Genomic DNA, 57,671 nt, shown 5'->3' with positions numbered 1-57,671 from the left:
GTGACCGCCGCGCCGGTGCCGGCCGGTGCGGGCGACCACGATCTGCGGGCCGGTCTGCGGCTGGCCGCCGACGATCCGGCGGCCCTGCTGGAGCCGCGGCACACCGACGCCGCGCTGGCGCTGTTCGGCGCCGACGGCCCGGCCCTGGACGAGCTGTGCCGGATCGCCGACGAGGTGCGCCGCGCGGCGGTCGGCGACGACGTCACCTACGTTGTCAACCGCAACATAAACTTCTCCAACGTCTGCTATGTGGGCTGCCGGTTCTGCGCGTTCGCGCAACGCGAGCGGGACGCGGACGCCTACCGCCTCTCGGTCGACCAGGTCGCCGACCGGGCCGAGGAGGCGTGGGCGGCCGGCGCGACCGAGGTCTGCCTGCAGGGCGGTATCGACCCGAAGATGCCCGTGACCGGGTACGCCGACATCGTCCGGGCGATCAAGGCGCGGGTGCCGGAGATGCACGTGCACGCCTTCTCGCCCATGGAGATCGTCACCGCGGCCGCGAAGGCCGGCGTGCCGGTGCGGGAGTGGCTGACGCAACTGCGGGAAGCCGGGCTGGACACCATCCCGGGTACGGCCGCCGAGATCCTCGACGACGAGGTCCGCTGGGTGCTGACCAAGGGCAAGCTGCCCGCGGCCGCCTGGGTGGAGGTGGTCTCCACCGCACACGAGCTGGGCATCCGGTCCAGTTCGACCATGATGTACGGACACGTCGACCACCCGGCGCAGTGGCTCGGCCACTTCCGGGTACTCGCCGGGGTGCAGGACCGTACGAACGGCTTCACCGAGTTCGTGGCGCTGCCCTTCGTGCACACCAACGCCCCGATCTACCTGGCCGGGATCGCCCGGCCCGGTCCGACGTGGCGGGAGAACCGGGTGGTGCACGCGATGGCGCGGCTGCTGCTGCACGGCCGGATCGACAACATCCAGTGCTCCTGGGTGAAGCTCGGCGACGCCGGCACGGTCGCCATGCTCCAGGGCGGCTGCAACGACCTGGGCGGCACCCTCATGGAGGAGACCATCTCCCGGATGGCGGGTTCGGCCAATGGGTCGGCCCGGACGGAGGAGCAGTTGCGGGCGATCGCGGCGGCGGCCGGGCGTCCGGCGCGTCGGCGGAGCACCGCGTACGGCACCGTGGGGTCCTGAGGCCGGACCTTTCCGGGCGTTGTCGGCCCGGTTCGGGCCGGGCCGGGCCGGCGGCGGTGAGCGTGAGAACCGTCGCCGGCGTCCCGGGGCGGCGCCGGCGACGGCTCGCGAGCTCACCGCCGGGAACCGTCGGCCGGCGCGGCCTGTGCCCGTTCGGCTGCTGCCGTGCCGAATGGTCGCTGAGGTATGTCGTGCGATTCCGTGGACCCGTACGGCTGGTCGCCGCGACCGGTGCCCGTGGTTGATCGACAATTGGGTTCCGGTGCGAATTCGGCTGGGTGCGGTCGGGCAACCAGTTGTTCAAGATGCCGAGCGTGTTCGACGTTCGTCGTTGGTCGGGATCGTCTCGCCGGACCGGCCGGACGGCACCTCGTGCGGACCCGGTCGCGCCGGTGTGCGCCGAGCCCTCCACCGTGCCCACGTCGGCACGCGCGCCGGGGGCTCGTACCGTGTATTGGGAATTTCCTCAGCACGAGCTGTCGTCGGGCCGCGGGGGCCGGGCGACCGCTTCGAACAGCCCGAGTCCGGCTCGGACCCATCTTCGTCCACTCTCATCCGTGGCGCCCCGTCCACGATGTGGGCGAGCCGCGATCGTCGGCGGTCGCTCGACGGGCGGTCTGTCGCGAGTCGCGTTAACCTGGTGCCCCACCAAGATCAGCAGTGCTGTCCGGGTGCGCCCCCGTGGCGTTTCGCGACCGCTCCGGCGCGGCCGGCGCCGGTACGCCACGGGGAAAAACTCTGGCAACTCGCCGGAGAGGGCGTTACTCGGCCGGGGTCTGAATCGATAGGGCAGGTTGCGAGGCCGGGTGGTCGGATGGCCGTCCGGGTCATGTCGGGAGGACGACTCCATTATCAAGTTTGGCTTGACGGCGCACGTATTACACACGTGTAATTTGAATGGGGTTGTTCGCGCGGAACGTATCAAACCGGACCGGACGGACACGCACGCCTTTCGCGTGGGGGGTTGCAGCGGCGATGACGCCGGTGCGCGACAAGGAGGCATTTGATGGACGGCCAGCTTGAGGTGGCCGACCTGCTCGGAAACGCGCCGGAGTGGCAGGAGCGGGCGCTGTGCTCGCAGACCGACCCGGAGGCGTTCTTTCCCGAGAAGGGCGGCTCGACCCGTGAGGCGAAGCGGATCTGCTCGCGCTGCGAGGTCAAGACGGAATGCCTCGAATACGCTCTCGGTCACGACGAGCGGTTCGGGATCTGGGGTGGTCTCTCCGAGCGGGAGCGGCGGAAGCTGAAGCGGCGGGCCGCCTGATCGACGCGGAGCCCGGGCGGTGGGGGCCGCCCGGGTCAGGCGTTTGACCAGGGTCTCCGCGCGGGTGAGTCGTGACCGGGTCCGGTGGGGGGGACCGGACCGGTCAGGCCAGCTCGTCCGGATCGACTCCGAGCAGATTCGCCACCTGTTCGATGATCACGTCGTGGACCAGGTCGGCGAGGTCCTCCCGGTCCATCGCCCGGAACTCGAGCGGCCGCCGGTAGAGCACGATCCGGGGCGGCACCTCCTGCCGGCCCGGCCGCCCGGGAAGCAGGCGCGCGAGCGGGACCTCGCCGTCCTCGAGCACGTCGGAGTCGTAGACGTTCAACTCCGGCGGGACGTCCTCCACCGCGAACTCGACCCCGGCCAGCTCCTTCGCGAAGCGCCGCTCCAGCGTCTCGACGGTGTCCAGGACCAGGTCGTCGAAGACCTCGGCCTTCGTCCGGGCCAGCGGTACGGTGGCCGGCACCAGCCGTCCGCGCAGACCACGCCCGTGCCGGTCGCGGTGCGCGCGCCGGCCGGAGCCGGGGCGGCGGTGTTCCGGGCTCGTCATGAGGCAAAGGGTAGCCCCGGGCGACCTCGGCCCGTGGCAGCGCCTCCGTTCGGGCGTGCCGGGGCGGGGCCGACCGCCGAACCCGGGAATTGTGATCACCGCGACGGGCGTGTCGCAACGCGAACCGGTGCGCCGGACCCGGTAATGGAGATACCCTGCCGCCGTGAGGTCACCACGGCGCTGCTCCCGAAACGGCTGCCCCCGGCAAGCGGTCGCCACATTGACCTATGTCTACAACGAGTCGACGGCGGTGGTCGGCCCCCTGGCGGCCTTCGCCGAGCCGCACACGTACGACCTCTGCGAGCCGCACGCCCGCAGCCTGACCGCCCCGCGGGGCTGGGACGTCGTCCGTCACGAAGGCGAGTTCGAGCCGCCCCCGCCCACCACCGACGACCTGGTCGCGCTGGCCGAGGCGGTCCGTGAGGCGGCCCGTCCGGCTCCGCGTCCGCCGGAGGACGACCAGGACAAGCAGTCCCATTCGACCGGCCGCCGAGGTCACCTGCGGGTCATTCCGCCGAGCCTCTGAGGCGGGGCCGGCCGCCGCGTCACCGCCGCTCGGTCAGCCGAGCGGCACCTGCACCGCCACGTCGTGCCTCGGGTAGTAGCTCTCCACCTGCTCCGCGCCGTACTTCTCGCGGAACAGCGACACCACGTGGTCGACCCGATCCGGGTCCTGGATGAGGGTCACCGTCGAGTTCACCGCCGTACCGTTCGCGGCCACCCGGATCACCGGCGTCCGCCGAACGTTCTTGTACCAGTCGCTGTCGGGCCCGGATACCGGCACCAGGAACATGCTCTGCTCCTCCTGCACGAACCAGACAGGGTGGGAGATCTGCCGGCCCGTCCTCCGGCCGGTCACGGTGATCTCGACTTCGCGCTCACGGGCGAACGCGTCCATGGCCTCCATGCTCATGCGAGCCTCCGTCAACGTCGCTGAGCCGCTCCTGCCTGTCAGGCTAGGTACCCGGACGCCCGCCCGGAGCCGGTTTCCGGCAGACCGGTGAGTCGACGCCGGCCGGTCCGTCTGCCGGCCCCGCCCGCCGGTAGGCCAGCTGCGCGGCGCGGGCCGATCATCGGCGGCCGGGCCGAAGCCGTCCGGCAGCGGCACCACCACCTCCCGGACGGGTCGTGATTCCTTGCGACCACCTGGCACAGTGCCCTGTGCGTCGGTGACTCGGAGCGGAGGGCTGCTCGGTGGATATCGCGACGGAGATAGATGCGGAGCACCTCGAGGCGCTCGGCGAGAGCGACCTGCGGCCACTGCGTCGCTGGCTCTCCGGGCGGCTGTGCCGGCCGGGCGGTCTCGCCGTCGAGGAGTTCGACCTGCTGGCGTCGCTCTCCACCTGGGACTCGGCGCGGGTGGAGCAGCCGCAGCTGCGCTCGGCGATCGGACACGCGCTGACGGTGGCCGCACCCCTGCCGGGAGTCGCGCCGGGCCTGCTGCTCTACCTCGAGGCGCTCTTCGAGGAGCACTGGGAAGAGGCGTGGGACATCGAACCGGTGCTGGAGCACATGCGGTTCGTGGGCGAGCGGTGGTCGCGGCTCACGGCACAGGGGCAGGCGGTCGACGCCGCGGTGGCCGGGTTGGTGCTGCAGATGATCGAGCTGCTGGCCGTCGAGATGGTCTGCAACGACGCCGGGTACACCGGCTCCCTTGCCGCCTGGTCGGAGCTGGCCGGACGGGTGGCCGACCGGGCCGAGCGGATGCTGGTGGACGCCGCGTCCTGCCCTCGGTCCCCGTTGTTGTCCTTCCTGATCGAGCAAGCCGATGGCGACGTCCGCTACTACCGCGCACTCTGCCTGGCGACGCGGGCGGTCTTCGACCACTTCACCACCGGCGAGGGCGAGGTGGGCGGCGCGATCCGAGCCCTGCGCGAAGCGGAGGAGAGCATGCCCGACGGCATCGACCGGAGCGAGATGCGGGCGCACCGCTACGCGCTGGAGGCGCTCGCCGCCTCGGTCGAGCAACCCTGGCTCCGGGTGGAGCACGGGCAGGTCGTCTACCTGTACCCCTTCGGCCTGTACGAGGACGTGGCCGCAGACGGAACATCGGCCGGCACGCCACCGAGCGCGGTCAGCCTGCCGAAGGATCTGATCGACACGGCCCGCCGGGCCGCGTACGACTGGACCCTCGCGGGTTGCTCCGTCGGCGAGCACCCGCAGGCGAAGGTGTCGGACGATCTCTCGCTGTGCGACATCTGGAAGGGCGACGACCCGCTCGACCGTCAGTTCCGCGGCATGACCATCACCCTGCCCGACCTGGAGCTCACAGACGTCGACCGGCCGGACGCCGAGCCGCAGGCCCTCACGGTGGAGTTGCGCCTCTCCGAGCTGGGCAATCACTGCCTGCGCATCGGGCTGCAGCTCTCCGGTGCCACCCCGCCGCAGGTGTACGCGGCGATGGTCCGGGTCGCCCCCGAGTCCGGGAACCTCACTCAGCTCGGTACCCCGCTGCGCATGGTCGAGTCGGGACCGGCGGCCCCGCAGTGGCGACGGCTGTCGGACTTCGCCAACCAGGTGATCTTCGATCTAGCCGGGCAGCTCGCCCGGACCATGGACCGGCAGGTTCGGTGCAGCGCTCGTCCGGGCATGTACCACGTGCTGCTCTCCGTCGACCGGGCGAGCGTCGTCTCGCTCTCGACCGGCGCGGTCGAACCCGTCCGTACGGCCGGGGAGCTGCTCTCGGCGTTCGGGGCGCAACCGCTCTGCAACCCCGTACGCGATGGAATCGGCGCCGTGGCGGAGTGGCTGCGCTACCCGGTCGACGCGGCGCGGCTCCCCGTCGTGGACGTGCCCGGCTTCGCCGGTGACCTGCTGATGCGCAGCTGCAACACGACGTTGATGATGACGCCCGGTAGCCCCAGCTACCAGATGCGCTCGCTCGCCGAGACGGCCGAGTTCGTGGCCTCCCTCGAAGGCATGTTCGCCGGCTGGCAGGACCAGCTCGGCGGTTACCACCAGGCCGTGCTCGAACAGTTGGCGGAGATGACCGCACGGCTGGACCGGAGCCGGGCCGAGCCGGACGAGGCCGCGATCTCCTCAGCCGGACACCACCGCGACGTCGAGGGGCTGACCGAGTTGCAGGGGCGGTTGGAGGCCCAGCAGCTTCGGATGCACGCCTTCGTCATGTCGAGCCGTACCGTCCTGATGTTCCTCACCGCACCGTCCCTGGTCACCTCACCGGCGATCCGGGTGACGATCGACCGGCTGCTGGTGGCCGCGCGCTTCGGTGAGCTGCGCGCCGAGTTCGAGGACATGGTCGACAAGGTCCTCGCGGACCGTGCCGGTGCGCTGGTGGAGGCGTCGATGCGTCGTCAGCAGGAATGGGCGCTCGCGGCGGCCCGGGCTGCGCGGGAACGCGAGGAGCGCGAGCTGCGGCTGCGGCTGTCCCGCGAGGACGCGGCGGCGCGGCGGCGCGGCGAACGTGAGCGGATCAACCGCCGCCGGATCGACATCCTGCTGGGCGTGGCCACGGCGGTCGGTCTCTCCGGGGTCATGCAGCTGATCCAGGCGGGTTACGACCTGACCGACCTCTGGGCGTTGTCGCTGGCCATCGGGGTACTGATCACGGCGGCGCTGTTCGGCTTCGCACTGCACTTCATGCTCCGCGACCGGCAGGGGTCGGCGGCGCGTTCAGCGGCCGGTTCGTTGGACGACGCCCGGTAGCGTGACCGGATGAGGATCGAGCGCCTGACCGACGACGCCACTACCGGCCTGTTCTACCGGCAGGTGATAGTGCCCTCGTTCCCCGACGAGCAGCTGGTGACACGGGAGAGCCTCGTCGCCGATCTGCACAGCGGGGTCGGCGAGGTCTTCATCGTCCGTGACGAGGCCGGCACGCTGCTCGGCGGGGCCGTCGGATCCTGGTACGAGGCCCCCAGGGTGATGCTGCTCAGCTACCTCGCCGTGGCCGAGGAGGGCCGGGGCACCGGGGTGGGCACGTTCCTGCTCGGCCACCTCGTCCGCGATTGGGCGCAGCGGTACGACCCGTGCCTGATCGTGGCCGAGGTGGAGCGCCCGGATCGGCACACCGGCAACCCGGCGCACGGCGATCCAGAGGCGCGGCTCCGGTTCTACGCCCGGCTGGGGGCGCGGGCCCTGGACCTGCCGTACTTCCAGCCGGCACTGGAGTCGCAGAAGGCGCGGGTGCACGGCATGTTGTTGCTGCTGCTGCATGCGGCACCCAAGTTTGCCGATGAGCGTGCGCAGAGCGTGGCGGCGGGTCCGCTGCGCGACTTCCTCACCGAATACCTGGTCGCGACGGAACGCGAGGTGGCACAGCAGGACCCGGCCACCAGCGCGCTCTGGCAGGGGCTGGACCGGGCCGGCGGCGTCGCCGTACGGCCCGTCGACCGGTACGAGCAGATCGCCGCCGGCTGACGCGGGTCAAGCGGGGGCATCCGGCCGTTCGACCCCGGCGAGCTGGGAGCGGATCAGGAAGCGGACGCCTTCCGGGGCCTCCAGCGAGAAGCCGCTGCCCCGGCCGGGCACCACGTCCACGGTGAGCCTCGTGTGTTTCCATAGGTCCCACTGCGCGCGGGACATCCAGAACTCCACCGGCTCCGGCACACCGTCGATGTGCAGCGCGGCGAGCATCAGGTCCGAGCCACCGGTGCGGAACTCGCCCGCCGGGTAACACATCGGGGCACTGCCGTCGCAGCAGCCGCCGGACTGGTGGAACATCAGCGGCCCGTGCTGCTCCCGTAGCGACCGGAGCAGCTCCGCCGCGGCCGGCGTCACGGAGACCGGCTCCGCCGGGCGGGGCAGCGAGATCGGCGTCGCCGCCCGAGGAAGTGGAACGGGGCCGGGCGGCGCCGCGGCGCCCGACCGACCGGGAACCGCGGCGCCCGACGGGTCGCTGCCCATCAGAAGAAGCCGAGCTTCTTCGGCGAGTAGCTGACCAGCAGGTTCTTGGTCTGCTGGTAGTGCTCCAGCATCATCTTGTGGTTCTCGCGGCCGATGCCGGACTGCTTGTACCCGCCGAACGCCGCGTGCGCCGGGTACGCGTGGTAGCAGTTGGTCCACACCCGTCCGGCCTGGATCGACCGTCCGGCCCGGTAGGCGGTGTTGATGTCCCGGGTCCAGACGCCGGCGCCCAGCCCGTACAGGGTGTCGTTGGCGATCTTCACGGCTTCGTCGAGGTCGGCGAAGGAGGTCACCGAGACCACCGGACCGAAGATCTCCTCCTGGAAGATCCGCATCGAGTTGTCGCCCTCGAAGATGGTCGGCTCCACGTAGTACCCGCCGGACAGCTCACCGCCCAGGTCGGCCCGCGCCCCGCCGGTCAGCACCTTCGCGCCCTCCTGCCGGCCGATGTCCAGGTAGGACAGGATCTTCTCCAGCTGGTCGTTCGACGCCTGCGCCCCGATCATCGTCTCGGTGTCCAGCGGGTGCCCCTGCTTCACCGCCCTGGTCCGCTCCACCGCCGCCGCCAGGAAGTCCGAGTAGTGGCCCTGCTGGATCAGCGCCCGCGACGGGCAGGTGCAGACCTCACCCTGGTTGAGCGCGAACATGGTGAAGCCCTCCAGCGCCTTGTCCAGGAAGTCGTCGGACGCGGCGCTGACATCGTCGAAGAAGATGTTCGGGCTCTTGCCGCCCAGCTCGAGCGTTACCGGCTTGATGTTCTCGCTGGCGTACTGCATGATCAGCCGCCCGGTGGTGGTCTCGCCGGTGAACGCCACCTTCGCCACCCGCGCCGACGAGGCGAGCGGCTTGCCCGCCTCGACACCGAAGCCGTTGACCACGTTGACGACGCCGGGCGGCAGCAGGTCGGCCACCAGCGAGAGCCAGTGGTGGATCGACGCCGGGGTCTGCTCGGCCGGCTTGAGCACCACGGCGTTGCCGGCGGCGAGAGCCGGGGCGAGCTTCCAGGTGGCCATCAGCAGCGGGAAGTTCCACGGGATGATCTGCCCGACGACACCGAGCGGTTCGTGGAAGTGGTACGCGACCGTGTCGTCGTCCAGCTCGCCGACGCTTCCCTCCTGCGCCCGGATCGCCCCGGCGAAGTAACGGAAGTGGTCGATGGCGAGCGGAATGTCCGCGGCCAGCGTCTCGCGTACCGGCTTGCCGTTCTCCCAGGTCTCGGCGATCGCCAACGACTCGAGGTTCTCCTCCATCCGGTCGGCGATCCGGTTGAGGATGCGGGCCCGCTCGGCCACGGACGTGCGGCCCCACGCGTCGGCGGCGCCGTGCGCCGCGTCGAGGGCCTTCTCGACGTCCTCGCCGGTGCCCCGGGCGACCTCGCAGAAGGCCTCGCCGGTCACGGGGGTGGGGTTCTCGAAGTACCTTCCGCCGTGCGGCTTGACGTACTCGCCGCCGATGAAGTGGTCGTAGCGGGACTGCCAGTGGGTGGGCGCGTCGTAGCGCGTCATGGTTACCTCCGCCGTCGAGGTGCGGTGACGGGGGCGACGCTAGTTGCCGGAACGTTGCAACCACGTTGCGCGCGGCAGGCCGTACTCCCGGGCGAGCTGGTGGATGCGGGCGACCGCGAGCGATCGGCGCGGCGCGCCCGGCGGCAGCGTCCGCGCCAGCGCCTGCCAGGCGGCCAGGTCGTCGGTGCCGGCGGGCGTCGCGGTCCAGGCCGCGAGCAGCGCCGGGTCCGCGGTGGCGAGCACGGCCGCCCGGAGCTGGCCGTCGATGAACCGGCGCAGGCGGGCCACTCCCGGCGCGTCGGAGGCGGGCAGCAGCGGACCTGTGTACGCGTCGAGCGCGCCGGCCGGGTCGCCCCGGTCGAGCAGGGCGGTGACGGAGCGGAAATCCGCGCGTACGGTGCCGCGCAGCCGGTACGGGCGGGAGTCGAGCAGTTCCGGGCCGAGTGCGCGGCGCAGCCGGGACAGCTCGGCGCGCACGGTCACCGGATGCAGCCGGTCGTCGCCGTACAGGTCGAGGCCGAGTTGCTCCCCGGACCGCCCCTCCGGGTGCTCGAGCAGCAGCACGAGCAGTTCGCTGTGCCGGCGTCCGAGCCGGACCCGCCGCCTGTCCACCCGTAGCTCCGCCTCGTCCCGGCCGAGCGCCAGGACAGTCGCCACACCCGGCTCCAACGGTCGATCCGCGGCGAGTTCCGCCTCGGCGGCGCGGGCGGTGGCTCGTACCAGCGCCAGGCTCTGCGGGTTGGCCAGGTGGTCGCCGCCGGTGATGTCGACCGCGCCGAGCAGCCGCCCGGTGCGCGGATCGTGGATCGGCGCGGCGGCGCACGTCCAGCGCTGCACCCGGCGGCTGAAGTGCTCGGTGGCGAAGATCTGCACGCTGTGATCGACGGCCAGCGCGGTGCCGGGGGCGTTCGTGCCCGCGTGCGCCTCGTCCCATCGGGCACCGGGAACGAAGTTCATCGCCTCGGCGCGCCGGAGCACCCCCGGATGGCCCTCGACCCAGAGCAGTCGTCCGTGCGCGTCGCAGATCGCCATGAGGTGCGCGCCGTCGAAGGCGATGCCGCCGAGGAGGTCCCGGAAGAGCGGCAGCACCCGGGCCAGCGGGTGGGCGGCGCGGTAGTCGACCAGCGCGTCGTCGGTGAGGTCGACCGGCGCGGTGGCCTCCGGGTCGAGCAGGGCCGATCGCTGCCAGGACCGCCGGACCACGTCGCGGACCCGGTCGGGGGCCGCGCCGACGGTGAGGAACGCCTCGTGCGCGGCGGCGACCTGCGCGATCCGCTCCGCGGGATCGGCGCCGAGTTCCAGGGCGAGCCACGGGTCAGCCACCGGCGACCTCCTTGCGCCCATGGTGACCCAGGTCACCCCCGCCCGCCAAGGGTGCGATCGACGGAGTCGGAGCGGGGCCTCGGCGTGATCCGGTTCACTCCGTGGCGTCGGCGAGCGCGCGGAGCCAAGACGGATCGCCCCATACTCGTACGCACGAGGCAGCGCCGGTGGGTGCTCGCTTGTCCCTGCCTCCGGGGCGTGGACGATTGCTCAGGCGGGTGTTTACGAAACCCTTATCTCCTGCTTGAGAGCGTATGCCGGACAACGAAGGATCACGGGAGCGGCAAGCGTGCGGGTGCTGGTGGCGGATGACGAGCGGTTGTTGGCGGACATGATCGCCGAGGGGCTGCGCCGCGTCTCCATGGCGGTCGACGTCTGCTACGACGGCGACGGGGCGTTGGAGCGGATCGCTGTGAACCGGTACGACGTGGCCGTGCTCGACCGCGACATGCCCGGGCGGACCGGCGACGAGGTGTGCCGCAGCCTGGCCGGATCGGACGCCGGCACCCGGGTGCTGATGCTCACCGCGGCCGCCGGCATCCGGGACCGGGTGGAGGGCCTCGGCCTGGGCGCCGACGACTACCTGACCAAGCCGTTCGCGTTCGCCGAGCTCGTCGCCCGGGTGCAGGCGCTCGGCCGCCGGTCCGCACCGGCCGTGCCGCCGGTGCTCGAGCAGTACGACATGGCGCTGGACGTCGCCCGGCACACGGTCACCCGCGACGGACGTCCGGTCAGCCTCAGCCCCAAGGAGTTCGCCGTCCTGCACGTGCTGATGCGTGCGAACGGTCGGGTCGTCAGCGCCGAGGAGCTGCTGGAGCAGGCGTGGGACGAGTTCGCCGACCCGTTCACCAACGCGGTGCGGGTGACGGTGATGACCCTGCGCAAGAAGCTCGGGCAGCCGGCGGTCATCCACACGGTGCCCCGGGCCGGTTACCGCATCGGCAGGCCGGAGTGAGTCCGCGCCGCCGCGTCGTGCTCGTGGGCGTGCTCGCGCTGCTCGCCGGGCTGTTCCTGCCCGGCCTCGGCAAATGGGTGCTGGGCATGCTGTGGCTGCCCGCGGAGGAGATCTGCGGTCTGCCGGTCCCCGGACTGCGGGCGGCGTGCGATCCGGCGCGCCAGCTCGACTACGCGATCCCGCAACTGATCGAACTCGTCCTCGCGGTGGTCGCGGTGGTCGGGGTCTGGGGTGCCGCGGTCTGGTGCCTGCGGCCGGTGCGCGACCTCGCCGACCCGATCGCGCACGTCGGTCCGCAGAACCTCGGCTACCGGATCCGGCGGCGCGGCCGAGACGAACTCGCCCAGCTCTCCCAGGCGATCGACCAGATGATGGAGCGTATCGCCGCCGGGTACGACGGCCAGCGACGGTTCGCCGCGAACGCCTCGCACGAGCTGCGTACACCGCTGGCGGTCCAGCGGACCCTGATCGAGGTCGGCATGGCTCAGGCGCTGACCGGCGAGCAGCTCGAATTGCTGACCGCCCAGCTGTTGCAGACCAACGAGCGAAACGAGAGGCTCATCGAGGGGCTGCTCGCGCTCAGCGAGAGCGATCAGGGACTCCGCTCCTCGACCCCGCAGCCGCTGCACGAGATCACCCGCGCGGTCCTGGCCGCGTACCAGGATCGGGCGACGGCGGCCGGGGTGACCGTGGAGAGCCAGCTCGCACCGCGGGTCGTGATGGGGGAGCGGGTGCTGCTGGAACGCCTGGTGACCAACCTTGTGGAGAACGCGATCAAGTACAACCGGCCCGGCGGTCGGCTCGCTGTCACGGTCGGGCGGACACCGGCACTGACCGTGGCCAACACCGGGCAGATCGTGCCGGCGGAGGCTGTCGCCGGACTGTTCGAGCCTTTCCGGCGGCTGGCTCGGGACCGGACCAACCAGAGCGGTGGCGCTGGACTGGGGCTCGCCATCGCCCGCTCGATCACCCAGGCACACGACGGCATCATCGCCGCCCGGCCGCTCGACGGCGGCGGCCTGCGTGTCGACGTCCAACTACCCGTACCGCACTAGATCGGCAGCGCCGCCGACCAGAGACCGAACCGATCGGCCCCGGGATCCGTGTGTACGCGGATCGCCGACTCCGGCCTGCCCGGCAACGCAGGCGGCCCGCGCTCGCGGCCCGCCGGCACCGCCCGGAGCCGGAGAGGAAAGGACGTTGTGACCAACGCAACCGAGACGTCGACCGCGCCCGCGGTGCCAACGAGGGCGGGGCGCGAGGCGTGGGCCGACGTGGCCAAAGGCACCTGCATCATCCTCGTGGTGCTCTGGCACGTGGTGGTGAAGGACTACCTCCAGATCGGCTGGCGGGTCGGCATTCCGGTGCCGGGAGCGTGGGGCCTGCTCGGTGAGCAGTTGCTGCCGCTGCGGATGCCGCTCTTCTTCACCATCTCCGGGATCTTCGCGGCCAACGCGGTCAACCGGTCGTGGCGGACCACCGCCCGCCCCCGGATCGCCGGCAACCTCTACCTGTACGCGATCTGGCTGCTGGTGCACACCGCCCTGCTGGCGCTCTCACCGGGCTTCCCGACCGACCGGGCCACCAGTTTCGGCGGACTGCTGGCCCAGCTCACCATCACGCCGTCCAACCTCTGGTACCTGTACGCGCTGGCGCTCTACTTCGTGGTGGCCAAGGCCCTGCGCCGGGTCCACCCGGCGGTGCTGCTCGGAGTCTCGGGCGTGCTGTCGGCCGTCGCCGCCGCAGGGCTGCTGGACACACCCGGCAATCGGGGCGGCGTGTACCAGAACCTCGTGTTCTTCCTCGCCGGCGTGCACCTGCGGCCGTACCTGACGCGCTGGGCGGCGACCGCGAGCCGTCGACGCCTGCTCTGGACCGCCGCGGTGTACGTGGCCGCGCTGGCCTTCATGGGGCTGGCCGCCGCCGAGCAGTGGTTCGGCGTCTGGCCGGTCGTCTCGGTCACCGCGGTGGCGTTCGGCATCACGGCGGCGGCTATTGTCGCCCAGCGGGCGCGGGCAGCCGGCACGATGCTCGCGACGCTGGGGCGCCAGACGTTGCCGGTCTACGTGATTCACATGCCGGTGCTCGCTCTGCTGCACCGGCTCCTCGCCGGGCCGATCGCAGAGCTGAACGGGCCGGGACGGGAACTGCTGGTGGCCGGATATCCGGTCCTGGTGACCGCGGCGGTGCTGGCGCTGAGCCTGGCCATCCACCGCGGACTGCTGGCGGTCGGCGCGTGGTGGATGTTCCAGCTGCCACCGCGTACCGGCCGGAAGCGCAACCGTGAAGGAGAGATCATGTCGCGCACAGAACGGCCGACCGAGGTGCCAGCTGCAGCTTCGGCGCCGGAAACGGTACCGATCCGGGCCGTACCCGACCGGGCCCGGGTGCAGGAGGCGGCCTGGTGGCTGACCGGCCGCGTGGTGCGTACGCCGGTGCTCAACTCTCCGGCCATCGACCGGCTCGCCGGGGTCCGGATCCTGATGAAGGCGGAGAACCTCCAGACCGGCGGCTCGTACAAGATGCGTGGCGCGATGCTGGCCGTGGGCCGGCTCGCCGCGGCCGGATACACCGGCGTGGTGGCCCAGAGCACCGGCAACCACGGGGTGGCCGTGGCGCTCGCGGCAGGTCGGCACGGGCTGGCGGCGACGGTCGTGCTCCCGGTCGACGCGCCGGCGACCAAGGTGGCCCGGGCGCGGGCGGCGGGAGCGAACATCGTCTTCGCGGGCAGCACCCTGGAGGAGCGGATCGCGACCGCCCGCCAGATCAGCGAAGCCCAGGGTCACCCACTGATCGACGCGTACGACCACCCGGACGTCATCGCCGGGCAGGGCAGCGCGAGCCTGGAACTGATCGAGGACGCGGAGCGCGCCGGCACGCCACTGGACGCGCTGGTGGTGCCGGTCGGCGGTGGCGGCGGCGTGGCCGGTGCCTGCCTGGCCGCCTCGGGCACCCCGATCGAGGTGTACGGGGTGGAGCCGGTGGGCTGCGACTCCCTGGCCCACAGCCTCATGGCGGGCCGGCCGACGGCGGTGTCACCGGCCTCGACGATCGCGGACGGTCTTCGCCCCACCTGCGTTGGTGAGCTACCCTTCGCCGTCGCGCGGGACGCCATCCGAGGCGTCGTACGAGTCAACGACGACCAGATCGCCGAGGCGTTCCAGATGCTCCTGATGGAGCTGAAGGTGCTCATCGAGCCGTCCGGCGCGGCCGGGCTCGCCGGTGCGCTGCGGCTGGCGGCGGACCTCGGCGAAGCGGTCAACCGGCCTGACGCCGTGCAGAGCGGCCAGGGGCGAGAGCGGTACCGCACGGTCGGCGTGGTGCTGACCGGTGGAAATGTCGAAGCGGAGCTGGTCGCCCGGTTGGCGACCCGGCAGTTCGCCGACCTGGCGACTATGGAAGGGGTGGCGGCATGAGCACGCCTGTCCGGATCGGAATTCTGTTCGGTGGCCCGTCCGCCGAGCACGAGGTGTCCTGCGCCTCCGCGCTCGGCGTCGCCCGGGCCCTGGCCGACGCCGGCCACCAGGTGTTCGCCATCGGCGTGACCCGTACCGGCGGTTTCCGGCTCGTGCCGGACGCCACGCTGGCGGAGCTGCGCGCGGCCGTCGGAACCGGGCTGGCCATCGAAGACCGGCTTACGGTGACCGGGCCGGTGGTGGAGCTGCGTGCCGGTGACCGGGCGGGCACGCTCGCGGTGACCGCGGCCGACGCCCCCGGCACCGTCGCGGCCGAGCTGGACGTGGTGTTCCCGGTCCTGCACGGCCCGTACGGCGAGGACGGCGTGGTGCAGGGGCTGCTGGAGTCCCTCGGCGTGCCGTACGTCGGGTGCGGCATCCTCGCCTCCGCGATCGGTATGGACAAGGTCGCCATGAAGCGTGCGCTGCGGGCCGAGGGCGTGCCGGTCACCCCGCAGGCGTCGTTCGACGCGCAGACCTACCGGACCGTGGACGACCCGGAGAAGCTGGTGCTGGGGCTGCGCCGGCCGCTGTTCGTGAAGCCCGCGCGGATGGGGTCCTCCATCGGCATCTCCCGGGTGGCCGAGGGGGACGACCTGGCGGCCGCCATCGAGGAGGCACTGAAGCACGACAACGTCGTCGTGGTCGAGCAGGGCGTGACCGGCCGGGAGCTGGAGGCCGGTGTGCTCGGCGGCTGGCGTCCCGAAGCCTCGGCGGTCGGCGAGGTCCAGGTGAAGGGCGGCTGGTTCGACTACCAGCAGAAGTACTTCGGTGACAGCGACCCGATGATCGTTCCGGCATCGCTGCCGGAGGAGGTCACCGAGCGGATCCGGGAACTCTCCGTACGGGCGTTCGCGGCGATCGGCGGCTGGGGCCTGGCCCGGGTCGACTTCCTCTACGACGAGGCGAACGGTGACCTGTACGTCAACGAGCTGAACACGCTGCCGGGCTTCACCGCGCACTCGATGTACCCGAAGGTGTGGGCGGCGTCCGGCGTCAGCTACCAGGACCTCGTGGACCGCCTGGTCCAGCTGGCCTTCGTCCGGCACGCCGAGCGGCCGGCGAGCGCGCGTTTGGAAGAGCCGCGATGATCCTGCTCTCCGATCCGCGCGTGGCCGCGGTGCGGAGCGAGGACGACGGCGACGAACTGGTCGACCTGCGTGAGGTGCCGGAACTGCGGCTCGACGTCCGCGCCGCCGATGCCGCCGGGTCGTACGCCCGGGTGCGGCGCGGCGTCGCGGACCGGCTGCTCGCCGCGCAGCGTGCCCTCCCGGTGGGCCTGCGCCTGCTGGTCATCGAGGGTTACCGGCCGTACCAGGCACAGCTGGAGATCTTCACCGGCTACCGGGACGAGCTGCGCCGGCGGTACCCCGAGTGGTCGCCGGAGCGGCTACACGTGGAGACCACCAAGTTCGTCTCCCCGGTCGAGGTGGCGCCGCACAGCACCGGCGGGGCCGTCGACCTGACCCTCTGCGACGCGGACGGTATCGAGCTGGACATGGGCACGGTCGTCGACGCCACCCCGGAGGCGAGCGCGAACGCCTGCTTCACCGCGGCCGAGAACATCCCGGCGGCGGCGCGGCGGAACCGGGAGATCCTGGTGGCCGCGCTCAGCGGGGCGGGAATGGTGAACTATCCGACGGAGTGGTGGCACTGGTCGTACGGGGACCGCTACTGGGCCCTGATGACTGATGCCCCACACACCCGGTACGGCCCGTTGTGATTCCGGCGCGCCGCTGAACGTCTCGCCCGCCGGTGCTGAACTGACCGGGCCGGCGGGAACGCCGTGGCGGCCACCCCGCGAGGGGGCCGCCACGACGTTCCCGTCCGCTCGCATCCCGCCGCCGGTCGGGGCGGTCTAGGCGACACGGCGGATCCGTCGCACGGCGAGGTAGAGCAGCACGGCGGCCAGCGCGACGAAGATGCCGGACTCGATGCCCTGGAACAGCCAGAACCGGTCGGCCGGCTGGTAGAGCTGCCAGTTGTAGGCGCCCTCGCCGAACTCGGCGATGGGTGGGCACTTCCCGCCCGCAGGGCCCGTGGCGGCCGAGCACGCGGCCTGGGCATCGGACAGCACCATCCTGCCGCCGGCGTTCCGGATGCCCTTCTCGAGGATCCAGTCGCCCAGTGCGCCACCCGGCTCCCCGATCGTGCCCTGGATCGGGATGGCCCGGGTCTCCGGCGGCAGGTAGTGCGGCCTGGCCAGGACGGTCAGCAGGATCCGCAGGCCGACGAACCCGCCGAGCGTCACCGCCATCGCGGGCATCATCCTCGGCCAGAAGACCCCGGCGCAGACACCCAGGGCGATCGCGAAGAGGGTGTACCCGATCGGGGCGACCCCCTGCATGTCGAAGAAGAAGACGTCGAAACGGCTCTGTTGCGCGGCCCCGGTCAGCGGCGTGGCCCACCAGGACATGCCGAGCCCGTAGACCACGGCGACCACCACCGCGACGATCGCGACGAACCCGAACTTCACCAGCGCCCACTGCCGACGGCCGACACCCTGTGTCCAGGCGAACCGGTGGGTGCCCTGCTCGACCTCGCGGGCGACGAGCGGCGCTCCCCAGAACAGCCCGACGATCAGCGGCAGGACGAGGAAGAGCACGCCGATCAGGGACATCGAGCTGAACTGGTCGGCGAACTGGCTCAGGGCCCGGCTGCACGACCGGGCGCGCTCCGGGTCCGGCTGGACGGCGTTCAACACCCGTAGGCACTCGGCCAGGCCCTTGTCGGCGTACGAGGCACGCATCATCAGCCCGGTCGGGATCATGAGGGCGGCGAGCACGACCAGGCCCACCAGGGTGAACAACGCCTGCCGGCGGTGCTGGCGCCAGGTCAGCCAGATCATGCGGGCACCTCCCAATCGGTGCGGGCGACGGTCGTCTCGCCATCGGCGAGGTAGGCGAGGATCACGTCCTCCAGCGTCACGTCGTGCACCGTCCACTCCGGATCGACGACGCCGTCGACCCGGGCCAGCAGGGTGGACTGACGTTCCGTGTGCCGTGCCCGTACCACTGTGCCGACCCCGGCGATCGACTCACCGACGTGCCGCGGCCCCACCAGCTGCCGGTGTGCGTCGACCAGGTCGTCGACCGCGCCGGCGAGCCGGACCCGGGAGGAGTGCAGGACGACCAGGTGGTCGCAGGCGCGTTCCAGGTCGGCGAGCAGGTGGGAGGAGAGCAGCACCGTCGTTCCGGAGTCGGTGACGCTGCCCATCAGCGACTGGAGGAACTCGCGGCGGGCGAGTGGGTCGAGGCTGGCGACCGGTTCGTCCAGCAGCAGCAGCCGCGGCCGCTTGGCCAGGGCGAGTGCGAGCGCGACCTGCGCGCGTTGGCCGCCGGAGAGCCTGCCGACCGGCAGCTTCGGCGGGATGCCGAGCTGGGCAAGCCGTTCCCGGGCCAACGCGGCGTCCCAGCGCACGTTCATCCGGCCGCCGAGTTGCACCAGCTCCGCCGCGGTGAAGTCGCGGTAGAGCGGGGTGTCCTGCGCGACGAAGCCGATGTCGGGCAGGGCGGCGGGGTTGTCGTACGGCGAACGACCGAAGATCCGCACCTCACCCGCGTCAGGCCGGAGCAGGCCGACGGCGAGGTGCAGGAGAGTGCTCTTGCCGGCGCCGTTGGGGCCGACGAGGCCGACGATCCGACCGGCCGGCAGGCGGAACGAGCAGTCCTGCAACGCCCACCGTCTTCCGTATCGCTTGCCGAGCTGCTCGGTCTCCAGTGCGATGTCCATGTGCTCTCCTCTCAGCCGGCTGAGGCGGCGGGTTGCGTGCGGGCCGCCTCAGCGGCGAGTGTGGCCCGCAGAGTGGTCTCGACCAGGGCGATGACGTCCTCAGGAGTGAGGCCTGCAGTGCGGGCGCGGCGGAGCCAGGCCACCAGGTCTTCGCGCAGCTCGGCCTGGTCGGCGAGCGGCGGCCCGCCGAGCGTGCGGCGGACGAAGGTGCCGACGCCGGGACGTCCCTCGACGAGACCCTCGATCTCCAGCTCGCGGTACGCCTTCAGCACCGTGTTGGGGTTGATCGCCAGCGACTGAGCCACGTCGCGCACCTTGGGCAGCTGGTCGCCGGGCACCAGCAACCCCACGCGTAGGGCCTGCTTCACCTGCTGGATCAGCTGCACGTACGTGTTCACCTTGGACCGGGCGTCCAGTACGAACTCGATCACCTGAGCCCTCTCTATAGTCCTACGACACTAGGACTATAGGATAGAAGGGAATGTCGTGGGTGCCCGTCCGTGACGCGCACGCCGTCGAGCAGCCGGATCAGTCAGTCCAAGGGCCGGTCTAGGCTTCGATGGTGGAGTCGAGAGCCTTCTACGTAGCCGGTCGCCCCGTTCACGGCGAGGGTGAACTGACCGTCCACCATCCGTACGACGGTCGGGTCGTGGGGCGTACCACCGTGGCCACGCCGGACCAGGTCGAAGCGGCCGTGTCGGCCGCGGCCGATGTGGCGGCGGAGGCCGCGGCGCTCCCCGCGCACGTGCGCGCGGGCGCCCTCGACCACGTGTCACGCCGGCTCACCGAGCGTGGCGACGACGTCGCCCGGCTCATCACCGCCGAGAACGGCAAGCCGCTGAAGTGGGCTCGGGCGGAGGTGACGCGCGCCATCGCCACCTTCCGCTGGGCCGCCGAGGAGGCCCGGCGCTTCTCCGGCGACCTGCAACGCCTCGACACCGATCCGGCCGCCACCGGCCGGATCGCGCTCGTACGCCGGGTGCCCCGCGGCCCGGTGCTGGGCATCACGCCGTTCAACTTCCCGCTCAACCTGGTCGCGCACAAGGTCGCCCCAGCCGTCGCGGTCGGTGCGCCGATCGTCGTCAAGCCGGCACCGGCCACCCCGCTCACCGCGCTGCTCCTCGGCGAGCTGCTCGCCGAGACCGCCCTGCCGGCAGGCATGTTGTCGGTGCTGCCGCTGCCCAACGAGCGCGCCGCCGGGCTGGTCGCCGACCCGCGGTTGCCGGTCGTGTCGTTCACCGGCTCCGGACCGGTCGGTGCCGAGATCCGCCGCTCGGTGCCGGAGAAGCACGTGACATTGGAGCTGGGCGGCAACGCGGCGGCCGTTATCTGCGCGGACTGGGCGGCCGACGAGGACCTGACCTTCGCCGCGCAGCGGATCGCCACGTTCTCGAACTACCAGGCCGGGCAGTCCTGCATCGCGGTTCAACGGGTCTACGTGCACGAATGGCTCTACGACGGCTTCCTGCCCCGGCTGCTCGCCGCGGTGCAGGAGCTGCGCACCGGAGACCCGAGCGACGAACGGACCGACGTCGGACCGCTGATCTCCGCCGACGCGGCCCGCCGGGTCGAGGCGTGGGTCGACGAGGCGGTCGTGGCCGGCGCGACGATCGAGGTCGGCGGCCGGCGCGAGGATGCCACCTATCCGCCGACCGTGCTGTCCGGAGTGCCCGCGGACGCCAAGGTCAACGCCGAGGAGATCTTCGGGCCGGTGCTGGTGGTCACCCGCGTACAGGACGACGAGGCCGCGTTCGCCGCGGTGAACGACTCGGCGTACGGATTGCAGGCGGGCGTCTTCACCCACGACGTACGCACCGCGTTCCTGGCCGCCCGCGTGCTGGAGGTGGGCGGGGTGATCGTCGGGGACGTGCCCTCGTACCGCGCCGACCAGATGCCGTACGGCGGGGTGAAGGGCAGCGGCGCGGGCCGGGAGGGGCTGCGCAGCGCCATGGAGGACTACACCGAGCCCCGCGTGCTCGTGCTCACCGGCGTGCGCCTCTAGAGGGACCGCCGCCGGTCGCTCACCATGTGCCGTCGTCCCGGACGCGGGACGCGCCCCGCCCGAGCAGCAACGTGGTCAGCGCGGCGTCGACGTCCGAGCCGAGGAACCACTCGCCCGCCTGGTCCAGCGCGAACACCCGGCCCTGCTCGTCGACGGCGAAGATGCTGTCCCCGTGCTCGGAGCCGAACGGGAACAACCGGCTGCCGAGCACGGCCGCGAAGTCGGCGAGGCTGTCGGCGCTGTGCGCGCCGCGCAGCGGGTTGGTGGTGAACCGGCTCACCCACACCTGCTCACCAGGGCCCCGCCGCCGGCTGAGGATCGCCGGGAAGTCGGTCAACGCGCGTACGGCTGCCGGAAACGGAACGTGGCGGTGCCGCTGGCCCCGCACCTGGACGGTCTCCCGGATCGCGCCGGAGCAGAGCACCTCGTTGAGCGGGCCGTCCTCCCAGCCGCCGTCCATGAGGGAGTCCGACACCTCCCGGGGAAACCGGTCGGGCTCGTGCGAGGGCTGGTGGTCGGGCCGCCACTCCTGTGTGTACGCAAGCATCGACCAGGGGAGGACGTTGAAGTGCACGAGGAAGTTCAGGCAGGAGTCGCAGGGGCGCTCGGCGAGCCCACCGGCCGGGTCGCCCGGCTCGCGTACGCGGAACACCTCGAAGCGGGCCGCGGCGAGCAGCATCTCGGCGTCACCCAGGCCCATCGGCGCGATGCCCTCGGCATCGCGGCGGTGGTCGTACTCGTGCAGCACGTCGGAGACCACGACCAGCTCGGCGTGTCGGTCGCCACCACGGGCGAGGTGGCCGGCGGGTAGTTCGTCGAGGTAGCGGCGGACCAGCGGGTGATGCCGTAGCTCCACGTCGCCCTTGGCGCCCCGCGCCTGGAACAACCGGCCGTCGAGGGTCAGGTGGGCGACGGCGCCCGGGGTGGGTAGCCGGCGGATCTCCCGCAGGAGTTGGCCCGCCGTATCGACCGTACGCGGAGCCCTCGGGCCGACCGGCCGGTTACGCCGGTAGAGCTCCTCGACGACGTTCGGCGGGACCCTCGGCCAGGTGCTCACCTCGCCGGTCTCGCGGTCGACCACCGTCGTCGGCAGGTCTCCCGGAAGCGCCCGGGCGCCGGCGGACACAGTGGACGTGATGACGAACCCCAGGTCGAACTCGTCGACGGTCGGCACGCACTCGTAGCCGAGGCGTTGCGAGTGGCGGTGGGCCCACACGGCGGCGAGTTGCTCGGCCTGATGACGGTCGATCACCCCACAAAAACTACCGGACCCCACAGGTTTCGTGGCGCCCGGTATGGTTCGGCCTACACACGGTGACGGGGAGGCGGCGTGGTGCAGGAGGCGGACCGGTCGGCGAATCACCCGCTACGGGTCAGGTTCGACGAGGTCTACGGTCAATACCAGCGGCTCCGGTCCGGTTTGGACGAACTGCGCGACCGCCTCGCCGGCCTGCGCGTGACCGAACGCTCGGCCGACGGCCGGGTGACCGCCACGGTGGGAGCCCGTGGCGAGCTGATCGCCGTCGAGCTGACCCCCGCCATCTACGGGGAGCGGGACGCCGCCGCGCTGAGCCGGACGATAACCGAGACGGTTCGGCGGGCGACCACCCACGCGGTCACGGCCACGCAGGAGATGGTCGCCGACCACCTGCCCGCCGGTTCCGGTTCGATGGAGTTCCTGCGTACGGGTGACTTCGGTGCGCTGTTCGAGCGGGCCGACACGGCGCTGGGCGGCGGCAGATGACCGGCGTGGTCGACGGCGGGCAGCTGTGGCTGGACGCCACCCGGGCCCGGCGCGGCGGCGCAGACCTCGGTGCCGCCGGCGCGGCGGTGACCGCCCGGCGGGTCGAGGTCGGCGACGGGATCGTTTCGGCGAGCGCCCAGCGGCCCTGGGGCCGGGACGACATCGGGGCGGCCTTCGAGCGCAGCTACCGCGAGTGCGAGCAGATCGTCCTGCGTGCCTGGGAGGGGGTCGGCAACCACCTCAGCGCGCTCGGCGCCGACGTGGTGCGCTCGGTCGACGCCAACATGGCCACGGACGCGGCCGCCGCGGGCCGCCTCTCCCGCGTCACCGATCAGCGCTGACCGCGGGGCGTCCCGATGACCCTGCTGCCGAGCCCGGTGCCGCACCCGCTCGATTACGCACCGTGGGACCTGCCCGGCTGGATCCACGAGGCCCTCGACTGGGTGGTCGGTGTCGAATGGCCGGAAGGGAACGAGCGCGCCGTCTGGGACCTCGCCGACCAGTGGTACGCGGTGGCCGCCGCGCTCGCCGCCCCGCGGGCCGACGCGATCGAAGCCGCCGCCGACGTGCAGAGTGGCTACGGCGCCGTCGGCGCGGTCCCCGAAGCATTCGAGGCGGCCTGGCGGCGGTTGGCCGAGGGCGACGAGGCGCCGCTGCCGGTCCTGCTCGCCGTCAGCACCGACCTGGGCCGGATGGTCGAGGAGTGCGGCTGCGACATCGAGGCCGCGAAACTCGAAGTCTGGATCGAGCTCGGCATCCTGGTCGTCGAGCTGCTGTCGCTGGCCGTCGCGGCCGTCCTCACCGCCGGCGCCGCCTCGCCTGCGGCGGGCGCGGCGATCGCCACGAGCCGGGTGATCGTGCAGCAGATCTTCAGGCGACTCGCTGGGCAACTCGCCCGCAAGTCGCTGCGCCACGGGTTGAAGGAGGCCGGCGAGCGGGCCGGCCGGCGGGTCGCCGAGGGTGGCGTACGGGGACTGGCCCGACGTTCGGCGCTCGGCGGACTCGCCGAAGCGGGCGAGGAGGCTGGGATCAGCCTCGCCACCCAGGCGTACCAGAACTCCACGGGCCGGCGCGACGGGCTGGACCTCACCGACCTCGGCACCTCGGCGCTCGGCGGCCTCGCCGGGGGCGCCGCCGCACCGCTGGCCGGGCTGGGCCGGCACGCGACCGGGCACGGGGCGGGCATCGGTGAGCAGGTCGCCCGGGAGATGGCCGGCGAGGTGATCGCGGAGAACGCCGCCGGCCTGGCCACCGGAGCGGGTCTGAGCTCGGTGGAGGACGCCGCTCGGGCCGCGGTCTCGGGCGGCACGGGGGCGGCCACGGCGCGGGCGGACGCGGCCCTCCAGGCCCGACTGGACGGCCGGCTGACCGCGCTGGCCTCGATGAACCTGGGGCTGCCACCCGGCCCCGGGCTGCCGGGCCTGACCGAGCCGGTGCTGCCCGCGCCCCGCCCACCGGCCGAGGAAGCGTTCGCAACCGTCACACCGGCCGGGGCGGTGTCCACGGGCGCCGCCGGCCATCCACTCACCGCGTCGACCGTGCCGGCGGAATCGGGGCCGCCGGTGCAGTCCTCCGCTGTGGCCGCGCCGCCGCCGATCCCGGCGACGAACACCGGCAGCCCGACGTCGAGCACGGAGCCCGTGCTGCCGGTGGGGCCTCCGACCGTGGCGGCGCAGCCCGTCACCGGGACGATCGCCGACAGCCTGACATTGAGCACGGCCGGAGCGACGTCCCCTTCGGTCCTGGCCGGGCCTCCGCCGCCACTTTCGGGTGCTGTCGAGAAAGCCGCAGCGACGGCCGGCCCGACCACGACGGGCGGGACGGTACCGCCGGCGATCACCCCGCTCGCTCCGTCCACAGTCGCCACGGCGCCAGGGCCGACCGTCGCCACCTCGAACGGCTGGCCGGCTCAGCCGGCGCCGGCCGCACCTCTGCCGCCGGCGCCCACGCCCGCTGAACCCGCGCCGGCGGCACCGGCACCTGCCACCCGGGTGCCCGAGCCCGTCCCGCCGCACCGGTCGACCGTGCCGTCGGTGGATGGCGGGGGACCGCCGCCGCGCCGGCCGGCGACGGGCGGACCGTGGGTGCCGGATCAGCCACTGCCGCCGACCCCTCGGCCGCCCTCCGACGGGCCGCCAGATCCGGTGGGCACGCAGGGACCACGGCCGGCCGCCTGGGCCGAAGACCTCGACGCCTTCGAGCGGCGCCGCCACCGGGGCCACTTCGAACACCAGCGCCGTACCCACGAGGAGAATCGGCGCCGGGACCGGGCCACGGAGCGACGCCGTGACGCCGACCGTACGTACGACGAGATTCGATGGCTGATCAGCGAGGGCCGCGAGCTGGCGCAGGCCGGCCTGCACGAAACCGCCGAACGGTACTTCGCGGAGGCCCGCGACCGGGAACGCTGGTACCACCAGCAGTGGGACCTCGCCGAGGAGATCCTCGCCGGCACGGTGGCATCGCCGAGGATCGGCGTCGACGAGGAGAACTTCCAGCGCATCAACGACGACGTCGGCGACCTCGCAACCGGCGCGGTCGACACGTCGGATCACTCGGCGCTCACCGGCGACCGCCATCCGCCGCCGATCGACAGGACACGCCGCTACGGCCGGCCCGGTGGGTTGCGTCCGCCGTTGGCGCTGCATCAGACCGACGTCGAGCGACGGGTTCCCCGGCAGCCCGACGGGCGGGTGACCCGCACCCCGGATCCGCGCCAGGGCGACTGGTTCCGGCTGATGAACGACGGAGGCCCGGCCGCGGACCCGACGCGGGGGATCAACTGCGTCGACTGCACCCTGTCGCTCTTCGACACGTGGGTGCACGGCCGCCCACGGGTGTCCGCGCCCCGCACCTTCGACGCGTACGCGGCGGGAGACGTGAACCGGCCGCTGGACGGGGAACTGGACGGGCCCCGCCGGGTCGAGCAGGTCAGCGGTGGACGGTTCCAGCGGCTCTGCGAGCCCGGCGACGACATGCCTTGGGCACAGCGGCGGCACGTCATCGATCGCGGGTACCGCAACCTGCACGACCAACTGGTGCTCGGCGGGCACGGCAGCTACGCATTCGTGATCAATACGTGGGAGGGCGGCGGTTCCCACATCTCGGTCGCCCTCAACCAGAACGGCACCGTGCTCTACCTCGACCCGCAGACCGGTGCGATCGCCACCCGGCCGCTCTACCCGCACACCGGGACACCCAACCTGTACAACTCGATCAACCTCGAGGTTCTGGTGCTCGGGTCGGACGCCCGGCCGATGCCCATGGCCGGACTGGCGAGAGGAAGGCAGAGCGTCCTCCCGGACCTGCCCGAGTACCCACCGGCCGAGCCTGACGAGGGGTACGGGCAGCCGTACCTGAACCGCCTGCACGTTCTTGCCGGCCCCGGATCGGCCGCTGCCGAGCGCGCGCCGGTGACCGACGTGATCGCCGGTGCGTCGGACCTCGACAGCGCCCTCCGGGCAGGTGTGCCGCCGCCGGACCTGGCCACGGCGTTGGACGCGCCGACGCTGCGGCGCCTCGTACCGCACCTGGGCGATGCCGCCGCCCGGGACGTGGCCGCGTTCTTCGCCGACTCGCGGGCGCACGCGATGCTGGACGGAGCATGGCGGGAAGCGCCACCGGACGAGCCGCTGCTCGCCGAGGCCTTGATCCGGCAGATGGCTGAGCGGTCCGACCTGGCGCGCATGGTCCTCGCGACGCCGGAGCTGTTCGACTCGTTGACCGCTCGCCCCCTGACGTTGCACCACCTGGCGAGCCACCAACAGGCGATCGACGTCCTCGGTGACGTACTCGCCGAGATATCGCAGCGGGGAGCCGAGGCGGTTGCGGCCCAGGACGTGCCACCGCCACCCCGGCCGACCGCGCTCACTCCACGTCAGTTGGAGGTGAGTCAGAGGCTGCGCGCCCGGCGGCAGGAGAGCATCCAGGCCGGCTTCGACATGGCGCGGTGCCACGACGACCAATTCCGAGCCGACTACCTGCGACGTCTCTACGACGATGCTGCGGCGGCGCAGCTGGAGCTGAACGCCATGGTCATGCGGCTGGCTGGCGACCGTGGGCAGCCTGGCTGGCGTCGCGCGCCGAAGGCACACCGACGAGTTTTGGACAAGCTCGTCGAATACGACAACGACGCGTCGCGCCTGACGGATCTCGCGGCCGCGAAGTTGGAGTTTCGGCGGCTGGACGACTTGTACGACGCGTTACACGAGCTGAGCCGAGACCCGGACGTGGTGGTGCTCGAGATCAAGGACCGTTTCGTTCGCCCGCCGGCGAGTGGATACCGGGATGTGCTGCTCAAGCTGCGTATGTCGAATGGGCACATCGCCGAACTGCGCCTTCATCTCGTCGCGCTGGAGGGAGTGGCGGAATGGGAACATGCGTTGTACGAGATCAGGCGGGACCTGGATGCAATCGCTGGAGAGGCGGGCCGGCCGTTGACACCGACTGAACGTGCGGTGCGCGACGGGCTGCTCCGGCGTGGACAGGATGCTTACTGGCGTGCGTTGGGCAACGACAGAGGAGAGGTGTCGGAGGGATGAACCGACCCGGAGGTTTGGTGCTCCCAGCTTTCTTCAGCTACTACGAATCACCGATCAAGCTCGTGGAGACGACGGACGGTGGCGTGGCGGCGTGGCGCCTTTCCAAGGACACCGGCGGTTGGACTCCGGCGAGCAAGCTCATCGACACTCTGCTCTTCGTCGGCGGGGACGAGATCGAGGAGCTGACACGGGAGGAGTTCGTCCAGCAGACGGAGCGTGAGCGGGCCCACTACCTCACCGGTGAAGGTCCGATCTTCGCTCTCTACGAGACCGTCAGGGCCATCACGGATGCCCTGGCCCAGGAGCGCCGCTACCCGACGCCCACCGAGATCGCTCTGATCGCGGGGGTACGTCGGAGGACGTTCGTGATGTTCGAGGAGGAGTTGCAGCGGGCGGGTGATCCGGGTGCCGACCCGTCCCTTGGGCGGCAGCCCTAAACCGCTTGCGAACGGCCGGGGCGTGCATGAGTGTCGCGGTATGGCTGACTCGCCCGCCACCGGCAAGCCCGAAGCGCCACCCGCGCTGGGCTTCGCCTGGTCGAACATGTTCGTCCACCCCGACGAGGATCCGCGCTCGGAGGGCGGCTTCGACGACGAGCGGACGGTCCTCGTCGAGTATCTACGCGACCAACGGCTCACTCTGCAGCTCAAGTGCGCCGACCTCGACGCCGAGCAGATGGCCCGTCGGGCCGTACCGCCGTCCACGATGTCGTTGCTCGGCCTGGTCCGGCACATGGCCGAGGTGGAGCGGGGATGGTTCCGCCGGGTGATGGCCGGCGAGGACGTGCCGGATGTCTACCGTACGGAGAACGACCGGGACGCCGACTTCAACGGCGCGGTCGCGGACCCGGGGGTGGTCGGCGAGGCGTGGCGGAACTGGCGTGCCGAGGTCGAGTTCGCCGAGCAGGTGGTGCGGCGGGCGTCCGACCTCGGGGTCAAGGGTCGCAAGCGCAACGGGGAGGTCATCTCGTTGCGCGAGTTGCTGGTGCACATGATCGAGGAGTACGCGCGGCACAACGGGCACGCCGATCTGCTGCGCGAGCTGATCGACGGCCGGGTCGGCCAGTAGGTGTGACGCGACGGCGACGTCTCGATCCACTCGGGATCAGTGAAGTCGGGCTGTCGTGGGCAAGATGATCACCCGACTTCCGTGAAGCCGAGTGGATCAACGGGTGGATCGAGCAGGCGGGGGCGATGACCGTGCCGGACCCGGCGGCCACGCCGGCCAGTGTGGCCGAGGCGGTGGCCGTACAGGAGGAGTTGCGGTCGCGGGTCGACCTCGTCGGACCCGGCCCGGCCGAGCCGGCGACGGTGGCCGGGCTCGACGTCGCGTACGCCGAGAGCGACGACCTGCTCGCGGCCGCTGTGACCGTGCTCGACGCCCGCACCCTCGCGGTGCTCGACCAGGCTGTGAGCGTCGGTCGGCCCGCGTTCGGGTACGTCCCGGGTCTGTTCGCGTTCCGGGAGCTGCCCGCGCTGCTCGCCGCGCTGGACCGGCTGACCAGCCTTCCCGAGTTGCTGGTCTGTGACGGGCACGGGTTCGCCCACCCGCGCCGCTTCGGGCTCGCCTGTCATCTCGGTGTCGTGACCGGCCTACCGGCGATCGGCGTCGGCAAGACCCCACTGATCGGTACCTGGGCGGCGCCGGCCGCCGAGCGGGGCGCGTGGTCGGCGCTGCGCGACGGGGACGAGGTGGTGGGCCGGGTGCTGCGTACCCGCAGCGAGGTGAAGCCGGTCTTCGTCAGCGTCGGTCATCGGATGAGTCTGGACAACGCCGTCACCCAGGTGCTCACGTTGACCCCGCGCTACCGGCTGCCGGAGACCACCCGGACCGCGGACCGGCTCTGCCGCGACGCCCTGGCCGCGGCACGCATCGCGCCGCCACCTGAACGACGCTGACCCGCCGACCAGACCCGATCCGGGCGGACCAGCGGTGGACGTGTCGGCGAGTAATGAGGCACACATCCGGTGCGCTCTATGACCGGTGGGTCAGGTGGGGCGGTAGTAGCCTGACGCGGAAGCGGACGGCGAGGTGATCATGGCGGTACGGCAGGTGGCGCGGCTCGCGACCGTCGGCGCGTTGCTTGGTGGCCTGGTGCTGCTCGGCGGGTCGCCGGCCCTCGCGGACGACGACTCGGTGCGAGTGGGTTCGGCCGGCAGCTTCCGGGCCGGTGGCTCGGCCGAGGGTGTGAACGTCGAGGTGCGTAAGCGCAGCGACGGGTGCGTGATGCTGCGTACGGCGCTCGGCCTGCGGCTGGACGGCCTGCGGGCGGACCAGGTGAGAATCCAGGTGAACTACGGTGGTCGTTGGTTCCCGGTTCCCGCCGACGGCGGCGGCACGGTGAGCACCTCGCAGGTCGCACCGGCGAAGCCGTCGCTCTGCAAGGGCAAGCGCATCACCATGCGTTACCGGGTCGCCTTCGTCGCCGGGGCGCCGGGCGGGCGGCTCACCGTGATCGGCGAGGCCACCAACGCGGCCGGCCGGACGCTGGGCCGGGGTTCGGATTCGGCGCGCGTGGACGGCGCGCGGGTGACCGCGTCCCCGACCCCGTCGAAGAAGCCCTCACCGAGCCCGACTCCGGTGGACACCGAGGCGGCCGCCGAACCCGATTCGACTTCGGCGGCGCTGGCGGCACCGACCGGACCGAGCACAACGAACAAAGCCGAGGAGTCATCCGGTATGTCCCCGATCATGTTCATCGGTCTGGGCCTGGTCGCCCTCGGGGCGCTGCTGATCGGGCTGCTGGTCCGCAGGTCCCGGCAGGACAAGTCGCCTGGCGGCGAGCCGGTCGCGCCGTCGGTGGGCTCCCCAGGTGGCACCACCTACCGCGCAGGGACGCCGGCGCCGGCCGCGCCGGCCCGCCCCGGCCAGGTGTACGGCCAGCCGTCCGCCACCGGCGCGGTCTACGGCGTTCCCTCCCCGCGGCCCGCGAGCGGCGGTGTCTACGGCACCCGGCCGGCCGCCGAGCCGGACGAGACCCGGCCGGTCCCCGGGCAGCGGGGAGGCTACGGGCAGGAGCACGTCCCCCCGTCGATGCCCGCCACCGGCGGTGAACACACGGTGCTCATGCCCAGGCTGCCCGACTGACCGAGGCGCGACCGGTGCCCTCCGATACGCTCAGGGTGCGTGACGACCTGCGGCCAAGGAGTGAACCGGTGTCTGATCTGTCCCAGATCGTGAAGGCGTACGACGTCCGCGGGACGGTGCCTGACCAGTGGGACGAGCGGACCGCCGAAGCCCTCGGCGCCGCGTTCGCGCAACTACTGAACGGATCCGACGAGCCCGGCGACGCCGTGGTGATCGGGTACGACATGCGGGGCACCTCGCCCGGCCTGGCCGCCGCGTTCGCCGCCGGCGTACGCGCGGAGGGGCGCTCGGTCGTCGAGCTCGGTCTCGCCTCGACGGACATGCTCTACTTCGCCGCCGGGTCGCTGAACCTGCCCGGGGCGATGTTCACCGCCAGCCACAACCCGGCTCGCTACAACGGGATCAAGATGTGCCGCGCCGGAGCGCGCCCGATCGGGCAGGACAGCGGGCTGGCCGAGATCCGCGACCGGGCCCAGGCGCTGTTGGACAAGGACGAGTCCCGGCCGGCCGGCGAGCCGACGCGGGCCGTCGAGCGGCGGGACATGCTGCCGGAGTACGCGGCGTACCTGCGCAAGCTCGTCGACCTGTCGCAGATCCGCCCGCTGAAGGTGGTGGTCGACGCGGGCAACGGCATGGCCGGCCACACCGTGCCGAGCGTGCTCGGCGACGTCGTGCTGTCGGCGCTGCCGTTGGAGATCGTGCCGCTCTACTTCGAGCTCGACGGCGACTTCCCCAACCACGAGGCCAACCCGCTCGACCCGGCCAACCTGGTGGACCTCCAGCGGGCGGTGGTGGAGCACGGAGCCGACATTGGGCTCGCCTTCGACGGCGACGCCGACCGGTGCTTCGTGGTGGACGAGCGGGGCGAGCCCGTCTCACCGTCCGCGATCACCGCGCTGGTCGCGGCCCGGGAGCTGGGGAAGTACCCGGGAGCCACGGTGATCCACGGTCTGATCACCTCGCGCGCGGTGCCGGAGATCATCCGGGAACACGGCGGGGAGCCGGTGGTGGCACGGGTCGGGCACTCCTTCATCAAGGCGGAGATGGCCCGCACCAACGCCGTCTTCGGCGGCGAGCACTCCGCCCACTACTACTTCCGGGACTTCTGGTTCGCCGACACGGGCATGCTCGCCGCCATGCACACCCTGGCCGCGCTCGGCGAGCAGTCCCTGCCGCTGTCGGTGCTGGCGGGCGAGTACGAGCGGTACGTCGCCAGCGGCGAGATCAATTCCACCGTGGCCGACCAGGCCGCGACGATGAGCGACGTACGCGGCGCGTACCCGGACGCGGTGGCCGACGACCTGGACGGGCTGACCCTGCGCTTCCCCGACGGTGCGTGGTTCAACCTGCGCGCGTCCAACACCGAGCCGCTGCTGCGGCTGAACGTGGAGGCACCCACCCGGGACCGGATGATCTCCCTCCGCGACGAGGTGCTCGACCGGGTTCGCCGATAAGATCGCCTGCGCCGCTCGGCACCGCCGACGGTGAAGCCGCACACGTGGAAGGAGCCGCGCCGTGGCCCTGGATCCGCAGTTGCTCGAGATACTCGCCTGTCCGGACACGCATCACGCACCGCTGAACTACGACGCGCAGGCACAGACGCTGACCTGCACCGAATGTGGCCGGATCTTCGAGGTGCGCGACGACGTGCCGGTGCTGCTGCTGGACGAGGCGCGCGGCGGCCCGGGGCAGCAGTCGTGATCGACGGAACCGCCGGGGTCAGCGGCCACCGGGAAGCCGACGAGGCCCTGCTCGACGACGCCGACGCGCTCTCCGAACGCGACCCGGGCGGCATGCTGCGGCACACCGCCGCGGCCGGCGCGCAGGTCCGCGAGTCCGCTGCGCTCGCCGCCGAGGCGAACCTGTCCGTGCTGGCCGACGAGGGGCGGCCGAGGGCCGTGGTCATCGCCGGCATCGGCACCGCGGGCCGTACCGGTGACGTCCTCGCGACGGTCGCCGGACCGCGCTGCCCGGTGCCGGTCATCCCGCACCGCAGCGCGGGCGTGCCCGGCTGGGTGGGCGCGGCCGACGTGGTCATCGCGGTGAGCGCTTCCGGTCGCAGCCCCGAGGCGCTGGGTGCCGCGGAGGCGGCGCACCGGCGTGGCGCGCGGCTGGTCGCGGTCGGTGCCCCCGATTCCCAACTCCAGTCGGTCGCCGAACGGGCTCGCGCGCCGTTCATCCCGGTGCCGCGACGCGCCCCGGCCCGGGCCAGCCTCTGGGCGCTCACCGTGCCGGTGCTGCTCGCCGCCCGTACGCTCGGGCTGGTCAAGGTCAACGAGGCGGACCTGGCCGAGACCGCGGCCCGGCTCGACGCGGACGCCGACCGGTGCCGACCCACCGCCGAGTCGTTCGTGAACCCGGCGAAGTCGCTGGCCCTGGGACTGGCCGGGTCCATCCCGATCGTCTGGGGCTCGTCACCGCTGGCCACCGTCGCGGCCCGCCGCTTCGGCGACACCCTCTCGGCGAACGCGCGGTACCCCGTCGTGACCGGGGCGCTGGGTGAGGCCGGGCGGGGCCGGGTCGGGCTGCTCGACGGCGTCTTCGGCGGCCTCGTGGAGGGCGACCGGGACATCTTCGCCGACCCGGACGAGACCCTCGGCGACGCGACCCGGCTGCGGTTGGTGCTGCTGCGCGACGGCGGGTTGAACGCCGAGGACGACGCCGATGAACCACTCGCCGTCGAGGAACGCCGCGCCGAGGCGGTGCAGACCCTGGCCGATCGTCGTGGCGTCCGGTGTGACGTGGTGACCGCCGAGGGTGGCTCCGCGTTGGAGCGGCTCGCCTCGCTCACCGCGGTTCCGGACTTCGCCTCGATCTACCTGGCCCTGGCCCACGGGCTGGACCCGATGGCGGTGCCCGCCATCACCGAAATGAAGGAGCTGTCGAACCAGTGATCGGACGTTGGTGGCCGGCGCGGGAGATCCGCGGCCGGCGGCCTCGCACGGCGCAGCCGAGCGGCGGCGTGAGCGGACGCGGTGAGCGGACCGTTCGGCTCGGTGCGGCTCACGGTGCCGCGAAGCGCGGCGGAGCGGTGGCGTGAGCGCTGAAGGCGGGACCAGGGCGATCATCGCGGCCCTGCTGGCCAACATCGGCATCGCCGTCACGAAGTTCATCGCGTTCCTGCTGACCGGCTCGTCGTCGATGCTGGCGGAGGCGATCCACTCGGTGGCCGACTCGGGCAACCAGGGGCTGCTGCTGCTCGGCGGCAAGCGGGCCAAGCGGGAAGCCACCCCGCAGCACCCGTTCGGCTACGGCCGTGAGCGCTACATCTACGCGTTCATCGTCGCCATCGTGCTGTTCAGCGTCGGTGGCCTCTTCGCGTTGTACGAGGCGTACCACAAGTTCCAGCACCCAGAGGCGATCACCAGGTACCACTGGGTGCCGGTGGGGGTTCTGCTCATCGCGATCACGTTGGAGTCGTTCTCCTTCCGTACCGCGATCAAGGAGTCCAACCCGCTCCGTGGCAACCAGTCCTGGGTGAGGTTCATCCGCCGGGCCAAGGCGCCGGAGCTGCCGGTGGTGCTGCTGGAGGATTTCGGCGCGCTGATCGGTCTGGTCTTCGCGCTCTTCGGCGTGAGCATGACCCTGGTGACCGAGAACGGCAAATGGGACGCGCTGGGCACCGCCATGATCGGCCTCCTGCTGGTCACCATCGCGGTGGTGCTCGCCGTCGAGACGAAGAGTCTGCTGCTCGGTGAGGGTGCCGAGGCGCACGACCTGGCCGCCATCGAGCGGGCCGTGACCGAGGGACCGGAGGTCGAGCGGATCATCCACATGAAGACGCTCTACCTCGGCCCGGAGGAGCTGATGGTCGCCGCGAAGATCGGGGTGTCAGCCTGCGAGTCCGCCGAGGAGGTGGCGCGCGGCATCAACACCGTCGAGGCGCGGATCCGCGCCGCCGTGCCGATCGCGCGGGTCATCTACCTCGAACCGGACATCTACAGCGCGGCCGCTGAGCGCGCGGGCACCGGGTCCGCGTCGCGAACCGCGGCACCGCCGACGCAGCACGCGGCGGACGAGACGGCCGAGAGGCCGGGGAGCTGAAACAAGTGGAACTGTTGTACGGCCCTGTTCGGGACTATGCCTGGGGATCGCGCTCGGCCATCGCCGCCCTGCAAGGGCGCTCGGTGCCGAGCGAGGGCCCCGAGGCCGAACTCTGGCTCGGCGCCCACCCGGGTGACCCGGCCGCCATCGAGCGCAACGGCGAACGGGTCAGCCTGCTCGACGTACTGGCGGCGGAGCCGGAGCACTGGCTCGGCCGACCGGTGCTCAACCGTTTCGGCACTCGACTGCCCTTCCTGCTCAAGGTGTTGGCGGCTGATGCGCCGCTGAGCCTTCAGGCGCATCCGGACGCGAAGCAGGCGCGGGCCGGTCACGCGGCGGACCTCGCCCGGCCGGCCGCGGAGCGCAACTACGTGGACCCGTACCACAAGCCGGAGCTGCTGGTCGCGCTCTCGCCGTTCGAGGCGCTCTGCGGGTTCCGTGAACCGGAAGAGTCCGCTCGGGCGCTCGCCGCGTTCGGCGTACCGTCGCTGGAGCCGGTGGTGACGGCGCTGCGCACCGGCCTGGCAGGGCTGCGTACGGCGGTCCGCACGCTGCTGACGTGGCCGCAGGAGGACCGGGCCGGGCTGGTGGCCGCGGTGGTGGCCGCGCCGGTCGAGGGGCCGGACGCCGAGCTGGCCCGGTCGCTGGCGGCCGAGTATCCGGCCGACCCGGGTGTGCTGGTGGCGTTGCTGCTCAACCACGTCCGGCTGGTCCCGGGCGAGGCGATCTGGATGCCCGCGGGCAACCTGCACGCCTACCTGCGCGGCAGCGGGGTGGAGATCATGGCGGCCAGCGACAACGTGTTGCGTGGTGGCCTCACCCCGAAGCGGGTGGACGTCGACGAGTTGCTGCGGGTGCTGCGCTTCGAGGTGCTCGACGAGCCGGTGGTGGCCGCACGGCCGGTCGGCCCCGGGGTGGAGTGCTGGCGGGTGCCGGTGGACGACTTCGCGTTGCAGCGGGTGACCGTGGGTGGCGAGGTGCCGGAGGTGGAGCTCGCCGTCGACGGGCCCCGGGTGGTGCTCTGCGTGACCGGCCCGGTCACCGTGGACGACGGCACGGGCGCGCTGAAGCTGGAGGGCGGTCAGGCCGCGATTGGCGGCGCGGCCGGTGGGCCGTTGCGGATCAGCGGGTCCGGCGAGGTGTACATCGCCTCCAGTGGCGTGAGCTGACCGAACGGCGTGAGCTGACCGAACGGTGTGAGCTGACCGAACCGGGCCGGCCTGGCAGCTCCGGCAACGGAATCTGCAAGTCCGACTTTTCCGGAATAGCTTGACGTACCCCTAGCGCAGTGTGACTCTATGGGTACGCAGCGTTATCGCGACGACGGTCCGAGAACGCGCGGGGAACCAAACCGGGGGGATGCGCGGGGCGGCCGGCTGGTGGACGGAAAGTCCGTTCACTACCGACCGCCCCGTGCGCTGTCCGGGTTTTCCGCGTCTCCGGGCGGCCGGGGTGCCCGTACATCCGCGCGCGTAAGGTGGAGGGTCGTGCAGCACATCGTCCGACAGGAGCTTCCATGACCAGCACCCTCCCGGCGGCCAGCGGTACGCCGTCCGAGGCCCGGCCGAACACCGTCGCGGGCGGCGACTACAAGGTGGCGGATCTGTCGCTCGCCGAGTTCGGGCGCAAGGAGATCCGGCTCGCCGAGCACGAGATGCCCGGGCTGATGGCGATCCGTCGCGAGTTCGCCGAGGCGCGGCCGCTGGCCGGCGCGCGGATCACCGGATCGCTGCACATGACCATCCAGACGGCCGTCCTGATCGAGACCCTGGTCGCGCTCGGTGCGCAGGTCCGGTGGGCCTCCTGCAACATCTTCTCCACCCAGGACCACGCCGCCGCGGCGATCGTGGTCGGCCCGAACGGCACCCCCGACGCCCCGGCCGGCGTCCCGGTCTACGCCTGGAAGGGCGAGACGCTCGAGGAGTACTGGTGGTGCACCGAGCAGGTGCTCACCTGGCCGGACGGGCAGGGCCCGAACATGATCCTCGACGACGGCGGTGACGCCACCCTGCTCGTGCACAAGGGCGCGGAGTTCGAGAAGGCCGGCGTCGTACCGCCCGTCGAGTCCGCCGACTCCGAGGAGTACGCCGTCATCCTCGGCCTGCTGCACCGCACGCTCGCCGAGGACGGCCAGCTCTGGACCCGGATCGCCGCCGGCATCAAGGGCGTCACCGAGGAGACCACCACCGGCGTCCACCGCCTCTACGAGATGCAGCGCGAAGGCACGCTGCTCTTCCCGGCCATCAACGTCAACGACTCGGTGACCAAGAGCAAGTTCGACAACAAGTACGGCTGCCGGCACTCGCTGATCGACGGCATCAACCGGGCCACCGACGTGCTGATCGGCGGCAAGATGGCCGTCGTGATGGGCTACGGCGACGTCGGCAAGGGCTGCGCCGAGTCGCTGCGCGGCCAGGGCGCCCGAGTCGTGGTGACCGAGGTCGACCCGATCTGCGCGCTGCAGGCCGCGATGGACGGCTACCAGGTGGCCACCCTGGACGACGTCGTGGAGCGGGCGGACATCTTCGTCACCGCCACCGGCTGCTTCAGCGTCATCACCCACGAGCACATGGCCCGGATGAAGCACCAGGCCATCGTGGGCAACATCGGCCACTTCGACAACGAGATCGACATGGCCGGCCTGGCCAAGCGTTCGGACGTCCAGCGCGAGAACATCAAGCCGCAGGTCGACCTGTGGCGGTTCGACGACGGCCACGCGATCATCGTGCTCTCCGAGGGCCGTCTGCTGAACCTGGGCAACGCCACCGGCCACCCGAGCTTCGTCATGTCGAACTCGTTCTCGAACCAGACGATCGCGCAGATCGAACTCTTCAGCAAGACCGACGAGTACCCGATCGGCGTCTACGTGCTGCCCAAGCACCTGGACGAGAAGGTCGCCCGGCTGCACCTGGACGCGCTCGGCGCCAAGCTGAGCACGCTCAGCAAGGAGCAGGCCGCCTACCTCGGTGTGCCGGTGGAGGGCCCGTTCAAGCCGGAGCACTACCGCTACTGACCCGACGTCTACCGGGCCGGCCGCGCGAGCGGCCGGCCCGGTTCGCGTTTACGGAGGTGTCAACCAGGGCCGCGGCGGCTCGGGCGGACCCAGGTCCAGACGCACCAGGCGAGCCAGGCCAACGAGACCGCGGTGGCCAGCGCCCGCAACCGCAGCGCGCTCAGCAGGAACACCACGGCCAGCACCGCCAGCCACGGGCCGAAGCCCCTCACGGTCGCCCTCCCGGCACCAGCGGGGCGGACGCGGCGGTGCAAGTGAACAGCTCGTCGGGCACGGTCGTCCTGTCTGCGCGTAGGAACGGTTCCGGATCCTCCCACAGTTGCCGGACGCCGGCGCTCCGCGCGGCCCGCCGGCCGGCGCCGTCCGCGTCCAGGGACCGTGGCCGCCGGTCAGGCACCGGGTCGCTCGCCGGCAACGGTTGCCGGGCGTACGGCCGGAGCGTCGGGTTGGCTGGGCGGTGCGGCCGCCGGGCGCAGCACCGGAACACCGGGTTCGCTCGGCGTTGCCCGGCCGGTCGTCGGCGGCTCCGGTGAGGCCGGACGGATCGGCATGATCGGCGGGGAGGGAACCAGCTCCGGCCAGAGCGCCGAGGTCACCGCCCGGGTCCGATGGAGCCGCTGCACCGCCCGGCGGTGCCGTTCCCGGAGCACGGCGGCCAGGTAGACGGTCTCCGGCGCGGCCAGCGGCGGCGGCGGCGTGGTCACCGCGGCCGCCTCGGCCACCTCGGCCCAGAGCCCGCGAGCCAGCCGGGTCCGCGCCGGCTCCGCGAAGAGGTGCACCCGCGCCAGGTACTGCCGCGCGGCCAGCGCGAGCTTGTCGTCGAGCCGGCTCAGGTCCAGCGTGTACGCCCAGCCGACCAGCGGTGGCACCGCGGTCGGGATGGGCCGCCACACGGACGCGGTGCGGGTGTGCACGACCAGCGTGCCGGCCACCAGGTCACCGAGGCGCCGTCCCCGCCGGTCGGTGAGCATGACCGTCACCCCGGCCACCCAGCTGATCAGCGGCAGGATGAGGCCGGGCCACTCCACGGCGACGCCGACCAGGGCCCGGGTCAGCGACTGCCGGAGCTCGACCGGGCCGCCGTCGGCGCTGATCACCCGCAGGCCGACCGCGAGCTTGCCCACCGTCCGGCCATTGTTGAAGCGTTCCATCAGCACCGGGTAGCCGACCAGCACGAGGACCAGCGCGAGGGTGCCGGTGGCGCTGTTCAGCGCCGCGTCGACCAGCTCGAACGGCAGAGCGGCGAAGAGCAGCGTGATCAGCACGGAGAGCACCAGGGCGGCCGCCAGCTGGGTCAGGACGTCCAGCAGCAGCGCGAGCACCCGCGAGCCGAGCCGGGCGACCCGGACCTCCAGCGCCACCGCCTCGCCGCTGACCAGGCCGGCGTCGCTCCACGGCACGGCCCGGTCAGCGGGGCGGGTACGGGCCGGAGGTGGTGGTTGCGCGCTCACCCCGACAGTGAACACTATGATCCCCGCACGGAGGTGCATGTGGATCTCGACGCGTACGTCGCGGAGCACGGCGGACAGTGGCGGCGTCTCGAGGCGCTGTGTCAGCGCAGCCGTCTCGACGCCGAGGAGGTCGACGAACTCATCGCCCTCTACCAGCGGACGGCCACCCAGCTCTCCGTTCTGCGCAGCCGCTCACCCGACCCCGCGCTGGTCAGTCAGCTCTCTCAGCTGGTGCTGCGGGCCCGGGCGCGGATCACCGGCCGGTCCCGCCCGTCCCTGTCGGCGGTCACCAGGTTCCTGCTCGCCGGTTTTCCGGGTGCGGTCTACCGGGCCTGGCCCTGGTGGTGCGCGGTGGCGACCGCCTTCAGCCTGCTCAGCTTCTTCCTGATGTGGTTCGTCGCCGGCAACCCGGACACCGCCGCCGCGTTCATCGGTGACGACGCGGCGGCCGACCTGGTCGAGTCGGGCTTCGCCGGTTACTACACGGAGTTCTCCGCGCCGACCTTCGCCTTCCACCTCTGGACGCACAACGCCTGGATCGCCGCGCAGTGCCTGGCGTCCGGGGTGCTGATCGTGCCGGTGTTCTACCTGCTCTGGCAGAACGCGCTCAACATCGGGGTGGTCGGTGGCGTGATGATCTCGTACGGCCGGTCGGACGTCTTCTTCGGCCTCATCACCCCGCACGGACTGTTGGAGCTGACCGGGGTCTTCGTGGCCGCCGGGGTCGGTCTGCGTACGGGCTGGGCGTGGATCTCGCCGCCCGCCGAGCTGACCAGGGGCCAGGCGGTCGCTCGGGCCGGCCGTTCGGCGATCGTGGTGGCGCGCGGTCTGGTCGGCGTCTTCGCGGTCTCGGCGTTCGTCGAGGCGTTCGTCACCCCGGCCCCGGTGCCGGTTCCGCTGCGCGTCGGCCTCGGCGCCGTCGTCTGGCTCGCCTTCCTGGCGTACGTCCTCGTCCTCGGCCGGCGCGCCACCCACCCCGACCCCGGCGCACCCTCCGCCCCCGGCCCTGTTGACCATGAAGTTGTTGTCGTGACACGCCGAGGCGACGCGCAATAGCTTCATGATCAACGTGAGCTGCGCCGGTCGGGTCAGAGTTGGGCTTGGGCCTTAAGGCGTAGGTAGGTGTCGGCCAGGCGGGTGGCGAGGGCACCAGCGGGAGCGTCCACCACGGTGACGCCGTGGCGGGCCAACGCGGCCCGTACCCGGTCCCGTTCGGCCAGCGCCCGCCACCCGGCCGCCGCCGCGTAGGCGTCCGCCGCTCTGCCCGGCGGGGTCGTGGTCATCGTGGTCAGCACCGGGTCGTGGATCGCCGCGATCACCACCCGGTGCCGCGCGGCCAGCCGGGGCAGCACCGGCAGCAGGCCCTCGCCGAGGGCACCCGCCTCCAGCGCGGTGAACAGCACCACCAGGCTGCGCTGACGCTGCCGGCGCAGGATCTCGCCGGCGATCAGTTCGAAGTCCGTCTCGACCAGCGCCGGCTGGAGCGGGGCGAGCGCGTGCACCAGCCGGGGGAGCAGCGCCGGACGGCCGCTGCCGGTCACCGTGGCGCGGATCGCCGTGTCCGCGGCGAGCAGGTCGACGCGGTCGCCGGCCCGGGCGGCGAGCGCCGTGAGCAGCAACGCGGCGTCGATGGAGGTGTCCAGCCGGGGCTCGTCGCCGACCCGCACCGCCGAGGTGCGGCCGGTGTCGAGCACGCAGACCAGCCGCCGGTCCCGCTCCGGCCGCCAGGTGCGCACCAGTACGTCCGCCTGCCGGGCACTGGCCCGCCAGTCGATCGACCGGATGTCGTCGCCGACCACGTACTCGCGCAGCGTGTCGAACTCGGTGCCCTGGCCGCGCCCGCGGGTGACCTGGGTGCCGTCGATGATCCGCAGCCGGGCCAGCTTCTCGGGCAGGTGCCGGCGGGAGTCGAACCGGGGCAGTACCCGCAGCGTCCACGGTGGCGTGGCGGGGCGGCCGGAGCGTTGCCGGAACGCCAGCCGCATCGGCCCGTACGAGCGGATGGTCAGGGCCACCGCCGGGCGGTCGCCGCGCCGGGTCGGCGTCAACCGGGTGGGCAGCACCAACGTGTCGCCGGGTGGCACCGTGACGATCCGGTCCGGGGGCAGGTCGGGGCGGGCGCCGGCCGAAGGCACCCAGGCATCGCGGACCTGGGCGCGCAGCGTACGCCCGGAACCGTTGCCGAGGCGAAGCGCGACGGTGGCCGTGCCGCCGAGCCGGACCGTCCGGTCCCCCTCCCGTTCCGCGCTGAGCGCCGCCAGCGGGACCGCCCGCATCCGGTCGACGAGCACGAGCAGCAACACCCCGCCGGTCATCACCAGCACGCCCGCGAACGGCGACGGCCAGAGCGGAAGGGTCAGCGCCCCGGCCGCCAGCAGCAGCGCCGCCCGCCAGGTCATCGCGGCGTCGGCACGGTGGCGAGCACCGCGTCCAGCACCGAGTCCACCCCCACGCCCTCCAGCTCCACCTCCGGCCGCAGCCGCAGCCGATGCCGCAGGGTGGGCCGGGCCACCGCCTTCACGTCGTCCGGCACCACGTGGTCCCGTCCGGCCAGCCAGGCCCACGCCTTGGCGGTGTTCAGCAGCGCCGTCGAGCCGCGCGGCGAGGCGCCGAGCTCCAACGCGGGGGTGGTACGGGTGGCCCGGCAGAGGTCGACGAGGTACCCGAGGAGCGGGTCGGCCACGTGGACGCGACCGACCGCGGCGCGGGCGGCCGCCAGGTCCGCGGCGGTCGCCACCGGCCGTACGCCGGCCGCGGCGAGGTCACGCGGGTCGAAACCGGCGTGGTGTGCCCGCAGTACGCCCAGCTCCTCCTCCCGGTTGGGCAGCGGGACGGTGAGCTTGAGCAGGAACCGGTCCAGCTGGGCCTCGGGCAGCGGGTAGGTGCCCTCGTACTCGACCGGGTTCTGGGTGGCGGCCACGATGAACGGGTCGGGCAGCGGACGCCGGGCACCCTCCACCGAGACCTGCCGTTCCTCCATGACCTCCAGCAGCGCCGACTGGGTCTTCGGCGGCGTGCGGTTGATCTCGTCGGCGAGCAGGAGGTTGGTGAAGACCGGTCCCTCCCGAAAGGTGAACGCGGCGGTGCGCGGATCGAAGATCAACGAGCCGGTGACGTCGCCGGGCATCAGGTCGGGGGTGAACTGCACCCGCTTGGAGTCCAGGTCCAGTGCGGTGGCCACCGTGCGGATCAGCAGGGTCTTGGCCACCCCCGGTACGCCCTCGAGCAGCACGTGGCCGCGGCAGAGCAGGGCGATCACCAACCCGGTGACCACGGAGTCCTGGCCGACGACTGCCTTGCCGACCTCGGCGCGCAGCCGGTGCAGTGCGGCGCGGGCATCGTCGGGGCCGGTGGCCGGGGGCTCGGCGGTTGCGGCAGGTCGGGTCACCGCGGTCCTCCTTCGGTCGGGTCGGTTCGGGGCGATGGGACGGGATGCGACCGCTCGGGCGGGGAGGCCACGACGGCACGGGTCACCGTGTCGAGCGAACGGGCCAGGGTGAGCAGCTCCTCGTCGGTGGCCGGGTCGTCACCGTAGAGCAGCTCCTCGATCTGCTCCGGCTCGCCGCCGGTACGCGCCGCCACGGCCGTGGCCACCCGGTCCTGTGGCGCGTCCACCGGCAGGTTGAGCCAGGGCACCAGGCGGGCCAGTGCGGCCGAGCGAAGGGTACGTCCGGCCGGTCCACGGGCTCCGGCCCGCTGGTACAGGCGGGCTCGACCGAACGCCGTCTCGGCCGAGCGTACGGCCACGGGAAGCGGTTCCGGCGCGGGTGGACCGAGCCGGCGGGCCCGCCACAGGGCGGCCAGCAGCAGGGCGAGCGCCAGTTGGGCGAGGATCGCCCAGAACCAGAGCGGGAACGCGCCCCAGAGTGGGTTCGGCGGCGGTCCGCCGGCCGAGCTGCGGGGTGGCCGCTCGCCGGAGGCGCCGTCCGGTGTGCCGGGCCGGCCCTGCATGGTGCCGTCCGGTGGCATGGTCTCCGCGCCGGCTTCGGGGGTGGTGGGCGAGTCCACAACCGGCGGTGGACTGCTACGAGCCGGCAGGGGCGGTTCAGGGCCGTCCAGGTCCAGCCAGACGACCGTTGCGTGCACCCCGAGCAGCGCGGTGGCGAACGCCGCGTTGTCCTGCTCCCCGAAACGGTCGTTGCGGAACGGGTCGTCGGCTCCGACGAGTACGGTCTCGACCGCTCCGGGCAGCCGCGCCAGCCCTGCGGAGAAGCAGAGGTCCGCGTCGACCTCGGCGTCCGGCGCGTACCGCTGGCGTTCTGCGGCGGCCTGCCGTACCGGGCTCAGCTCGTCGAGCGGGCAGGGTGTGCCGCCGGCCTGCGGGCCCACCACCTTCGTCGCCCAGCGCCGGCCGGTGCGATTCACCGGGACGCCGGTGGCGAGGAGGACTCGGACGGACGGGTCGACCAGCACCAGCCGGGTCCCGGCGGGCAGCCGGGGCAGCCGGGCCAGGGTCTCCGATCGCAGGAGGTCGGCCGCCGGTACGAAGAGGGTGGCCGGCGGCCCGGTACGGGCGGTCAAGAGGGCCGCGCGCGCGTCGGTCTCCCGTCGGACGGTGAGGCCACGCTGGCGCAGGGAGTCGGCGAGGCGGCTGCCGCCGTGCTCGCCGCTCTCCACGGGAGAGAGGTAACCCCGGTCGTCGGGGTCGGGGCGGTCGAGCGCGTGCGTGACCAGCGTGGTGCCGATCAGGGCGGCGACCAGTCCGAGCGGGATGACCAACCGGTGTCGGCGCCGTCGCCGCCTCGGTGCGGGGCCGGGCGGTTCGGCGGCGGTTTGCGGGCGGGCCGTGGCCTGCGGAACAGCGGTCACGATCGCTCCTCCCGCAGGGGGGCCGGCCGGTCGTCGAGGGTGGACTGCTCGGCCACCGGGTTCGCCGGCACGACGCCGCCACCGGGCCCCGCCCCGCCGTCGGTACCCGTCGCGATGTCGCCGAGGTCCGCCGGGGCGGACTCGACCGGGGGTGGGGTGGCAAGCACCCGGTGCAGTTCGGCGGCGAGTTCCCGCATGCGTCGGTCGTGGTCGGCGGTGGCCGGCCGCTGCGCGTACCAGAGTTCGGAGAAGATCAGGCTGGCGGCCACCACCGGGGGGCCGCTGTGCGGCCGGTTCCGGGTGGCCGTCGAGCCGACCTCGAGCACCGTGAGCCCCGGCTGGGCGGGCACCACCTGCCGCGCCGCCAGCTCGCGGATCATGTCGCGCAGCCGCTCCCGTACCGCCTCGGCGTACCGCCCCTCGGCGGCGAGCCGGTCGGCGAGCGAGAGATGGGCGGTGAGCTGATCGGGCGTCTCGTCGGGCGGCGGCCGCTCGGCCGCCGGCGCGGCGTTGTTGGCAGCCGAGCGGCGACGCGGCCGCAGTCGCAGTCGCAGTCGGGGCCAGCGAAGTCGGGGCCAGCGTGGCCGGGGCAGCCGGATCCGCGGTAGTCCGATCCTGGGCAGGCGCAGCCGTGGTCCAGGCAGGCGGCGGGGAACCCAGGCGGGGAACGTGTACCAGGCCAGCGCCGCCGCCACCCCGGCGACGACGAGCAGCGCCGTGACCAACGACAGCGGGACGTGGTCGCCGAGCGCCGCGGTGGTCTCCGTCCACCACCGGCTGAAGCTCATCGGTCGGCCGCCAGCACGACGGGTTCCGGGGTTCCGGCCGGGGTGCGGGCGAGCAGGATGTCCAGCCCCTCGGTACGGATCCGGGTCTCCAGGTGCAGTACGGCGTCCAGGCAGGCGAGTGCCGGATAGGCGATGCTGTTCACGGCGGCCCAGACCAGCAGCGCGACCGGCAGTGCCCAGCGGCTGTCGACCAGGCCGAGTTGGGACAGCCCGAGGATGACGCCGCTGGCCAGGCCGACGCGGAGGATCCACCAGCCGGTGTACCCGAGCAGCCGGATCATGCCGGCGCGCATCCCGGACCGGGTGGCCAGCTCGGTGGCACGGGGCAGGACGCGGGGCAGGGACACCCGGTCCACGACGAGCGCCGGCGCGACGGCCCCCAGCAGGGCGGCGCCCACGAACCAGACCGGTCCGCAGAACGCCGCCACGCCCATCAGGCCGCCGACGACGAGCGCGAACAGGACGGTGGCACCCCAGCGGCCGCCGGCCCTGCGCAGCACCTCCCCGGGGCGGGCGGTCCGGCCGAGTAGCGCGGCCGCGCCGGCCCGGGCGGCCGGATTGCCGAGCAGCGCGATGATCATCGCCTCGGCCGTCGCGCCGGTCGTGAGCAGCACCCAGTACGCGGCGAACGACCCGTCGGACAGCCACCAGATCGGCGGCACCGTGCCGGCCGCGAGCCGCAGCGGTTGCAGCACGAGGAACTGCTCGGCGGCGGCGAGAACGAAGGCGATCGGCACCAGTACGCGGGCCTGCTCGCGCAGGAGCAGGACGGCCGAGTCGAGCAGTTCGCCCACGGTGAGCGGGCGGTGCGGGAGCACGGCGATCGGGCCGGCGTCGGGCACACGTACTCCTGTTGGACGAACGGTGGTGGCGCGCGGCGGCGCACGCGGGGATCATGGTGTCACGCCCGGCCCGATCCGGTGGACCCGCAGGTCGGCGTCGGCGCGCGGTCACCCAGTGCCGGGGACGCTGTGGCAAGCTTGCCGCGGCGGTACCGTGCCGGGTGGCGCCGGTCCCACCGACATTGAATGGGGATGGAAGATTAATCCCATGAGAGCCCGGGTTCTGGTGGTCGACGACGACCCCGCGCTTGCCGAGATGCTTGGCATCGTGCTGCGCAGCGAGGGTTTCCTGCCCTCCTTCGTCGCGGACGGGGAGCGGGCACTGGCCGCGTTCCGCGACAGCCGGCCCGACATCGTCCTGCTCGACCTCATGCTGCCCGGAATGAGCGGCATCGACGTGGCGCGTGCGATCCGGACGGAGTCCGGCGTGCCGATCGTCATGCTGACCGCCAAGAGCGACACGGTCGACGTGGTGCTCGGGCTGGAGTCGGGCGCTGACGACTACGTGGTCAAGCCGTTCAAGCCCAAGGAGTTGGTGGCCCGGATGCGGGCCCGGCTGCGCCGGGGCGAGGACGTCGCGCCGGAGCTGCTGACCATCGGCCCGCCCGGCAACCAGATCAGCATCGACGTGCCGGCCCACACGGTCAGCCGCAACGGCGAGGAGGTGAAGCTGACGCCGCTGGAGTTCGACCTGCTGGTCGCCCTCGCCCGCAAGCCGCGGCAGGTCTTCACCCGCGAGGTGCTGCTGGAACAGGTCTGGGGCTACCGGCACGCCGCCGACACGCGGCTGGTGAACGTGCACGTGCAGCGCCTGCGCGCCAAGATCGAGCCAGATCCGGAGCGACCGGAAATCATCCTCACCGTGCGTGGTGTGGGCTACAAGGCGGGCACCGGATAGCCTGGGGCGCACTGTGGCCTCCCCCGTGCTCCCGCCCCCGGAGACAGCGACGACCCGCCGACGCGGCGCCGGTCGTGAGCTGTGGCGTGCGCTCGCCGGGCGGACCGCACGGCTGGTGGCCGGGGTGCACCGGACGTGGCGCCGGTCCCTCCAGTTCCGGGTGGTCACCATCACGCTGGTGGCGTCCAGCCTGCTGGTGGGCGGTTTCGCGTACCTGATCGCCGACAAGATCACCGGGATCCTGCTGGAGAACGCCAAGACCGACGTACGGCTGCGGCTGGAGGGCGGCGCGGACTACACGGCCAAACAGGTCCTCCTCTACCGCCAGCCGCAGGAGGCCCAGCTCCAGCAGACCATCGAGGGCACGGTCAACTACCTGGCCGGCGGCGACCCCCAGCAGACCAGCGGCGTGGTCGTGGCGATCACCGCGGAGGATCATCCCGGGGTCATCCAGACCCGGGCGGCCCCGGCGATCGACGTCGGCCCCCTGATCAGCCCGGAGTTGCGGACCGCGGTCGCCGACGGCAACGTGGCCAGCCAGATCGGCACGGGCCGGCTCACCGGCGCCCAGGACACCAAGTACCTGGCGTACGGCTCGCCGGTGCCGACCAAGTTCGGCCAGATCGAGCTCTACTACCTCGTGCCGCTGACCCGGCAGGACGCCACGGCGGCCGAGGCCCGGGCCACCGTGGTCGGGACCGGTGCAGCGCTGGTGGTGCTGCTCGGGCTGCTCGCGGCCCTGGTCACCCGGCTGGTGGTGAACCCGGTACGGGTGGCGGCCCGCACCGCCCAGCGGCTCTCCGCGGGGCTGCTCGACCAGCGGATGGTGGTCAACGGCGAGGACGACCTGGCGCTGCTCGCCGCGTCGTTCAACCAGATGGCCACCAACCTGCAACGGCAGATCCTGCGGCTGGAGGAGATGTCCCGCCTGCAGCGCCGGTTCACCTCCGACGTCTCGCACGAGCTGCGTACGCCGCTCACCACGGTCCGGATGGCCGCTGACCTGATCTTCGCCGAGCGCGACGAGTTCGACCCGGCGGTGGCCCGCAGCGCCGAGCTGCTCCAGGCCGAGCTGGATCGGTTCGAGGAGCTCCTCACCGACCTGCTGGAGATCAGCCGGTTCGACGCCGGCTTCGCCATGCTCGACGCCGAGCCGACCGATCTGGTGCCGATCGTGCACCGGGTGGTGGAGCGGCTGACCGGCCTGGCCGAGCGGGTCGGCGTACCGATCGAGTTGGACCTGCCGGAGGACGAGGTGATCGCCGAGGTGGATCCGCGCCGGGTCGAGCGGGTGCTGCGCAACCTGGTCGGAAACGCGGTCGAGCACGGCGAGGGCCAGCCGGTGCTGATCCGTCTGGGCATGGACGAGACCGCGGTGGCCGTCACCGTGCGTGACCACGGGGTGGGGCTGAAGCCGGGCGAGGAGAAGCTGGTCTTCAACCGGTTCTGGCGCGCGGATCCGTCGCGGGCGCGGCAGACCGGCGGCACCGGACTCGGCCTGTCGATCAGCGTGGAGGACGCGCGGCTGCACGGCGGCTGGCTGGAGGCGTGGGGCGCGCCGGGCCAGGGCGCCCAGTTCCGGCTCACGCTGCCGGCGCGGGCCGGGGACCGGCTGACCACCTCGCCGCTGCGCCTGGTGCCCGAGGATGCCCGGCTGCCCTTCGGTGGCCCGGGCGACGCCGCTCCGCTGGCGATCGGCCCGGGCGCCGGCGGCGCGCTGACGATCGGACCGGCGGACGACACGGAGGCTACGCGGGCGGAGGTGCGTACGTGAGAGGACGTCTCATGGTCGGGGCGCTCTGCGGGGCCCTGGCGCTCGTCGGGTTCACCGGATGCGGCATCCCGGAGCGCACCGAGGTGCAGATCGACCGGCGGAAGGAGCCGGCGGCGGAGTCGGGCGCGGTCAACGCCGGGAGCGAACCGCCGACCCGGACGACGACGATCATACCGGAGGAGTTCGTCAAGAACTTCCTCGTAGCCGCGGCGGGTGAGCCCGACCGCGCCTACTACCGGGTCAAGCAGTTCATCGATCCGCAGTACCGCAGCCGGCTCCAGGAGAAGCGGGGCAGCGAGGTCGAGCTCACCGTCGTGCGGCTCACCGATACGCCGAGAGTCACGTTCGGTGTCGACGACCGCTTCAAGGTGAGCATCGGGGTGCAGCAGGTCGGCGTCCTGCGGACCGACGGGACGCTCGCCCCGCCCGTGTCCAGCGAGACGCACTACGAGTTCGGGCTACGTAATGCGTCTCCCTCCGGCGCGACCGACGACGGCGCCGGGCTCTACGTGATCGAGCCGCCGAACGTGCTGCTGGTCAGCGAGACCGTCCTGCAGGACTACTACGACAGCCGGACGATCTACTTCTGGAGCTCGGACCGCACCCAGCTGGTGCCCGACCTGCGCTACCTCCCGGACACGGTGCCCACGGAGCGGCGCCTCAACGAGGTGGTCAAGTGGCTGGTCGACGGTCCGTCGGACTGGCTGCGCACGGCCGTGGTGGGCCTCCCCGACCGCACCGAACTGATCAACAACGCCACCGGTGGCCACGGCCGCTGGGAGGTCAACCTGGACATGCCCGGTGACGACCGGACACAGATCGATCAGCTCATCACCCAGCTCGCCTGGTCGTTGCACGACTTCGACGGCGAGCTGGAGCTCAAGATCCGCAACAACCCGGTGAAGGTCGAGAACCTGGCCGCGCGGCGTTCGCTGCGGGAGTTGTACCCGCTGCGGGAGGGGCCGCAGGGGTACTGCGTGTACGAGGGGGCGATCCATTCGCTCAGCGTTGTCGGTGAGCCCATCGAGGTGCCGCTGGACGAGGCGGCGAACCGGAACGTGGTGTCCGCCGGGCTGGCCCGCTCCGGCGAGCAGATCCTCGCCGCGCTCGTGGTGACCGCGTCCGGGGAGAAGCAGCGGCTGACCGTCGGCACCGGGCGCGCGCCGGTGACGACCTTCGGCAAGGCCGCGAACTCCTACAAGGTGATCGGCCGGCCGGTATGGCTGCGCTCGAGCGACCCCAGCCATCCGCAGGGGCTGGTGGTGGCAGACGGCAAGCTCTACTGGTTCGACGGAAACGCTGCGATGACCCAGATCGCGCTCAACCTGCCCCCGGGCGTGGTGACCGCGGTCGCCGTGTCGCTGGACGGTCAGCGGGTCGCGCTGATCGCCGACGGCACGCTCTACGTCGCGGCGGTCAAGCTGCTCGACGGGGGCGGAGTGACCCTCGGGCCGTCCCGCCGGGTGATCACCTCGCTGACCGGCATCTCGGCTGTCGACTGGGTCGACGAGAACGAGCTGATCGTGGCCGGGGCGGCCGCGCGCCCGGCGATCCACGAGGTCAGCGTCGACGGCTCACTGCAGACCGAGCTCGCGGCCGACACCCGGGCCAAGGTGACCACCCTGTCGGCGTACCCCGCCAACCCCACGGTCCAGATGCCCTTGACCTACATGTACGAGGCGAGCGGGTCCGCGTACCGGACCAAACCTGCCGAGCGGATCCTTCCGAGCCACTTGCACGGCGTCTCGCCGCCGCCGGCCGGCGTACGCCCAGGCAATCCGTCCGCTCCCTTCTTCCTGTTCTGAGCCGTGCGCGGCCTCGGCGGGCTCTGGGCGGACCTCAGCGACCTCGTCCTGCCCGCCGACTGCGCCGGCTGCCGGGAACGCCGCCCAGGGCTGCGCCACGGGGTCTGCCCGGAGTGCGTGTCGACACTCGGGGCGCTGCGCCCCCGGTCGGTGCGGCCGACTCCCGCCCCAGCCGGTCTGCCGCCCTGCTTCGCCCTCGGCCCGTACGCCGGCCCGCTGCGGGAGGCGCTGCTCGCGTACAAGGAGCACGGCCGGCACGGCCTGGCGCGGCCGCTCGGCGCACTGCTCGCCGAGGTGGTCGCGGCGGCCGTGGGACCGGTGCGCCCGGTGACGCTGGTGCCGGTTCCGGACACCGCGGCGGCGGCCCGCGCCCGATACGGCGACCACCTGGACCGTCTCGCCCGGCACTGCGCGGACCGGCTGCGCCGGGCCGGCTGGTCGGTGCGGGTGATCCGCCCGCTGCGTGCGCTGCCCCGACCCGACTCGGTGACGCTGGACAGCGCCGGTCGGGCGGCCGCTGCCGAAGCCGCGTTCCGGTCCCGTCCGGGCGGGCGGGGCGGCGGGGGCGGCCGGGTGGACGCGACAGTGGTGGTGCTCGACGACATCGTGACCACGGGGGTCACCCTCGCCGCGGTGAGCCGGAGACTGACCGCGATCGGGTCGCCACCCGCCGTCGCCGCGGTGCTCGCCGCCACCGAAAAACGACAGCGGCGATAACTCTTCGTGTTCCGGTTTCACCCGATGGTGTAGGACCTGCGAGAAATCATGGTGCTCTTCGCAACCAGGGGTGACTGCCCAGAGAACAGGAGTTAGCGTCAACGTGTCGGGGGTAGGAGGTCTTCCCAACCGCCCCCGGCGGTGGAAGGAGGCGTAGCCGTACCGACCGGTCGACGCCGAGCGGGGCCTCATCCCTAGGGGCGAGCGACCGGACGCTTATCGAAATTCGTCCGAGCCAGGGAGGTCACGTGGACATCGTGGTCAAGGGCCGAAACGTCGAAGTTCCGGACCATTACCGAGTGCACGTAGCCGAGAAACTCGCCAAGATCGAACGCTACGATCACAAACTCATTCGAGTCGACGTGGAACTGTTCCACGAGCGCAATCCGCGCCAGTCCGACCATTGCCAGCGGGTGGAGATCACCTGCATCTCCCGTGGCCCGGTGATCCGCGCCGAGGCCTGCACCAACGACTTCTACTCGGCGCTGGACGCGGCCATCGCCAAGCTCGAGACCCGGCTGCGCCGGGCGGCCGACCGGCGTCGCGTGCACCGGGGCCGGCACGCACCCCTCTCCGTCGCAGCGGCCACCGCCGACCTGCCGGTCACCGACCTGGGGGCGGACCCGCTCGGCGCGTTGAGCGACAACGGCCGGGCCGCCACCGCGGTCGCGGAACGAATCGAGACCGAGGAGGAGCACGACGACCAGCCCTGGCACATCGCGCGGGAGAAGGTGCACCCGGCCGAGCCGATGACCGTCGACGACGCCCTGTTCCAGATGGAACTGGTCGGCCATGACTTCTACCTGTTCCTCGACAAGGAGTCCGGTCGGCCCAGCGTCGTCTACCGCCGCCGGGCGTACGACTACGGCATCATCTCGCTGGCCGTCTGAGCCGTACACCGATCAGGGGGCCGTGGACGCCACGGCCCCCTGATCCGTCAGCGGATCCCATTGGGCAGCAGGCCGAAGACCAGATCGTCGATCCGGGTACCGGCCAGGCCGGGAAGCCGTCCCCGGAGGAGGCCCTCCCGGCGGAAGCCGACGTTCTCCAGGACACGATGCGACGCGATGTTGTCGGGCATCGTGCCGGCGGTGAGCCGGGCGAGGCCGGCCGGTCCGAAGGCCCAGCCGGCGAGCAGACGCAGCGCACGGGTGGCGTACCCACGACCACGCCACCGCGGCAGCAACGCGTAGCCGACCTCGCCCTCACCGGCGTCCGGGTCGCTCACGGAGAGCCCGCAGCTGCCGGCCGGGGCACCCGTCGCCGAGTCCAGGATCAGCATCCTCGCCAGCTCGCCGGTGAGCCACTGGCTCGCCGCCAGCCGGCAGCGCCGCTCGATCGTGGCGAGGTCCGGCGGTACCGGCGGAGCCTGGTTCGCCACCACCTCCGCCCGCGTGTGCAGCCGGTACATCACGTCGACGTCGTCCGGGCCGAGCGGGCGCAGGGTCACCACGCCGTCGGTCAGCGTGCCGTCCGGCAGATCGGGCAGTTGTCGCGGGGTCGGCCCGGGTGGGTCGTCGGCGAGGCGTACCCAGACAACCAGGTCGTGCCGATCGTTCCGCCCCTGGCCGGCCGACCGGCGTACGCCCTCGTGCCAGAACCCGGCGGCCAGCGCCACCCGCTGGCTGGCCGTGTTCTCCTCCTGGGTGAGCAGTTCGAGCCGGACGGTGCCGGCGGCGAAGGCCGCCTCGGCCAGCGCGCGGGTGGCGGCCGTGGCGACGCCCCGGCCGCGCGCCCACGGCGCGACCCAGTAGCCGATCTCCGCCTGCCGGCGCTCCGCCACCGGGTGGCTGAGACCGGCCGTGCCGAGCAGCCGGTCGGTGGTGGGGTCGGCGATCGCGTACGTCGCACCGCCGGTCGCCCAGGCCGTCGGCGCGCCCTCGGTGATCCACCACCGCGCGTTCTCCTCGGTGTACGGGTTCGGCAGGCCGGGCAGGAACCGCTGGATGAGCGGGTCGGCGCAGGCGGCGGCCGTGTCCGCCACGTCGGTGAGCCGGGACGGCCGCAGGCGCACCCCGTACGCCTCGATCACCTCCGGCGTCATGCGAGGTCACCCGGGAGCAGGGCGCCCGTCCAGACGTCCACCCGCTCGCCGCGGTGGGTGAGCCCACCGCGGGCGGTGCCCTCGACGGTGAAGCCGGCCTTCTCGGCGGCGCGGCGGGAGGCGGTGTTGCCGACGTTGGCCCGCCACTCGATCCGGGCCAGCCCGAGCGTGGTGAAGCCCCAGGTGCAGAGCGCGGTGAGCGCGGCCGGCACGAACCCCCGGCCCCGGACGGCCGGCGCGGCCAGGTAGCCGACGTCGGCGAGCAGCGGGTCGGTGGGGGAGATCCGCAGGTCGACCGTGCCGGCGAAGCTGTCGTCCGGGCCGGCGATGGCGTAGCACGCGCTGGTGCCGCTGGCCCAGGTGTCGCGGGCGAAGGCGAGGTACGACTCGGCGTCCGACCGCTCGTACGGGTCCGGCACGGTGGTCCAGCGGATGGTCTCCCGGTCGCGGCAGGTCTGCACGACCGCGTCGAGGTCACGCTCCTCCTGCGGACGCAGCCGTAGCTCCGTGGCGCCGGCGATGGTGAAGAGAACAGGCTGCGGCCGGCCGAAGACGGCGGCCCGGCGGGCCTCCAGGGTGCCGGGACCGGCGGGGCCAGGCGCGCTCGGCGCGGGCACCTCCCCGGGCAGCAGCGAGCCGATCCAACTTTCCGCCCGGCCGCCGGCGGTCGGGTCGGCGAGCCGGAGCCGCCCGTCGATCCGGAATCCGGCCCGGAGCGCGACCAGCCGCGACGCATGGTTGCCGACCTCGGCCCGCCAGGTCAGCCGGCGAAGTTTCAGCGTGTCGAACGCCCATCGGGCGACGGCCCGGGCGGCCCGGGTGGTCACGCCCAGGCCGCGTGCCCAGGGCGCCGCCCAGTAACCGATCTCGCCGGTGCCGGCGCGGGTGTCGAGCGCGACGAGCCCGCAGGAGCCGAGCAGTTCCCCGGTGGCGGCGTCGCAGACCGCGAACGGAGCGCCGGAGCCCTCCCGCCAGGCGTCGGCGGTGAAGTCGGTGACGAACCCGTGGGCGTGTTCGGTCAGGTATGGGCTGGGCACGGTGGTCCAGCGCTGAATGTCCGGGTCCTGGCAGGCACGGAACACGTCTTCCGCGTCGTCCGCCCGCCACGGGCGCAAGAGCAGGCCGTCTTCTCTGATCTCCGTGGGCTCCACCCGAGCATGGTGCCGGATCGTTCGCCCACGGCGTAACCGGATATCCACGGCATCCGGCGCTGGGCGCGAGGTATGTCGGTTTCCGATGAACCGAGCCACCGCCACCAGTGACCATCGGCCCGATGTAGCGCCTACGATGGTTCGAGACTGTCTAGGGGAGCGTTGATCCGTGTCGATTCTGGAAAAGGTCCTTAACGCGGGCGAAGGCCGCATGGTGCGCCGCCTCAAGGCCATCGCCGCCGCCGTCAACTCGATCGAGGACGACTACGTCAACCTCACCGACGACGAACTGCGCGGCATGACCCTGCAGTTCCGTGAGCGGCTCGCCGACGGCGAGACCCTCGACGACCTGCTGCCGGAGGCGTTCGCCGTGGCGCGGGAGGCGGCGGCGCGGGTGCTCGGCCAGCGGCCGTACGACGTCCAGGTGATGGGCGGTGCGGCGCTGCACTTCGGCAACATCGCCGAGATGAAGACCGGTGAGGGCAAGACCCTCACCTCGGTCATGGCGGTCTACCTCAACGCGCTCTCCGGCAAGGGCGTGCACGTGGTCACGGTCAACGACTACCTGGCCCAGCGCGACGCCGCCTGGATGGGCCGGGTGCACGACTTCCTCGGGCTCACCGTCGGCGTGGTGCTGCCCAACCAGCCGGCCTCCGAGCACCGGGCCGCCTACGAGTGCGACATCACCTACGGCACCAACAACGAGTTCGGCTTCGACTACCTGCGCGACAACATGGCCTGGTCGAGGGATGAGCTGGTCCAGCGCGGCCACAACTTCGCGGTGGTCGACGAGGTGGACTCCATCCTGATCGACGAGGCCCGGACGCCGCTGATCATCTCCGGTCCCGCCGAGCACTCCGCCCGCTGGTACAGCGAATTCGCCGGAGTCGTCGCCCGGCTCCAGCCCGGCACGGACGGCGAGGGCGACTACGAGGTCGACTACGCCAAGCGGACCGTCGCCGTCACCGAGCGGGGTGTGGCCAAGGTCGAGGACCGGCTGGGCATCGACAACCTCTACGAGTCGGTGAACACCCCGCTGGTGGGCTACCTGAACAACGCAATCAAGGCCAAGGAGCTCTACAAGCGCGACAAGGACTACATCGTCAACGAGGGCGAGGTCCTGATCGTCGACGAGTTCACCGGTCGCATCCTGCACGGCCGCCGCTACAACGAGGGCATGCACCAGGCCATCGAGGCCAAGGAGGGGGTGGAGATCAAGCAGGAGAACCAGACCCTGGCCACCATCACCCTCCAGAACTACTTCCGCCTCTACGAGAAGCTGTCCGGGATGACCGGTACCGCCCAGACGGAGGCGAGCGAGTTCAACAAGGTCTACAAGGTCGGCGTGGTCACCATCCCGACCCACCGTCCTATGGTCCGGCAGGACCGGCCCGACGTCATCTACAAGACCGAGAAGGCCAAGTTCAACGCCGTGGTGGAGGACATCGCCGAGCGGCACGAGCAGGGGCAGCCGGTGCTGGTCGGCACCGTCTCGGTGGAGAACTCCGAGATCATCTCCCAGCTGCTGCGTCGCCGCGGCATCCCGCACGCCGTGTTGAACGCCAAGTACCACGCGCGGGAGGCGGAGATCGTCGCCCAGGCCGGGCGCAAGGGCGCGGTCACGGTGGCCACCAACATGGCCGGCCGGGGTACCGACATCCTGCTCGGTGGTAACGCCGAGTTCCTCGCCGCCAACGAGCTGCGCCAGCGCGGCCTCGACCCGGTGGAGAACGAGGAGGAGTACGCCAAGGCGATGGAGGAGGTCCTGCCCACCTGGAAGCAGGCCTGCGACACCGAGGCGGAGGAGGTCGCCGCGGCCGGTGGCCTGTACGTCCTGGGCACCGAGCGGCACGAGTCCCGCCGGATCGACAACCAGCTGCGTGGTCGTGCCGGCCGGCAGGGCGACCCGGGCGAGTCCCGCTTCTACCTCTCCCTCCAGGACGAGCTGATGCGGCGATTCCGGGCGGGCGCGGTCGAGGCGGTGATGGAGCGCTTCAACATCCCGGAGGACGTGCCCATCGAGTCGAAGATGGTCACCCGCCAGATCAAGACCGCGCAGGCCCAGATCGAGGGCCAGAACGCCGAGATTCGTAAGAACGTCCTGAAGTACGACGAGGTGCTCAACAAGCAGCGCCAGGTGATCTATGCCGAGCGCCTGCGGGTGCTCAACGGTGAGGACCTCTCGGAGCAGGTCCGCAACATGATCGACGACGTCGTCGAGGCGTACGTGCGGGGTGCCACCTCGGATGGGTACGGCGAGGACTGGGACCTCGACCAGCTCTGGGCCAGCCTCAAGCAGCTCTACCCGGTCGGTATGACCGTCGAGGAGCTGGAGGAGGAGGCCGGCGGTTCCCGCGCCGGCATGGACGCCGACTTCCTGGTCGGCCGCCTCAAGGACGACGCGAACGCCGCGTACGACCGGCGCGAGGAGCAGCTCGGCGAGGAGGCCGTACGGCAGCTCGAGCGGATGGTCCTGCTCCAGGTGATCGACCGGAAGTGGCGCGAGCACCTCTACGAGATGGACTACCTCCAGGAGGGCATCAGCCTCCGTGCGTACGCCCAGCGCGACCCGGTCGTCGAGTACCAGCGCGAGGGCTTCGACATGTTCGCCACCATGATGGACGGCATCAAGGAGGAGACGGTCGGCTTCCTCTACAACCTGGAGGTCCAGGTCGCCGAGCCGGAGCCGGAGGCGGAAGAGGTCCAGCTGCTGGAGAAGCCGGTCGAGCTGCGGGCGAAGGGACTAAACAGGACGCCGCAGCAGCAGGGCTTCCAGTACTCCTCGCCCACCGTCGACGGTGAGGCGGGTGCTGGCGGAGTCGTCGTCGAGCAGGCCGACCAGCAGGCGCCGGCTCTCGGCGTCGGCCAGCGGGCCACGGCCGCCCCGGCCGCACCGGGCACGACCGCTCCCACCGCACCGCAGCGCCCGGCCAGCGGGATGAGCGGACCGGCCGTCGCCGCCGGCTCCGCCCGCCGCCCGGCACCCGGGCAGGTCGATGCCGGCAACGGACCGTCCCGCAACGCGCCCTGCCCGTGCGGTTCCGGCCGCAAGTACAAGCGGTGCCACGGCGCACCCGGCGGCGGCGCCTGACAGGTCGTCGCTTCACCTTCCGAGACGCCTCGGGGCCACTGACGCCCCGGGGCGTCTCGGCGTTTCCGGCCTTCGTCCCCTTGCCCCCCGGGGCGGCCCCCTTGGCGCCCCCTGGCGGCCCCCTTGCGCCGCCCGGCGGGGCCCCTGGCGGCCTTGCGCTCCGGCCGGCCCAGTTGCGGCCTGTGCGGGGCGCTGATCCACTCGCCTTCAATGAAGTCGGGGTGTCCGAATACGCCGGACGCCCCGACTTCAAGGAACCCGAGTGGATCATCGTCCGAAGCGCCTTGCCCGAGGTCAGGTGCCCAAGCGCCAGGCGGCCAGGGGGTGCCGTGCCTGGCCTTGCCCCGGCGATGCTCAGCCCCCGCTCTGCCGCAGCCCCGGTAGCGGTAGCGGTCCCGGTCCCGGCCCTTTCCGGTCCCGGTCCCGGCCCTTTCCGGTCCCGGTCCCGGCCCTTTCCGGCCCCGGGTCTCGGCCTCGGCCCTTTCCGGCCCCGGTCCCGGCCGCCGGCTTCGGCCTCGCGTCGGCCTCGACCCAGCCTCGGCCTCGACCCAGCCTCGGCCTCGACCCAGCCTCGGCCTCGACCCAGCCTCGGGCGGGTCCCTGCCCGGCTACCGGTCCGTCCGGTCTGCCCGCCGTAGCCGCGCGGTCCGTTCGGCCAGCCCACCGTGGCCGCCCGATTTGTTTAGTGTGACCTGGTTCGGTGGGCGCACGGGCGTGTGCGGGACGATGATCCACTCGCCTTCACTGAAATCGGGGTGTCCGAATACGCCGGACACCCCGACTTCAAGGAACCCGAGTGGATCATCGTCCGAAACGCTTTGCCCGAGGTCAGGTGCCGAGCTTGATCCCGCCGAGCCTCTCGGCCATCGCGCGCGTCGCACCGTCCAGGTCGGTGCCGATGGCCGTGCCCAAGCGCCAGGCGGCCAGGGGTGCCGAGTCCGGCCTTGCCCCGCCTCGGTCGGTCCGGCGCCGGCCTTGCCCCGCCTCGCGCCGGCCCCGGGCCTCGCGCCGGTCCCGGGCCTCGCGCCGGTCCCGGGCCTCGCGCCGGTCCCGGGCCTCGCGCCGGTCCCGGGC

At 72.3% G+C, this 57,671-nt stretch carries 50 protein-coding genes (1 of these 50 running past the window's edge); 31 read left to right on the top strand and 19 right to left on the bottom strand.

Features of this window, described 5'->3' with window-relative positions; genetic code table 11:
* Positions 1–1,143 carry the 3' portion of a bifunctional FO biosynthesis protein CofGH gene (locus ABZS42_RS09940; protein WP_355143578.1) on the top strand. The gene continues 1,371 nt to the left of window position 1, outside the view, so 1,143 of the gene's 2,514 nt are visible here — the last part of the coding sequence; the start codon falls outside the window, past its left edge; it ends in the stop codon at positions 1,141–1,143.
* A 1,006-nt stretch (positions 1,144–2,149) separates the two neighbouring features.
* Positions 2,150–2,407: a WhiB family transcriptional regulator gene (locus tag ABZS42_RS09935; protein ID WP_007455784.1), complete on the top strand. Its 258-nt coding sequence runs from the start codon at positions 2,150–2,152 to the stop codon at positions 2,405–2,407.
* 103 nt (positions 2,408–2,510) lie between these two features.
* Here ABZS42_RS09935 and ABZS42_RS09930 read toward each other — a convergent pair whose 3' ends face one another.
* Complete coding sequence (locus tag ABZS42_RS09930; RefSeq protein WP_076471216.1) at positions 2,511–2,960, bottom strand: metallopeptidase family protein; 450 nt, start codon at positions 2,958–2,960, stop codon at positions 2,511–2,513.
* Between the two features lie 163 nt (positions 2,961–3,123).
* Here ABZS42_RS09930 and ABZS42_RS09925 point away from each other — a divergent pair, with 163 nt between their 5' ends.
* A complete protein-coding gene (locus tag ABZS42_RS09925; RefSeq protein ID WP_355143576.1) occupies positions 3,124–3,486 on the top strand; it encodes a DUF3499 domain-containing protein in 363 nt (120 codons plus the stop codon).
* Between the two features lie 33 nt (positions 3,487–3,519).
* Here ABZS42_RS09925 and ABZS42_RS09920 read toward each other — a convergent pair whose 3' ends face one another.
* Entirely contained in the window at positions 3,520–3,873 is a 354-nt protein-coding gene (locus tag ABZS42_RS09920; protein WP_355143574.1) for a nitroreductase/quinone reductase family protein, read from the bottom strand.
* A gap of 281 nt (positions 3,874–4,154) precedes the next feature.
* Here ABZS42_RS09920 and ABZS42_RS09915 point away from each other — a divergent pair, with 281 nt between their 5' ends.
* Both ABZS42_RS09915 and ABZS42_RS09910 read left to right on the top strand, forming a co-directional pair.
* Positions 4,155–6,626 (top strand): hypothetical protein, encoded by a 2,472-nt coding sequence (locus tag ABZS42_RS09915; RefSeq protein WP_355143572.1) that lies wholly within the window; start codon positions 4,155–4,157, stop codon positions 6,624–6,626.
* Between the two features lie 9 nt (positions 6,627–6,635).
* Positions 6,636–7,340 carry a GNAT family N-acetyltransferase gene (locus ABZS42_RS09910; protein WP_355143570.1) on the top strand — a complete coding sequence of 235 codons (705 nt, stop codon included), beginning with the start codon at positions 6,636–6,638 and terminating at the stop codon, positions 7,338–7,340.
* A 6-nt stretch (positions 7,341–7,346) separates the two neighbouring features.
* On the opposite strand, the gene ABZS42_RS09905 is transcribed toward ABZS42_RS09910, so the two are convergent.
* The 3 genes from ABZS42_RS09905 to ABZS42_RS09895 form a co-directional block, all read right to left on the bottom strand.
* Positions 7,347–7,727, bottom strand: a complete 381-nt coding sequence (locus ABZS42_RS09905; protein WP_355143745.1) for a DUF779 domain-containing protein — start codon at positions 7,725–7,727, stop codon at positions 7,347–7,349.
* 98 nt (positions 7,728–7,825) lie between these two features.
* Positions 7,826–9,331, bottom strand: coding sequence for an aldehyde dehydrogenase (gene adh, locus ABZS42_RS09900; protein ID WP_355143568.1), 1,506 nt, complete (start codon positions 9,329–9,331; stop codon positions 7,826–7,828).
* Between the two features lie 39 nt (positions 9,332–9,370).
* Positions 9,371–10,654, bottom strand: a complete 1,284-nt coding sequence (locus tag ABZS42_RS09895; RefSeq protein WP_355143566.1) for a GAF domain-containing protein — start codon at positions 10,652–10,654, stop codon at positions 9,371–9,373.
* Positions 10,655–10,943: 289 nt separating this feature from the next.
* Here ABZS42_RS09895 and ABZS42_RS09890 point away from each other — a divergent pair, with 289 nt between their 5' ends.
* The 5 genes from ABZS42_RS09890 (at position 10,944) to ABZS42_RS09870 (ending at position 16,787) form a co-directional block, all read left to right on the top strand.
* Positions 10,944–11,609, top strand: coding sequence for a response regulator transcription factor (locus tag ABZS42_RS09890; RefSeq protein ID WP_355143564.1), 666 nt, complete (start codon positions 10,944–10,946; stop codon positions 11,607–11,609).
* Positions 11,606–12,664 (top strand): HAMP domain-containing sensor histidine kinase, encoded by a 1,059-nt coding sequence (locus tag ABZS42_RS09885; RefSeq protein ID WP_355143562.1) that lies wholly within the window; start codon positions 11,606–11,608, stop codon positions 12,662–12,664. Before ABZS42_RS09890 ends, ABZS42_RS09885 begins: the two co-directional genes overlap by 4 nt.
* A gap of 147 nt (positions 12,665–12,811) precedes the next feature.
* Positions 12,812–15,025, top strand: a complete 2,214-nt coding sequence (locus ABZS42_RS09880) for a pyridoxal-phosphate dependent enzyme (RefSeq protein WP_355143561.1) — start codon at positions 12,812–12,814, stop codon at positions 15,023–15,025.
* A complete protein-coding gene (locus ABZS42_RS09875; protein WP_355143560.1) occupies positions 15,022–16,155 on the top strand; it encodes a D-alanine--D-alanine ligase family protein in 1,134 nt (377 codons plus the stop codon). The genes ABZS42_RS09880 and ABZS42_RS09875 overlap by 4 nt, the downstream gene beginning before the upstream one ends.
* Entirely contained in the window at positions 16,152–16,787 is a 636-nt protein-coding gene (locus tag ABZS42_RS09870) for a M15 family metallopeptidase (protein ID WP_355143558.1), read from the top strand. The genes ABZS42_RS09875 and ABZS42_RS09870 overlap by 4 nt, the downstream gene beginning before the upstream one ends.
* Positions 16,788–16,922: 135 nt before the next feature.
* On the opposite strand, the gene ABZS42_RS09865 is transcribed toward ABZS42_RS09870, so the two are convergent.
* Genes ABZS42_RS09865 through ABZS42_RS09855 form a run of 3 tightly spaced genes read right to left on the bottom strand, consistent with a single transcriptional unit; the run spans position 16,923 to position 19,227 of the window.
* Complete coding sequence (locus tag ABZS42_RS09865; RefSeq protein WP_355143556.1) at positions 16,923–17,912, bottom strand: ABC transporter permease subunit; 990 nt, start codon at positions 17,910–17,912, stop codon at positions 16,923–16,925.
* Positions 17,909–18,796, bottom strand: a complete 888-nt coding sequence (locus ABZS42_RS09860) for an ABC transporter ATP-binding protein (protein WP_355143554.1) — start codon at positions 18,794–18,796, stop codon at positions 17,909–17,911. Before ABZS42_RS09860 ends, ABZS42_RS09865 begins: the two co-directional genes overlap by 4 nt.
* Before the next feature lie 11 nt (positions 18,797–18,807).
* Positions 18,808–19,227 carry a GntR family transcriptional regulator gene (locus tag ABZS42_RS09855; protein WP_076471228.1) on the bottom strand — a complete coding sequence of 140 codons (420 nt, stop codon included), beginning with the start codon at positions 19,225–19,227 and terminating at the stop codon, positions 18,808–18,810.
* 131 nt (positions 19,228–19,358) lie between these two features.
* Between ABZS42_RS09855 and ABZS42_RS09850 the strand changes: the two genes are divergently transcribed.
* On the top strand, positions 19,359–20,798 hold the full coding sequence (locus tag ABZS42_RS09850) for an aldehyde dehydrogenase family protein (RefSeq protein ID WP_355143551.1): 1,440 nt from the start codon (positions 19,359–19,361) through the stop codon (positions 20,796–20,798).
* A 19-nt stretch (positions 20,799–20,817) separates the two neighbouring features.
* Here ABZS42_RS09850 and ABZS42_RS09845 read toward each other — a convergent pair whose 3' ends face one another.
* The gene (locus ABZS42_RS09845) at positions 20,818–22,050 is read right to left on the bottom strand and encodes an SUKH-3 domain-containing protein (RefSeq protein WP_355143549.1); all 1,233 of its coding nucleotides are present in this window, start codon (positions 22,048–22,050) and stop codon (positions 20,818–20,820) included.
* A 78-nt stretch (positions 22,051–22,128) separates the two neighbouring features.
* Here ABZS42_RS09845 and ABZS42_RS09840 point away from each other — a divergent pair, with 78 nt between their 5' ends.
* From ABZS42_RS09840 to ahcY, 13 genes are all read left to right on the top strand, one after another.
* Positions 22,129–22,542: a YbaB/EbfC family nucleoid-associated protein gene (locus ABZS42_RS09840; protein ID WP_355143547.1), complete on the top strand. Its 414-nt coding sequence runs from the start codon at positions 22,129–22,131 to the stop codon at positions 22,540–22,542.
* A complete protein-coding gene (locus ABZS42_RS09835; RefSeq protein WP_355143545.1) occupies positions 22,539–22,883 on the top strand; it encodes a hypothetical protein in 345 nt (114 codons plus the stop codon). The genes ABZS42_RS09840 and ABZS42_RS09835 overlap by 4 nt, the downstream gene beginning before the upstream one ends.
* Positions 22,884–22,898: 15 nt before the next feature.
* Positions 22,899–27,083, top strand: coding sequence for a toxin glutamine deamidase domain-containing protein (locus ABZS42_RS09830; RefSeq protein ID WP_355143543.1), 4,185 nt, complete (start codon positions 22,899–22,901; stop codon positions 27,081–27,083).
* A 17-nt stretch (positions 27,084–27,100) separates the two neighbouring features.
* On the top strand, positions 27,101–27,520 hold the full coding sequence (locus tag ABZS42_RS09825; RefSeq protein WP_355143541.1) for a hypothetical protein: 420 nt from the start codon (positions 27,101–27,103) through the stop codon (positions 27,518–27,520).
* 40 nt (positions 27,521–27,560) lie between these two features.
* Positions 27,561–28,151 (top strand): DinB family protein, encoded by a 591-nt coding sequence (locus ABZS42_RS09820; RefSeq protein WP_355143540.1) that lies wholly within the window; start codon positions 27,561–27,563, stop codon positions 28,149–28,151.
* Between the two features lie 125 nt (positions 28,152–28,276).
* Positions 28,277–28,981 (top strand): deoxyribonuclease V, encoded by a 705-nt coding sequence (gene nfi / locus ABZS42_RS09815; protein WP_355143539.1) that lies wholly within the window; start codon positions 28,277–28,279, stop codon positions 28,979–28,981.
* A 139-nt stretch (positions 28,982–29,120) separates the two neighbouring features.
* Entirely contained in the window at positions 29,121–30,170 is a 1,050-nt protein-coding gene (locus ABZS42_RS09810; protein ID WP_355143538.1) for a hypothetical protein, read from the top strand.
* A gap of 68 nt (positions 30,171–30,238) precedes the next feature.
* On the top strand, positions 30,239–31,624 hold the full coding sequence (locus ABZS42_RS09805) for a phosphomannomutase/phosphoglucomutase (RefSeq protein WP_355143537.1): 1,386 nt from the start codon (positions 30,239–30,241) through the stop codon (positions 31,622–31,624).
* 61 nt (positions 31,625–31,685) lie between these two features.
* Positions 31,686–31,871, top strand: a complete 186-nt coding sequence (locus ABZS42_RS09800; protein ID WP_076471238.1) for a Trm112 family protein — start codon at positions 31,686–31,688, stop codon at positions 31,869–31,871.
* Positions 31,868–33,064 (top strand): SIS domain-containing protein, encoded by a 1,197-nt coding sequence (locus ABZS42_RS09795; protein ID WP_355143536.1) that lies wholly within the window; start codon positions 31,868–31,870, stop codon positions 33,062–33,064. Before ABZS42_RS09800 ends, ABZS42_RS09795 begins: the two co-directional genes overlap by 4 nt.
* 142 nt (positions 33,065–33,206) lie before the next feature.
* On the top strand, positions 33,207–34,214 hold the full coding sequence (locus tag ABZS42_RS09790) for a cation diffusion facilitator family transporter (protein WP_355143535.1): 1,008 nt from the start codon (positions 33,207–33,209) through the stop codon (positions 34,212–34,214).
* A gap of 5 nt (positions 34,215–34,219) precedes the next feature.
* Positions 34,220–35,383, top strand: a complete 1,164-nt coding sequence (gene manA / locus ABZS42_RS09785; RefSeq protein ID WP_355143534.1) for a mannose-6-phosphate isomerase, class I — start codon at positions 34,220–34,222, stop codon at positions 35,381–35,383.
* A 347-nt stretch (positions 35,384–35,730) separates the two neighbouring features.
* On the top strand, positions 35,731–37,227 hold the full coding sequence (gene ahcY / locus ABZS42_RS09780) for an adenosylhomocysteinase (RefSeq protein ID WP_355143533.1): 1,497 nt from the start codon (positions 35,731–35,733) through the stop codon (positions 37,225–37,227).
* 59 nt (positions 37,228–37,286) lie between these two features.
* Here ahcY and ABZS42_RS09775 read toward each other — a convergent pair whose 3' ends face one another.
* Positions 37,287–37,439: a hypothetical protein gene (locus tag ABZS42_RS09775; RefSeq protein ID WP_175649223.1), complete on the bottom strand. Its 153-nt coding sequence runs from the start codon at positions 37,437–37,439 to the stop codon at positions 37,287–37,289.
* A 177-nt stretch (positions 37,440–37,616) separates the two neighbouring features.
* Positions 37,617–38,678 carry an RDD family protein gene (locus ABZS42_RS09770; protein WP_355143532.1) on the bottom strand — a complete coding sequence of 354 codons (1,062 nt, stop codon included), beginning with the start codon at positions 38,676–38,678 and terminating at the stop codon, positions 37,617–37,619.
* A 39-nt stretch (positions 38,679–38,717) separates the two neighbouring features.
* On the opposite strand from ABZS42_RS09770, the gene ABZS42_RS09765 reads away from it, so the two are divergent.
* The gene (locus tag ABZS42_RS09765) at positions 38,718–39,734 is read left to right on the top strand and encodes a stage II sporulation protein M (protein WP_355143531.1); all 1,017 of its coding nucleotides are present in this window, start codon (positions 38,718–38,720) and stop codon (positions 39,732–39,734) included.
* Positions 39,735–39,766: 32 nt separating this feature from the next.
* On the opposite strand, the gene ABZS42_RS09760 is transcribed toward ABZS42_RS09765, so the two are convergent.
* From ABZS42_RS09760 to ABZS42_RS09740, 5 genes are read right to left on the bottom strand one after another with little or no spacing between them, the layout of a single operon-like run.
* Positions 39,767–41,077, bottom strand: coding sequence for a DUF58 domain-containing protein (locus ABZS42_RS09760; RefSeq protein WP_355143530.1), 1,311 nt, complete (start codon positions 41,075–41,077; stop codon positions 39,767–39,769).
* Positions 41,074–42,066 carry a MoxR family ATPase gene (locus ABZS42_RS09755; protein ID WP_355143529.1) on the bottom strand — a complete coding sequence of 331 codons (993 nt, stop codon included), beginning with the start codon at positions 42,064–42,066 and terminating at the stop codon, positions 41,074–41,076. The genes ABZS42_RS09760 and ABZS42_RS09755 overlap by 4 nt, the downstream gene beginning before the upstream one ends.
* Positions 42,063–43,487, bottom strand: coding sequence for a DUF4350 domain-containing protein (locus tag ABZS42_RS09750; RefSeq protein WP_355143528.1), 1,425 nt, complete (start codon positions 43,485–43,487; stop codon positions 42,063–42,065). Before ABZS42_RS09750 ends, ABZS42_RS09755 begins: the two co-directional genes overlap by 4 nt.
* The gene (locus tag ABZS42_RS09745; RefSeq protein ID WP_355143527.1) at positions 43,484–44,275 is read right to left on the bottom strand and encodes a DUF4129 domain-containing protein; all 792 of its coding nucleotides are present in this window, start codon (positions 44,273–44,275) and stop codon (positions 43,484–43,486) included. Before ABZS42_RS09745 ends, ABZS42_RS09750 begins: the two co-directional genes overlap by 4 nt.
* The gene (locus ABZS42_RS09740) at positions 44,272–45,117 is read right to left on the bottom strand and encodes a hypothetical protein (protein WP_355143526.1); all 846 of its coding nucleotides are present in this window, start codon (positions 45,115–45,117) and stop codon (positions 44,272–44,274) included. The genes ABZS42_RS09745 and ABZS42_RS09740 overlap by 4 nt, the downstream gene beginning before the upstream one ends.
* Positions 45,118–45,325: 208 nt before the next feature.
* On the opposite strand from ABZS42_RS09740, the gene mtrA reads away from it, so the two are divergent.
* The 5 genes from mtrA to raiA all read left to right on the top strand — a co-directional run bounded on the left by mtrA (position 45,326) and on the right by raiA (position 51,201).
* Positions 45,326–46,015: an MtrAB system response regulator MtrA gene (gene mtrA / locus ABZS42_RS09735; RefSeq protein ID WP_076471249.1), complete on the top strand. Its 690-nt coding sequence runs from the start codon at positions 45,326–45,328 to the stop codon at positions 46,013–46,015.
* 13 nt (positions 46,016–46,028) lie between these two features.
* Positions 46,029–47,789: an MtrAB system histidine kinase MtrB gene (gene mtrB / locus ABZS42_RS09730; RefSeq protein WP_355143525.1), complete on the top strand. Its 1,761-nt coding sequence runs from the start codon at positions 46,029–46,031 to the stop codon at positions 47,787–47,789.
* A gap of 11 nt (positions 47,790–47,800) precedes the next feature.
* On the top strand, positions 47,801–49,594 hold the full coding sequence (locus ABZS42_RS09725) for an LpqB family beta-propeller domain-containing protein (protein WP_355143743.1): 1,794 nt from the start codon (positions 47,801–47,803) through the stop codon (positions 49,592–49,594).
* A gap of 3 nt (positions 49,595–49,597) precedes the next feature.
* Entirely contained in the window at positions 49,598–50,311 is a 714-nt protein-coding gene (locus tag ABZS42_RS09720; RefSeq protein WP_355143524.1) for a ComF family protein, read from the top strand.
* 248 nt (positions 50,312–50,559) lie between these two features.
* Positions 50,560–51,201 carry a ribosome-associated translation inhibitor RaiA gene (gene raiA, locus ABZS42_RS09715; protein WP_355143523.1) on the top strand — a complete coding sequence of 214 codons (642 nt, stop codon included), beginning with the start codon at positions 50,560–50,562 and terminating at the stop codon, positions 51,199–51,201.
* A gap of 47 nt (positions 51,202–51,248) precedes the next feature.
* Here the strand turns inward: raiA and ABZS42_RS09710 are convergent, their stop codons facing one another.
* Both ABZS42_RS09710 and ABZS42_RS09705 read right to left on the bottom strand, forming a co-directional pair.
* Positions 51,249–52,355, bottom strand: a complete 1,107-nt coding sequence (locus tag ABZS42_RS09710; RefSeq protein WP_355143522.1) for a GNAT family N-acetyltransferase — start codon at positions 52,353–52,355, stop codon at positions 51,249–51,251.
* A complete protein-coding gene (locus tag ABZS42_RS09705; protein ID WP_355143521.1) occupies positions 52,352–53,506 on the bottom strand; it encodes a GNAT family N-acetyltransferase in 1,155 nt (384 codons plus the stop codon). Before ABZS42_RS09705 ends, ABZS42_RS09710 begins: the two co-directional genes overlap by 4 nt.
* 169 nt (positions 53,507–53,675) lie before the next feature.
* On the opposite strand from ABZS42_RS09705, the gene secA reads away from it, so the two are divergent.
* The gene (gene secA, locus ABZS42_RS09700) at positions 53,676–56,597 is read left to right on the top strand and encodes a preprotein translocase subunit SecA (protein ID WP_355143520.1); all 2,922 of its coding nucleotides are present in this window, start codon (positions 53,676–53,678) and stop codon (positions 56,595–56,597) included.
* Between the two features lie 828 nt (positions 56,598–57,425).
* On the opposite strand, the gene ABZS42_RS09695 is transcribed toward secA, so the two are convergent.
* On the bottom strand, positions 57,426–57,671 hold a 246-nt coding region (locus ABZS42_RS09695), incomplete at its 5' end, for a hypothetical protein (protein WP_355143519.1).

It is taken from the genome of Micromonospora sp. NPDC005367 (assembly GCF_040606825.1).
Lineage (GTDB): Bacteria > Actinomycetota > Actinomycetes > Mycobacteriales > Micromonosporaceae > Micromonospora.
Note: the sequence above shows the minus strand (reverse complement) of the source record. Positions and strands in the feature narration are given on the sequence as shown.

Coding starts and splice junctions, on each gene's coding strand:
- ABZS42_RS09935 (WP_007455784.1), top strand. CDS start 2,150: ATGGACGGCCAGCTTGAGGTGGCCGACCTGCTCGGAAACGCGCCGGAG.
- ABZS42_RS09930 (WP_076471216.1), bottom strand. CDS start 2,960: ATGACGAGCCCGGAACACCGCCGCCCCGGCTCCGGCCGGCGCGCGCAC.
- ABZS42_RS09920 (WP_355143574.1), bottom strand. CDS start 3,873: ATGAGCATGGAGGCCATGGACGCGTTCGCCCGTGAGCGCGAAGTCGAG.
- ABZS42_RS09910 (WP_355143570.1), top strand. CDS start 6,636: ATGAGGATCGAGCGCCTGACCGACGACGCCACTACCGGCCTGTTCTAC.
- adh (WP_355143568.1), bottom strand. CDS start 9,331: ATGACGCGCTACGACGCGCCCACCCACTGGCAGTCCCGCTACGACCAC.
- ABZS42_RS09875 (WP_355143560.1), top strand. CDS start 15,022: ATGAGCACGCCTGTCCGGATCGGAATTCTGTTCGGTGGCCCGTCCGCC.
- ABZS42_RS09870 (WP_355143558.1), top strand. CDS start 16,152: ATGATCCTGCTCTCCGATCCGCGCGTGGCCGCGGTGCGGAGCGAGGAC.
- ABZS42_RS09865 (WP_355143556.1), bottom strand. CDS start 17,912: ATGATCTGGCTGACCTGGCGCCAGCACCGCCGGCAGGCGTTGTTCACC.
- ABZS42_RS09860 (WP_355143554.1), bottom strand. CDS start 18,796: ATGGACATCGCACTGGAGACCGAGCAGCTCGGCAAGCGATACGGAAGA.
- ABZS42_RS09835 (WP_355143545.1), top strand. CDS start 22,539: ATGACCGGCGTGGTCGACGGCGGGCAGCTGTGGCTGGACGCCACCCGG.
- ABZS42_RS09830 (WP_355143543.1), top strand. CDS start 22,899: ATGACCCTGCTGCCGAGCCCGGTGCCGCACCCGCTCGATTACGCACCG.
- ABZS42_RS09820 (WP_355143540.1), top strand. CDS start 27,561: ATGGCTGACTCGCCCGCCACCGGCAAGCCCGAAGCGCCACCCGCGCTG.
- nfi (WP_355143539.1), top strand. CDS start 28,277: ATGACCGTGCCGGACCCGGCGGCCACGCCGGCCAGTGTGGCCGAGGCG.
- ABZS42_RS09810 (WP_355143538.1), top strand. CDS start 29,121: ATGGCGGTACGGCAGGTGGCGCGGCTCGCGACCGTCGGCGCGTTGCTT.
- ahcY (WP_355143533.1), top strand. CDS start 35,731: ATGACCAGCACCCTCCCGGCGGCCAGCGGTACGCCGTCCGAGGCCCGG.
- ABZS42_RS09760 (WP_355143530.1), bottom strand. CDS start 41,077: ATGACCTGGCGGGCGGCGCTGCTGCTGGCGGCCGGGGCGCTGACCCTT.
- ABZS42_RS09745 (WP_355143527.1), bottom strand. CDS start 44,275: ATGAGCTTCAGCCGGTGGTGGACGGAGACCACCGCGGCGCTCGGCGAC.
- mtrA (WP_076471249.1), top strand. CDS start 45,326: ATGAGAGCCCGGGTTCTGGTGGTCGACGACGACCCCGCGCTTGCCGAG.
- ABZS42_RS09725 (WP_355143743.1), top strand. CDS start 47,801: ATGGTCGGGGCGCTCTGCGGGGCCCTGGCGCTCGTCGGGTTCACCGGA.
- ABZS42_RS09710 (WP_355143522.1), bottom strand. CDS start 52,355: ATGACGCCGGAGGTGATCGAGGCGTACGGGGTGCGCCTGCGGCCGTCC.